The following is a 57,671-nucleotide window of genomic DNA, read 5'->3' as shown; positions in this document are numbered from 1 at the left end:
GGCAGCGGCTGCAGGTGCTGGGTGATGCAGACCATCGCCGTCGTGGTGGTGAGGAAGGTGTAGCCGTCGGCCGGCGAATTCTTGACGTGCTCGGCGCCGATCGCGCCGCTCGCGCCGGCCCGGTTGTCGTACAGCACGCTCTGGCCGAGCAGCGCGCTCGCACGCTCCAGCACGAGCCGGGTCGTGATGTCCGACGGCCCGCCCGGCGGATAGGGAATGACGACGCGGATCTGCCGGTTCGGCCAGTCGCCTTGCGCCGAGACGATGGCCGGCGCGGCCACCATGCCGGCCGCCGACGCGGACATGAAGAGCCGACGGCCGATCGCGGCCTTGAATGCACCCATGGTCGTTGCCTCCCGGCACGTTTTTGTTGCCGGGAGTATATCGAGCTCCACCGCTCGCGCACGCTGGCTGAACCGCAGCGGACCCTCTTCGTGATGTTTGAAACCGGCTCGCCAGCAGATAGGCTTCGAGGTGCCATGAAACCGGAAGACCTCGCCTCGCCGAGCCAAGCCCCCGTCGACTCCGCAGGAGGAAGTAAGTGAAGCTCAGAATTGCCGGAATAGCCGTGGCGCTGCTCCTGAGTGGTTGCGGGACACCCGATGATGTCAAGAAGACCGGCGTCGTTTGGCGCGGCACCGTCGCCGCGCGCTACGACCAGCTGGCGAATTGCCTGTCGACGCAGACGACGCTTTATTACAAGGCATCGCTCCAGCTCGACAGAAATCAACGGCGCGCAACGGTCACATTTTTGATTCCGGTGACCGGCATTCCCGTCGAAGTGTACGACCTCCGGCAGATTTCCAATGAAGCGACCGAGGTCACCTGGTCGACGAGGCTGGAGAGAGGACGCCACCAGACCGGCAAGCCGTTCTACCTGATGGCCCAATGCGGTGCCACGCCTCTGCCGGCAACCTCTGCGCCGGTTGCGCCCTCGCCGCCCCCGACCGCGCCGCCCGAGCCCGTACCGCCGCAGTCACCGGTTTGGGCGCCGGATCCGGCAACCGAGGCGCCGGGCGACTGAGGGGTCAGGCGCAGCCGGGCATCGCGTTCATCGCGCGTATTTGCTCTTCATGAAGAACTCGATGGCCTCGGTCCCGTTGACGCTCTCGCTCACCGTCCAGCCGGTCGGCGTATCGACGGTTCGTCCGATCGTCGCGCGCGAGTCCGGACACGTCACGAGGTAAACCCGGTATCCGGGCTTCGGCCGGGATACGTGGCATTGCTCCCTCGGGGGCTGTGTCTCCCTTGCCGATGGCTGTGGCGGCGGTTGCGCTGTTGCGGTGCGAGGCGCTGCCTCCCGAGGACGGGGCGGCGGCGGTGGCGCTGCAGGCGGCGCGGCCTGGTTCGATTCGGGCGGTCGCTCGCGTGGCGGTGGCGGCAGCGGCGGCGGTGCTGCGGGACGGGACACTGCCTGCGGCGGCGGGGGCGGCGGCGGCGGGGGCGCTACCGGTGCGGCGGCCTGGTTCGATTCGGGCGGTCGCTCAGGCCTGGTTTCGGCCGGCTTGGGGGACTCGGGCAAGGGCTCTCGTGACGGCACCGCAGCGATTCTTCGCGCCACCTCGCTTGCATTGACGACAGGGGTGTCACTCTCTCCATGTCCGTTGCCGCGCGGCGGCGCGGCCACGGAGTCGCCGCCCGGAGCAGCGGCCGCAACGCGCGGATTTTCCGGCTCCGTCAGCTTTGCCGAACCCCAGCCCAGCGCGTGGTCGTCGCCGATCCAGACCGCGGCAAGGCCCGACACGACGATTGCTCCGACCAGATAGAGCCAGAGCCGCGCCGTGGCAGGGCGTGGAGGCGGTGCGGCGGTGCGATAGGGCTCGGGGCGCAGCTCTTCGTGCTCCGGATCCATCTCCGGCTCCAGCTCCGGTTCCGGCACGTGGGGCGCCGGCTCGTGCGCGACCTCCAGCTCCTGTCGCCTTCGTAGCTTTCTCTGATTGCTGATCTCCGCAAAAACGATGTGGCGCGCCGTATCGCGCAGGAGCTGGTGCACCTCTTCGAACGTGCGGCCGCCCAGGGCGAAAAGCTCCTCCTCCGAATCCTCCGATCGCAATGCGGCCCGGCGAAGCCCCTTGATCTCGAGCGCGCGGTACAGCTGGCGCTCGACCCACTCGGCATCGGTGCCGCGGCCCAGCTTGCAGACGCGCACGTCCTTTCCGCCCAACCCGTATTCGTGGCGGTACTCACTCACGCGCCGTCGCGGCTCCGAGGCGTGCCCGACCTTGACGGCACGCAGCCCCCGGACGTGCCACCAGTAGACATACATGTCCGGAAATCTAACGAACGTTTATCGATCTGAACACCGATCGACGCTCCCCGCAGACCGTTCCCGTCAAACGCCCCCGCCCCCGAACCGCCGCCTCAACCCGAACAGCCCCACTCCCAGCGCCAGCGTGCCGCCGATCACGAAGCCCGTGCCGTAGCCTTCGGTGACGGCGAGCGCGGCGCTGAACAGCAGCGGCAGGACGAACGCGCCGGCGTCGCCGAAGGCCAGGACCGCGCCGGTCGTCGAGCCGATGCGGCCGGGCGGCGAGAGGCGCGCCACCTCGGCCAGCAGCACGCCGTGCCAGCTCACCGCCGTCGCGCTGAACAGGCTGGCGACGACGGCGGCGAGCCAGGTCGGCCAGCCCGGATCCATCGCCGCCGTCAAGGCCGCCGCCCCCGCCATGCCGACGCCGAGCAGCGCCAGCAAGGTGGCCGGCCGGATCAGGCGCGAGGCGAGCCAGCCCCAGCCGATGCGGCCGGGCACCGCCACGGCGACGGCGATCGCGAACACCAGCCCGGCGCGCTCGAGCTCGTAGCCCAGGCCGCGCACGAGGTAGAGCACGAAGAAGCCGGTGAACAGCGACTGCAGCCCGACGAAGCTGAACATCGCCACGCACAGCGCGCGCAGCGCCGGCTCGCGCAGCACCGAGGCCACGTTGGCGCGGATGTCGGCCGGCGACAGCGGATGGCCCTCGATCCGGTCGACGTCGAAGCGCCGGCGCATCGGCTGCAGCGCCAGCGCGGTGACGGCGCAGGCACCGCCGATCGCCAGCAGCGCCGTGCTCCAGCCCGTCTCGGTGGCCAGCATCGGCGTCACCACGCCGGCCAGCATCAGCCCGGCCGGCACGCCGGTCTGCTTGATCGAGAAGACCAGCGGCGCGGTGCGCGGCGGCGCGAGCCGGCCGAGCAGGTGCGAGCTCGACGGCGTGGAGATCGCCTGCCCCAGGCCGCCGACGAACGCGCCCAGCGCGAACAGCGCCAGCCAGCCGCTGGCCGGCAGCGACAGGCCGAGCGCCAGCGCCAGCATGCCAACCTGCGTCATGCGCAGCGCGCCGTAGCGCACGATCAGCCCGCCGCAGCCCATCGTCGTCAGGAAGCCCGCGACGGCGCCGATCGCGACATAGACCCCGACCAGCGCCGGATCGACGCCGAGATCGGCGACGATGGCGGGCGCGATCAGCGGCACGGTCGAGCGCCCCATCGTCGCGAAGGTCTGCTGCACCGTCATCGCGCCGAGCGCGAGATAGAGAGGATGGATGATAGGCTCCGCGGTCCGCGCGGCAGGATAAGCGAGGGGGCGCCGCGTGATCGTCTTATACCAGTCACGGATGGTTCGGCGACCGGGCCGGGGCGCAACGCGCGCTCCCGTCGTTCGTTCTTCTTCCTCGGACGCCGCTTCCATTCCGGCTCGCTCGGCGTGGGAGTGACGGAGCGCCCGGCTTCTTCGAGCGAAGCTTCAAGCCTATAGTCCGCCCGCCTGCACCTCGAAGCGACCAGTTGCACGACCCCTGTCGACCCGCGTGATCCGCAAACGACACGCACACGCTTCAGGTCATCATCGAGGCTCCCCCCGAATCGCACCCCGGAGAAAACGAATGACCGATTGCCTGTCGCCCGATCTCCTCAGGAAAATGAACGCCTACTGGCGGGCGGCGAACTATCTCACGGTGGGGCAGATCTATCTGCAGGATAACCCGCTGCTCGAATCGCCGCTGACGATCGACCACATCAAGCCGCGGCTGCTGGGCCATTGGGGCACGACGACGGGATTGAACTTCCTCTATGTCCACCTCAACCGGCTGATCAAGCAGAACGATCTCGACATGATCTATGTCATCGGTCCCGGGCACGGCGGGCCGGGGCTGGTGGCGCATGCCTACCTGGAGGGCTCGTACACCGAGCACTATCCGGCGATCGAACGCAGCCGGTCCGGACTGCAGCGGCTCTTCCGGCAATTCTCCTGGCCCTACGGCATTCCCAGCCACGTATCGGCGGACATTCCGGGCTCGATCCACGAAGGAGGCGAGCTCGGCTATTCCCTTGCCCATGCCTATGGCGCGGCGTTCGACAACCCCGACCTGATCGTCGCCTGCATCGTCGGTGACGGCGAGGCGGAAACCGGTGCGCTGGCGGCGAGCTGGCATTCGAACAAGTTCCTCAATCCCGCGCGCGACGGGGCGGTCCTGCCGATCCTGCACCTCAACGGCTTCAAGATCGCCAATCCGACCGTGCTGGCGCGCATCGGCCGGCAGGAACTGACCGAGCTGATGCGCGGCTACGGCTACGAGCCGCATTTCGTCGAAGGCGACGATCCGGCGCTCGTTCATCAGAGCCTGGCCGCGACGCTCGACGTCATCCTGGCGCGCATTCGCGAGATCCAGGGCGCCGCGCGGTCCCGCCGCGAAGACGAGAGCCAGGAACGCCCGCGCTGGCCCATGGTCGTCTTCCGCACGCCCAAAGGCTGGACGGGACCGAAAATGGTCGATGGCCATCCCGTCGAGGGGACATGGCGTGCGCATCAGGTCCCGATCGCCGATTTCAGCAAGCCGGAGCATCTCGCGCAGCTCGAGGAATGGATGAGGAGCTACCGGCCGCAGGAGCTTTTCGACGAACGCGGCAAGTTTCGCGAAGAGTTCGCCGAGCTCGCACCGACGGGCCTTCGCCGCATGGGCTCCAATCCGCATGCCAACGGCGGCGCACGCCTGCAGCCGCTGTCGATGCCGCACTTCCATGACTATGCCGTGAAGCTGCCCCGGCCGGGCGCCGTGCAGGCGGAAGCCACACGGGTTCTCGGGCCCTTCCTGCGCGACGTGATGAAGCTCAACCTGGCCAAGCAGAACTTTCGCCTGTTCGGGCCGGACGAGACCGCGTCCAACCGGCTGGAGGCCATGTTCGACGCCACGGGAAAGGCGTGGATGGCCGAGGTCGAAGCAGTCGATATCGATCTCAGCGCCAACGGACGCGTCATGGAGGTGCTGAGCGAGCATCTCTGCGAAGGCTGGCTCGAAGGATACCTCCTCACCGGACGCCATGGCCTGTTCTCGTGCTACGAGGCCTTCATCCACATCATCGACTCGATGATGAACCAGCATGCGAAGTGGCTGAAGGTCAGCCGCGCCATTGCCTGGCGCAAGCCGATCGCCTCGCTGAATTACCTGCTCACGTCGCACGTCTGGCGGCAGGACCACAACGGCTTCTCCCACCAGGACCCGGGCTTCATCGATCACGTCGCCAACAAGAAATCCGACGTCGTGCGCATCTACCTGCCGCCCGACGCGAACTGCCTGCTGTCGGTGACCGACCATTGCCTGCGCAGCCGCAACTACATCAACCTGATCGTGGCGGGAAAGCAGCCGGAGTGGCAGTGGCTCGACATGGATTCGGCCGTCCGCCACTGCACCGCCGGCGCGGGCATCTGGCACTGGGCGAGCAACGACGCCGGCGATCCCGATGTGGTCATGGCCTGCGCCGGCGACGTGCCGACCGTCGAGGCGCTCGCGGCCGTGTCCCTCCTGCGCGAGTACGTTCCGGACATCCGCATCCGTGTCGTCAACGTGGTCGACCTGATGGTGCTGCAGCCCCAGTCCGAGCACCCGCACGGCCTGGAGGACGAGGATTTCGATGCCTTGTTCACGGCGGACAGGCCGGTGATCTTCGCCTTTCACGGCTATCCGGCGATGATCCACAAGCTGACCTACCGCCGGAACAACCATCGCAATATCCATGTGCGCGGCTACAAGGAGGAAGGCACCACGACCACGCCGTTCGACATGGTCGTGCTGAACAACCTCGACCGCTATCAGCTCGCCTACGACGCCATCCGGCGCATTCCGCGCCTGAGCGCCGAGGTGGAAACGGCGAAGGCGCGGTACTGGACCAGCATGGAGCGCCACAAGCTCTACATCAGCGAGCACGGCCAGGACCTGCCCGAGATCCGCAACTGGCGCTGGACGGGCTGAGCGCCATGGGCGCTAACTTTGGCTTGCCCCTCAAAATCGACTCGGCGACTCAAGGATGATCTCTCTACCCTTTACCTCACCCTGAGGAGCGCAGCGCAGCGGAGCGTCTCGAAGGGTGGGCGACGCGCACGACCTTGCCAAACTCCCGTGTTACCAGCAGCGTTGCCACGTCCTTCGAGTCGCCATCCTTCGAGACGCTCCGCTGCGCTGCGCTCCTCAGGATGAGGCGGGAGGGTTGCCAGACCGGTCATCGCATCTCGCTACCTACTTGCCTCACCCTGAGAGCCTGTGAATTTTTCAATCCAGCTTCTTCATTCGTGGAGTCGACGAAACGAAAGATCCCTCGCTGCGCTCGGGATGACAACAATGCTGTCATCCCGAGCGCAGCGAGGGATCTTTGTTTCTTCAATCAGCCGCCGAGGACAAGACCGACGAAAAATTCACAAACTCTGAGGAGCGCAGCGCAGCGGAGCGTCTCGAAGGGTGGCACCGTGCATGACCTTGCCAAACTCCCGTGTTCCGGCACCGTTGCCACGTCCTTCGAGTCGCCCTGAACAAATGTCGCCCCGGACCGTTGCAACGACCACCCGGGGGCGGGCGTTGTGCACGCGCTTCTGCAAGCATTGAAGGGGCGTCGAGTGTCTCTGGGACAATTTCTTGCGCCCGTCGACTGGGCTGACGTCTTTCTGCCGACGCAATCGGTGCTGGAGCTCTTCGTCCGGGCGTCGGCGATGTATTTCATCCTCTTCGTGCTCCTCCGGCTGGTGCTGCGCCGGCACACCGGAGGGCTGGGCACGTCCGACCTGCTGGTCGTCGTCCTCGTGGCGGAGATCGCGGGCAACGGCATCAACGGCGAGTCCTTCTCGGTGGTGGGCGGCGCCATCTCCGTCGCCACGGTGCTGCTCTGGACCTACGGCATCGAATGGCTGCAATACCACGTGCCCGGGCTCGAGCGGCTGGTCAGGGAACCGAAGCTCAAGCTGATCGACGGCGGCAAGCTGCTGCGCCGGAACATGCGCGCCGAGCTGATCACCTTCGAGGAGCTGATGACCCAGCTGCGCGAACAGGGCGTGCAGGATTGCGCCGAGGTGAAGGCGGCCTACGTGGAGGCCGATGGCAAGATCAGCATCCTGCGCTACGAGAACCGTGGCTAGGAAGCTCAAGACCTATACGACCTCCGCAGGCTTCTTCGACCTGGCCGTCGCGGCGCCCTCGATGAAGGCGGCCCTCGAAGCCTGGGGCTCGACGAGCAACCTGTTCCATCAGGGATTTGCCAGGCTTTCCGACGATCCAAAGACCGTTGCCGCCACGATGGCCAAGCCGGGCGTGATCCTGCGGCGGCCGGTCGGCAGCAACCGCGCCTATACCGAACAGGCCGACCTCCCCAATATCGAGGACATCAGCCGGGCGGTTCGACCGGCGCCGAAGCAGCCATCGACATCCACCACGCCGGCGCCCCCGCCTGCGGACGGGAAGGCCACGCGCGCGGCCGTCGTCGCGTTCGACCGGGAGCAGAAGCGGCGCGAGCGCCAGTCCCGTCGCGAGGAGGCCGTGCGGAAGAAGGAACGCGAGCGTCGCGAGCAGGCCGTTGCGGCCGCCGAAGCAGTGCTCGGGGAAGCCGAGCGCGCGCACGCGGCGCGCATCGCGGACATCGAGAAGGCACGTGCCGCGCTCGACAGGAGGCTGGCCGCGGAGGAAACGCGCTGGAAGAAGAAGCGCGAGCAACTCGACGGTGCGCTGCGTCAGGCCCGGTCGCGCCACCTGCGGGCGGTGTAGTTCATCGGTCCGCGTTCCGCCCCAGCTGTGGTCCGTCGTCGAATGGAAGGGTGGCCCCTTCCGGTTCGAACCGCGGCGGCGTGACTGCTTTGCGCGGACCGCAGGATCGGCTATGCAGGGGCATCGGGTGTCCGTCGCATTGAGGCGTCAGGCAGGTGTAAAGCGCAGGTCGGGCCGCCGCGCGGAGTGCGTATGCCCATGACTCGACAGCCGTCATCCCAGCGCCGCAAGGTGCCCGCGCCCCAGGCCGCCACCGAGCGGGCGCTGGAGACCTTGCAGCGGTTCCTCCACATCGAGGCGGTCAGCGGCCTCGTCCTGCTCGCGGCGGCGGCCGTGGCGTTGGTCTGGGCCAACTCGCCTCTCGCGGACGGCTACCACGATCTCTGGCATCTGCCCGTCTCCCTCGGCATCGGCAGCTTCGCCTACTCGCAATCGCTGCATTTCTGGATCAACGACGGGCTGATGACCGTCTTCTTCCTGGTCGTCGGCATGGAAATCAGGCGCGAGATCCACGAAGGCGCGCTCAGCGAGGCGAAGCAGGCCCTCCTTCCGGTCGCCGCTGCGGCCGGAGGCGTCATCGCCCCGGCGCTGATCTACCTGGCGCTCAACGCCGATCCGACGCGCGCTCAAGGCTGGGCGGTGCCGACCGCGACCGACATCGCCTTCGCCGTCGGCATGCTGGCGCTCCTCGGGCGCACGATCCCGGCGGACCTGCGCGTCTTCCTGCTGGCGCTCGCCATCATCGACGACGTGATCGCCGTGCTGATCATCGCCTTCTTCTATTCGGGCGGGCTCGACCTTGCCGGTTTCCCGATCGCCGGGCTCGGCATCCTGATGGTGCTGGCGATGCAGCGCATCGGGGTCGGCACGGCGCTCCTCTATGTCGTGCCGGGTGCGCTGATCTGGGGCGGCGTGCTGATGACCGGCGCGCATCCGACCCTGGCCGGCGTCGTGCTCGGCCTGATGACGCCGGTGCGCTCGCGGCCGATGCGCGAGGATCCTGTCGAGGTGGTGTCGCGCGTCGCCTCCGAGCTGCGCGACAATGACGCCGTCGCGGCGAAGGACGAGCGCTCGCTCGCCCGGCCGCTGCATCAGCTTTCGCTCGCACAGCGCGAGATCCTGCCGCCGGTCGTGCGCGTGCAGGCAGCGCTGCATCCCTGGGTGGCCTACGTGATCATGCCGCTGTTCGCGCTGGCCAATGCCGGCGTCAGCCTCGGCGGGGTCGACTTCGCCGCTTACGAGCCGATGCGCGTGCTGCTGGGCATTGCGCTCGCGCTCGTGGTCGGCAAGCCGCTCGGCATCGTCGTCGTCACCTGGCTCATGGTCCGGCTGCGGCTCGGCCGGCTGCCCGACGGTGTCTCGTGGGGCGGCATCTTCCTGATCGGCCTGCTGGCCGGCATCGGCTTCACCATGTCGATCTTCATCGCCATGCTCGGCTACGCGGACGAAAGCCTCCTGAGCGCCGCCAAGCTCGGCGTGCTCGCGGGCTCGCTGACCGCGGCTGTCCTCGGTCTCGGCTGGGGCGCCCTCTATGTCCGCCAGTTGGCGCGAAACGCGAAGACTTCGTGACTATCCCGGAGCCGCGGCCATGGCCGCGAGATCACGGACGTCCTCGAGCTCTTCCAGCTGGTCGACCGTGTCGATCAGGCGCTCGGCCGTATCGGGCGCCAGCGGCGTGGCGGAGAAATCGAGGCAGCGGCGGAACTTGGCGAGATGCTGCTCGTGCGTAAGCGGACGCGCCGGGTTGGCGAGCATCGTCCCGCAGCGCCATGACAGCGCCGTGCCGTCCTTCAGATGCACCGTCACGGTCTGCGGCGCGAGCGCGTTGGGATCGGGGTTGCCGTCGTCGCGCGTCGCCACGCACGCCGCCAGCGCGTGCGTGGCGGGATCGGCCAGCGCCTCGCCGCGGAAATCCGCGAGGTCGAGCGATCCCTTCTGCAGCAACTTCGCCACCGCGTAGGCCATGCACAGGCGGGCATAGCTCGCCCCCGCGCCGGGCCGCAGCGGCCGGCCGACGAGGCGCACGATCAAGGGCGGCGCGGCGATCTCGACCCGCGCGACCTCCGCCGCCGTGAAGCCATGCTGCGTCTGCAGCGCCATGACGCCCTCGATGCCGCCATGGGTGGCGCGGCCCGCGGGAAAGGGCTTGTGGCTGAATTCCGCGATCCGCCAGTCGCGGCCCAGGCTTTCCAGGACCGGCTCCAGCGCGAAGGCGCCTTCGAAGACGCCGAGATATCCATAGGGCCCTTCGAACACCGCGCGCGACGGCTCGAACCCCAGCGTCGCCAGCTCGCAGGACTGCAGCGCGGCGCGGGCGTTGAAGGCGAGCTGCGCCGGCAGGATGGGGCTGCCCTCGGTATGGGCCTGCATCGTGCCGCTGGCCTGCGCGAGCTGCCAGGCGAAGGCGGCTTCCAGCGTGGCCCCGTCGAGCCCCAGCACGCGCGCCGCGGCCGCCACCGCGCCGAAGCCGCCCGCGGTGCCCGGGCGGAAGAACCGAAACCCGGCCTGCGAAGCGAGCCCCAGCCCCGCCGCGATGTCCACGCCGACGGCTACCGCGGCGATCAGCTCGGCACCGCTCACCCCGCCGCGCAGCCCGGCGGCCGCCAGCGCCGCGGGCAGGGTCGTGGCCATGGCATGGACGACCGCGCCCTCGTGCAGGCAGTCGTATTCCTGATTGTGCATCTGCCAGGCGTTGACGAACGCCGCGGCGGGCGCGGACAGCCGCTCCGTGCGGCCCCAGACCGGCACGGCGGGGCTGCCCCAGCCGGACGCGACGCGCACCAGCCCCTCCCCGCCTTCGACCGAGGAGCCCGCGATGCCGACGCCGAGGCTGTCCAGCACATAGACCTTGGCCCGCGCGACGGCTGCCGCCGGCAGATCGGCGAAGCGCGTCCCGAGCGCATGGGCGGCGAAGCGTGCGGCAGCGGACATGGGCGAAGATCGGCTCCTGAAAGCGCGTGAGCCCTTTGAGCGAATCAAGTTGCCGGGAGCGCGGCTCTCCAGAGCCGCTCTTCTTCGGATTGCCACATCCGATGAGCGGCTCTGGAGAGCCGCGCTCCCGGCAAGGAAACCATGGACGAAAGCATCCGGCGCCGGACTTTCGTCCGGCGCCGGAAAATCGATCCGTCGTCGCGGGCTAGATGACGACGAATTCGGAGTTCGTCATCGCAAGGCCGGTGCTGATCGTGGCGAACTGCACCTGCGCGCCGCCACCGGAGCCGTCGGCATCGTAGAAGAGCGCTCCGGTCAGCGAGTTGTAGATGATCCGGTCGCTGGCATCGGACGCCGCCGCACCGGTGTTGAACTGAGCCACCGTCAGCGTGCCGACGGCAAGCCCGCCGCCGCTGAACACGGCATTGTCGATCTGGATGACGTCGTCGGCGACGACGTAGCTCTGGATGGTGTCGACGTTGTCGACGGAGCTGAGCGCCGTCGTGAACATGAAGGTGTCACTGTCGGCGCCGCCGAGCAGGGTGTCGTTGCCCTTGCCGCCGTCGATCTTGTCGTTGCCGGCATCACCGGAAAGATAGTCGTTGCCGGAACCGCCCACGATGGTATCGGCATCGGCACCGCCGTAGACCGTGTCGGCGCCGTTGCCGCCATCGAGGGAATCGGCGCCCTCCTCGCCGTAGAGGTAGTCGTTGCCGCTGTCGCCGGTGATGGTGTCGTTGCCGGCTTCACCGTGCAGGTTGTCGTTGCCGTCGCCGCCATAGAGCTTGTCGTTGCTGGCGTCGACGGCGCCGCCCGCGTTGCCGCCGTAGATCGTGTCGTTGCCGTCCGCGCCGTTCAGCCCGTCGGCCCCGGCGCCGCCGATGATGTAGTCGTTGCCGTCACCGCCCCTCAACGTGTCCGTGCCGACGTCGCCGTAGAGGGTGTCGTTGCCGTCCCGGCCCTCCAGAACGTCGGTGCCGTCGTTGCCGCGAAGGGTGTCGTCGCCGCTGCCGGACACGATGGTGTCGTTGCCGGTGCCGCCGTAGAAGCGGAACAGCTCGATCGACGACACGACGCTGCCGTCGCTGGCGGCGCCGCCATCCACCGTCAGGGTGAGCCCCGCCACGTCGGTCGTCCGCGTGAAGTCCAGCGTATCGAAGCCGTCCCCGCCGTAGACCTTCTGCGCGAGGAGGCCGACCGCGAGGTAGTCGTCGCCGGCGTCGCCGTTCAAGGTGTTGGCGCCGAGCCCACCATAAATGTTGTCGTTGCCGCCGCCGCCGGACAGGTTGTCGTTGCCGTCCTCGCCGTAGATGTAGTCATCGCCGGAGTCGCCGGTGATGACGTCGTTTCCGCCCTCGCCATGGAGGTTGTCGTTGCCCTCGCCACCGGTGATCGTGTCCTTGGAGACATCCGAGGCGCCTCCGCCGGTGCCGCCATAGATCGTATCGTTGGCGTCGCCGCCGGACAGCGAGTCCAAACCGGCTCCGCCAATGATGTAGTCGTTGCCGTCCTTGCCGTAGAGCCTGTCGGCGCCGGCTTCGCCATAGAGCGAGTCGGCTCCCTCCGCACCGACCAGCCTGTCGTCGCCGTTGGCGCCGTAAAGGATGTCATCGCCGGTCCCGCTGGTGATCTCGTCGTCTCCCGAGCCGGCATAGTAGACGAGCCGCTCGATCCCCGCGGTCACGGTGCCGTCCGCCGAGGCATTGAGCTTGAACACATGGCCGGTCGCGTCGGCGCCGCGATTGACCTGGAGAAGGTCGAAGCCGGTGCCGCCATCGATGTTCTTGTCGCCGATATCGGCATAGATCGTATCGTCGCCGGTGCCGCCCTTGACCGTGTCGGTTCCCGTGCCGGTGTAAATGACGTCGTTGCCGGTGCCGGCATCGATCGTGTCGTTGCCGTCCTCGCCGTACAGGTAATCGTTGCCGTCGCCGCCATTGACGGTGTCGTTGCCGGCTTCGCCATGGATGTTGTCGTTGCCGTCGCCGCCGTTCAGGACGTCGTTGCTGGCGTCGACCGCGCCGCCTCCGGTGCCGCCGTAGATCGTGTCGTTGCCGTCGTCACCGTTCACCGTGTCGGCACCCGCGCCGGCGATGATGTAGTCGTTGCTGGCGCCGCCGCTGAGGGTGTCGCCATCGGCTTCGCCGTAGAGCGAGTCGGCGCCGGCGCCGCCGTTCAGGACGTCGCCGCCCGCGCCGCCATAGAGGGTATCGTTGTCGCTGCCGGCGGTTATCGTCTCGGCGCCCGACCCGCCGTAGAAGCGGAACTGCTCGATCGATGTGCTCGAGCTGCCGTCGGAGTTTCCCGCCGCCGCGCCATTGAGAACGTATGTATAGGCGTTCGCCGCGGTGGTGCGGTTGATCTCGAGGAAATCGAATCCCGTTCCGCCATCGACCGTCGCCTTGCCGAGCGTGGCGTAAACGACGTCGTTTCCGGCGCCGCCGCTGACGATGTCGGTTCCGATGCCGGTATAGATGGTGTCGGCGCCGCTGCCGCCCGAAAGGGTGTCGTTGCCGTCTTCGCCGTATAGGTAGTCGTCGCCGTCCTCGCCGCTGATCGTGTCGTTGCCGGCCTCGCCATGCATGTTGTCGTTGCCGTCGCCGCCGTAGATCGTGTCGTTGCTGGGATCGACCGCTCCCCCGGCGGTTCCGCCATAGATGAGGTCGTTTCCATCCTCACCGTAGAGGATATCCGCCCCGTCGTTGCCCACGATGTAATCGTCGATATTCGACCCGTGAATGGTATGCGCGCCGGGCGTATCAATGAAATTTGGCATCTTATCCTCCGAGTTGAATCAGGCTCGCCATCGACAGGAAATGGAAAGGTACGCTCGTGCGATTATCTTAGCTCATGGGCGATGAATCTGCGGAAAACAAGTTTCCTACTTATTGCGTATCTCCATCGGATTGTTTCGTTCATTTCAGTCGCGTCGGCCGGCGGCTCGGCGGACAGCTTGACGGTCGCCCCCTGTCGAGTCGTGACAAAATCGAGAAGAAAATATGATTTTCGCCGAGCGACGCTGAAACCAACCGTCAGGGGTAACCCATCGGCGGTACGCCAATAGAGGCGGTAGAGGCGGTCGGGTTCCGGGCGAGAGCATTGCCCGGCGGCCGTCGTCGTCCGACCGCGATCGTCAGTCGGCCGGGATGAAGCGGAGCGTGCCTGCGCGGCGCGTTGGCCTGCCGGTATCGTTCGTATGATTGATGCCGTCCATGACAGGCACCTCGGGAAAATCGAACGGGCTCACGCCATCCAGGCAAGCCACCTTGACGGCATACAGATTCTGGTCGGATCGCCGTTGATGATGCGTGTATATCCCGCAGCGCGAGCAGAAGAAGTGCTGCGCCGAGCCGGTATGGAAGCGGTAGCTCGTCAACGCCTCCTCGCCCTGCAGGATCTCGATCCCGCCCATCTCCGCCATGGTAACGACGGCGCCGCGCATTCGGCAGCAGGAGCAGGTGCAGCGGCGGATCGAATTGAAGCCGTCGCTGAGCGTCACCTCGAAACGCACCGCACCGCAATGGCACCCGCCAGCCCGAACGTTCGTGTCGCCCGACATGTCGCCTGTGTCTCCTGGTGAGCCCTCTTTTACACCCGGTTCTCGGGGCAAGGCCATCGCCTGCAACGGCTCCTTGCCTTCGCCCGTCCAAGGGCCTTCAGAGGCGCCAACTTTGGCTTGGAAACTTGCTGCACACCTGCCTCACCCTGAGGAACGGAGCGAAGCGAAGTGTCTCGAAGGGTGGCAACACGCACTGTGCCCATGCACCTCATGATCGCGGCAGCTTCGTCCTTTGCGCTCCCATCCTTCGAGACGCTCCGCTTCGCTACGCTCCTCAGGATGAGGGTTGTGTTGGTCTTTCAACCAAGTTCAGCGCCTATGAGCGCGGCTCTGCAGAGCGCCGCCCCGCCGGGCTCGCGCTAACCCGCGAGCGGCATCGCGACCGGGCGCATCGGCGCGCCGGTGGCGCCGCGGAGCTTGATGCAGGCGCCGAAGAAGGCGAATTCCTGGATCCCCTCCCCGACCAGCTCGTCGAGGAAGGCCATCTCCAGGATGACCACGCCCGCCTCGGCCAGCAGGTAGGTGTGCACGGGCAGGAAGTTCAGCGGGTCGGCCGTCGGCGTCTGCTCGAGGGTGAGATTGTCGGCGCCGATCATGATGGCGCCGTTCTTCGCCAGGAACTCCGCGCCCTCGCGGTTGAGGCCGGGCGTGTTGCTGACGAAGCTCATGTTGGGCCACAGCTTCATCTGGCCGGTATGGATCAGCACCACGTCGCCCGGCTTGAGCGCGAGCTGCTGGCGCTTCAGGCAGCCCTCGAGGTCGGCCTTGCCGATGGCATGGCTCGGCGGCAGCGTCGGCACGCCGTGCAGCGCGGCGACATCGAGCAGCACGCCGCGGGCGAAGATCGGCGGATGCTTCTCCGCGCCGCACTTGTCCCACACCCGGCTGCCGAGATTCTTGCCCGTGCTGAAGTCGTTGAAGATCCGGTCGCCGTAGCCGAAGTGATTGAAGGTGTCGATGTGGGTGCCGCAGTGGGTGTACATCGAGACCGAGTCGCCCGAATAGCCGACCAGCTGGTTGGCCTCCAGGCTGACCCCCATCGAGTTGCCGACGACCTCGCCGCCCGGCGTGTGCGTCATGTTGATCTGATAGGGCGGATCGCCGGCGCCGAACCAGCCGGGCATGCCGACGAAATGATCGACCGACAGGTCGAACACCCTGGAGGCGTCGGCGCGGCTCAGGATCGCCGAGCGCGACTTGCCGTCGATCAGGTTCAGCATGCCGATCTCGTCGTCCTTGCCGAACGGGCTCTTCGAGACCTTATGGAACTCCGCGTTGTAGGCGATGATCTTCGACTTCATCGCCTCGTCGACATAGCACATCACGCACATGGCTTCCTCCCGCAGGGCGGTCCGGTGGCATCGGACAAGACCCGGCGCGCGGTGCACGTTTCATGCCGACAAGAGCTCGTGACCGAACCGGCGCGCAAGGGAGGAGCGTCGGGATGCGCAGAAGGCCAAGCACACGGCTGGCCGTCGGACGGAGGCTCCTTCCTCGGCACGACGTACACAGCGTTTCTTAGCAGATGGTCAGCCTTGCCGGCAGCCTCGGGCCGTTCGCCCTCGCTGGATTTGCCGACGCCGGCGAACACGTAGAAGCCTCCCCCTTCAAGCGGCACGACCGTGTAGCGGTATTCGCGTCGCCAGGCTCGAGCCATGCGCACGGGCGACCGCTGGTAGCGGGTCAGTTTGGATTTTGTTCTGTAATGGGTGCCTGGATTATCAGATCATTCTTCCAAAGCGCAAAGACCACGTCGATCTGGCCTTGGTGCTTCATGATCTTCGGCCGGATCACTTTGCTCCAGAGACACTCCAGCTTATCTAGCCAAGACTCGTCGTTCCACAGATAGTGGACTGCGTCTACAGCGTAGCCTTTGTTGTCTACCGATCTGGTCAAGGGCCCTCTTGGCTTTGGGACGCCCCTCACCAAGCCTTCCTCACAAAGTCCGAGGTAAGCACTGATTGGGCAAGACTTTTCCATCGTGCTCTGCGAACAGCCAAGAGCCTGCGCAGCTCTGCGCCAAGCCTTACGGGGTTCAGACACTTCTTTCGAAATGAGAAGGTACGTGGCTTTGACCGCAACTTCTCCAAAGACGCCCATCGTCGATCTCTCGCCCTTCTACTCAGAGTGGTAAGCCTCCCATGAATCGACCATCTTCACAACATTATCCATAGACCAGTGTACGAGTTTGAATTCTATAAAATTGCGTTGATGCTACAGTGCCGGCCGTCATGATGGTTTCCAGTTTGACGACACCTAACGCGCAGTTGCCATCGTCGCTCGCTGCATCCGTGCCGGAAGCCGATCTCCCATTAGACGCGGGCATCCGACGGCATGTGGCGGTCTTGCGGTCCGGCGGAATTGAGACTTTCTAGTCGTGCGAAGGTGGCGAAGGCCACGCATTCCCGGAGCCGACAATCCGCTTCCATGGCAATAGAACAGCCGGCTTTCGCGCGCTGACCGTAGCACCACGCGTTGCCTATTCTCAGTCTGCGGCTTGCATGGCCCATCAATGACGGGATGCCGAGCGGCCCTTGGTGGGAAATGACTTTTGCCACCAAGGACAACCCTTAGGCGGTTACTGACCCTGCTGAGCCAGACGGTTGTAATGATCGCAACGAGGCCGGCCAGCCGTTCCAGCGCGCTTGTACTGAGCCTCAATGTTGTTGCCCTCAGTGCACCGGTCGTTGTCGTGATGCACGTTTGAGGTGTTTGGCTTCACCGAATGAAACGGAGCTACCTTCGACATATGCCCTCCTGTTGGTTGTGGGCACGTCAAATGTACAGGCCCAACCTGTGGGGAGTCCGCTACTCAAAGTAGAACAATAGTTCGCCAATGCGTCCTATTCGGCCGTCTCCCATTCCTCAATCATTGCGACCACATCGTCCATCGACCAGAGCGTCTTGGACACACCGGCGGCTATCGCCGGGGTGACGCGCAAGGTCTGATGAATCCTGCAGTAGTTGTAGTGCATGAAGTAGATCGCCAGCGCAAAGAAGTGATTTTCGACCTTCTTCGAGAACGCATTGGTCAGGCGCGTGAAACGGCGCACGCCCATGCGGTTTGAGAGGTTCGCCCGCTCGGCATAGCTGGTGCTGATGTACTTCTGGTCCGGCTGGCCGGTCACGGTGCCACGGTGGTCCCGACGCACTCGGCCGGGCTGTAGCGGCGCTGCGGGCCTTCCGGCGCCGGGCCGTAGTGCTTCACCAGAATGGCGTAGTCGATATCGTCGCCGAAGACGCGCTCGATCGCGTCGAGATAGGACTTGTTGCCGTCGCTGGTGAGCTGGACGCGGTTGACCAGCCGCCCCGACAGATCGCGCATGAACACGTTCGCCGCGTAGGCATCGCGACCACCCACGAAGAACGACGGGATGAGCTTCGTATCGGCGTCGATGGCCGTCCACGTCCACACGTCGCCCGCCACGTCCGGCGCGGCCTTCGCAGTCGCGACGTTCTTCGCCTTGGCATACACGAAGCTCCGGATTTCATCGAGTTGAAGACGCTTGCAGGTCAGTCCTCGGAGGTTGGCGTCCTGATACTCGGTGCACGCCTGCCCGGCATCAGCCAGCAGCTTCACGATAGTGTTTTTGCTCGCGCCGGTAATGCGCGAGATCGCTCGCATCGAAACGCCCTCGATCATCATCGTCAGGATTTGAGCTCGCTTGGCGGTGGCGAGCTTGTTCATACTGACCCTTATGCTCAAAAGGCCTGTTTTTCGCTGAGCGCCGCGGTGGTTTTTGTCAACATTGACTATCGCCGTATCAAAGTTTATCAACTGACGCATGGTTAAAGACCTAATGAAGCTGACCAAACCCCGCGCGATGACCGGAGATGATTGGGGACGGCTGCAATATGAAGTGATGGAGGCATTTAGCCCCGGCGCGCCCGTCGACGAAGCGGCGCTATTCGCTGGGCGTCCAGTCCAGGTTGACCGCATGGTCGAGGCGGCGCTCCAGCGCGGACAACACGCGGTGCTTTATGGCGAGCGCGGCGTGGGAAAGTCATCGCTGGCCAATATCTTCTCGAAGAGGCTTAGCGGCGAGCACCGTATCGTCCATTCGGTGATCGTCAATCTCCAGCCAGGCGACGACTACACCGCCGTCTGGCGCAAGGTATTTCGCCGATTGCTCGACACAAATGGCGTTCCGCTGTCCGACCACTATCCCGAAATCATCACACCTGACGATGTCTTGATGGAGTTGTCAGCACTCCCGTTGTCGCCGATGCAGATGATTTTTCTCGATGAGTATGACCAACTTCAAGATACGGCCGCACGCGTGCTAATGGCCAATACCATCAAGGATCTGTCAGATCGAAGCTGTCGGGTCACTGTGATCATCGTCGGGGTAGCTGATTCCGTGGAAACCCTGATCGAAGATCACAAATCGATCTCGCGCTGCCTTAAACAAATTCCGATGCCGCGCATGTTGCCCGGGGAACTGACGGAAGTCGTTAACTCTCGCCTAAAGCTATTGCGGATGGGCATCGAACAAGAGGCTATGTCGTTCATCTTGGCGCTGGCTCGCGGCCTCCCGCACTATGTCCATCTGCTGGGGCAGCGAGCCTCTGTCGCCGCCATAAGGGCCGCGAGTCTCAAGGTGGAATTGAAGCACGTCGAATCTGCGTTGCCGCTTTGCGTGGAGGAGACGGCCCAAACAATCAGGACCCAGTATCATGCGGCCACGAACAGCCCTCGCAGGGACAACATTTATAAGGAAGTCTTGCAGGCGGCGGCACTGTGCGATGTCGACGATCTCGGCTACTTCCAACCGGCCGCCTTGTGCAAACCATTGGCAACCCTTCTCACCAAGGACGCAGTTCCGGTTTCCGTTTTCGGGCAGCACTTGAGAATCTTGCTGACGCAAGAGAGGGGCCAAATCCTAGAAGTGACGGGGGTGAAACACCGCCCTCGATATCGCTTTTCAAATACGATGATGCAGCCGTTCATTCTGATGAACGGACTTCAGGCTGGCTCAATCACCAGGGAGCAGATCACCGCACTGGCGGCTAGCTACTACCAGCCTCGTCTTTCCATCTAGCTCTTGCAGCCTTTTGGGCGATCTTCCGTCGCCTCTCCGGTGAGAGACTGGCGGTGCGGGCGGCGGCCCCAGCGATGCGCCGGTTGACGGCCAATGCGCTCTTGGGTTTGCCGGGGCCATCCTCAACCTGCCCCGTCGCTATGTCGCCGATGAGCTTGGCGAGTTGGACAGGATCGCGGGGACGTTTGAGCTTCCTGACCATGCCTTGGAGTGTGCCACGCGGCCGGCACACGGGCAAAGACGCGGTCAACTCCGCCTCCCGTCAAACTGACCCACTACCCGACCGCTCCGACGGTTGCGCTTCATCGGTGCTGACCGCACAATCGTGTCGGGCGCGACAGTGTAGTGCGCGCGCTGCCAGGCGTTGCCAGGAGCGACGGCGGGAACGGATGCTTCGCAGGCGAGACACGCACGGCCGTCGCGGACTCGCCGGGGATCGGGCCCGTGAAGGGGCTTCGACGGGCGAAGCAGTCGCCGCAGGCGCGGCGCGGCGCGACGGCTCCCAAGCTCGGCATGGAGCGGCCGAGCGATCGTACGCGTTCGGCGAGTTTTGCCTCCTGCCGGACCGGCAGGCCCTCCTGCATGCCGGCCAGCCGGTTCGAATCGGCAGCCGCGCGCTCGACATCCTGAGCCTGCTGGTCCAGCGCGCCGGGGAGCTGGTCTCCCGGTCCGAGCTCGAAGCCTATGCGTGGCCCGGCACCTTCGTCCATGAAAGCAACCTCAAGGTTCACGTTTCGGCCCTGCGCCGGGTCCTGCGCGCGGGGTCCGACGAGCCGGGCGTCATCCTGAACATTCCGGGACGCGGCTACCGCTTCACGCTCCCGGTGACGGTCGAGGGCCGCGCCCGGGCGTCGTCGCGGCGATGGCCGGGAGCGGACATGGAAACGGCCGCCCCCCGCGCCCGGATCATCGGCCGCGAGGACGAGATCGCCTCCGTCGTCGCGGCGATCTCGCAGCACCCGCTGGTCACGATCGTCGGGGCCGGGGGCGTCGGCAAGACGACGGTGGCGCTGGCGGCCGCGGAACGGCTTTCCGGGCGGTTTGACGCGGCGCCGTGCTTCGTGGACCTGTCCTCGATCGACGATCCCCAGCTCGTGGCGCATGCGATCGCGGGCGCCCTGGGCGTGCGCGTCGACCTCAACGATCTGCTCGGCGGCATCGGCGAGCACCTGCGCGCGACGCCGCGGCTGCTGATCCTCGACAATTGCGAGCATCTCGCGTCGGCCGTGGCTGCCGCGGCCGAGCATCTTGCGCCGGACCTCGATCGGACGGCCCTGCTCGCCACCAGCCGCGAGCCGCTGCGCGCCCGCCAGGAGCACGTCTACCGGCTGTCCCCGCTGGCCTGCCCCGACGGCGCGACGCGGATGCCTGCCGCGGAGGCGCAGCGCTACCCCGCCGTTGCGCTGTTCGTCGCCCGCGCCGAGGAAGGCGCGAGCTCCTTTGCGTGGGACGACGACACCGCGGCAGCGGTGTCGCGGATCTGCAGCGCGCTGGACGGCATCCCGCTCGCGATCGAGCTCGCCGCGACACGGCTCGATTCGCTTTCCCCGGCGGAGCTGCTGCGCCGGCTGCAGGACCGCTTCGAGCTGCTGCGCCGGGCCGACCTCGCCGCGCCGGCGCGCCAGCGCACCCTGCTGGCCACGCTCGATTGGAGCTACCGGCTGCTCTCGGATGCCGAGAGCCGCATCCTGCGGTTCGCCGCGCTCTTCGCCCGGGACTTCGCGCTGGACGATCTCATCGCCCTCCTCGCCTCTGCGGGCCCCGATGCGGCGCCCCTCGATACGGCCGACATCGTCGCCGGAATCGAAGGCCTGGTCGCCAAGTCGTTCGCAACCGCCGAACTATCCCGCGGCTCGCGCCGCTATCGGCTGTTCGAGAGCAGCCGCAGCTACGCGCTCGCCCGCCTCGACGCCGGCGGAGAGCGGGATCGGGCGCATGTCCTGCACGCCACGCGCATCCTGACCGTCCTGGAACGCGCCGAGGAAGAATGGCACTGGCGTGTGACCGACGACTGGATGGCGCTCTACGGGGCGCGCGTGGACGACCTGCGCCGCGCGCTCGCCTGGGCCTTCGGAGCGACGGGCGACAGCATGCTCGGCGTCCGGCTCACCGCCGCCGCGATTCCGCTGTGGGAAGCGCTGTGCCATGTCGACGAGAGCGGAGCCCGCGTCGGGGAGGCGTTGCGCGTCGCCGACACGCTTGCCTCCTGCGACGCAAGGCTGAAGACCAAGCTGGCGTGCAGGCATGCCTGGACGCTGACCTGGTCGGAGCAGCGGCTCCCCGCCACCGAGGCGCCGTGGATCGACTGCCTGCGTCTTGCCCGCGACTCCGGCGATACCGAGTACCAGCTGCGCGCGCTGTGGGGGCTGGCCATCTACGAGACCTTCACCGCGAGATCCGTCGCGGCGATCGGCCATCTGATCGAGTTCGAAGCGATGGCCGAGCGCGCGGAGGACTGGTCCGTGCTGCCCGACGGCCAACGCCTGCTGGCGCTGGCGCGCACCTATGTCGGCGAGCTGCGCGAGGGCAACGAGCTGCTGGAACAGCTCGCGAAGCGCTTCAACCGCGTCGAGAAGCGGGCCCGCATCACCCGCTTCTCGATCGACCGCTATTGCATCATCCGAAGCTCGCTGGCCTTCACGCGCTGGCTTTGCGGCCGCACCGAGTCCGCTCTTGCGGCCGCGGCCCAGGCGGTCGACGCCGCGCTGGCGGTCGATCATGCGGTCTCGCATTCCAATGCCCTGGCGTTCGCGGGCGTGCCTCTGGCGCTGTGGACGGGAAACCTCGATCGCGCCGAGGCGGGCATCGGCGCCCTGCGGGAGAACCTCGCGATCCGCAACACCGCGGTGTGGCGCCGGCTCGCGCGCTTCTTCGAGGCCGCGCTGCACCAGGCGCGCGGTGACCGGACGGCGATCGAGCCGATGAGCGCGAGCCTCGACGAGCTGCTCGATACTGGCTTCGTCACCCGCGCCCCCATGTATCTCGCCATGCTGGCCGAGGCGCTGGTGCGCGAAGGCCGCGTCGCGGACGCCCGGCTGCGGATCGACGACGCCGCAACGCGCATCGCGCAGTCCCGCGAACGGTGGTGCAGGCCCGAGATCCTGCGCATCCAGGGGCTGATCCGGGCAGCGGACGGCGACCACGCGGCGGCGCAGGCGCGATACGCGGAGGCGATCGCGGATGCCGGCGCGCTCGGCGCGCTGAACCTCGAGCTTCGCGCGGCATCCGACATGGCGCGCGATCTTGCAGCCGAAGGCCGCCGCGATGCCGCCTTCGCGATCCTGAGCCGCACCTGCGCGAAGTTCACGGAAAAGGGCCCGAACAGCGAGATCGTCGCGGCGCAGGCGTTGCTCGACACCCTCGCCTGAGAAGGCGCCAACTTTGGTCGAAGGACCAAAATAACCCCCATCCTGAGGAGGCCGCGAAGCGGCCGTCTCGAAGGATGGCCCGCACAGGAAATCGTAGAACAAGCCGATTGCAACATCGGTGGTGTGACCACCCTTCGAGACGCGTCGCTTCGCTCCGTTCCTCAGAGTTTGTGAATGATTGCCATTCAGACGTTTTCCTTGGCCGTCGCTACCTCACCACCTCACCCTGAGAGCTTGTGAAAAAATCGACGTCGCGACTCAATGACGATCTCGCCACCCACTTACCTCACCCTGAGAGCCTGTGAATTTTTTAATCCAGCTTCTTCAGTCGTGGAGTCGACGAAACGAAAGATCCCTCGCTGCGCTCGGGATGACAACAATGCTGTCATCCCGAGCGCAGCGAGGGATCTTTGTTTCTTCAATCAGCCGCCGAGGACAAGACCGATGAAAAATTCACAAACTCTGAGGAGCGCAGCGCAGCGGAGCGTCTCGAAGGGTGGCAACGCGTACAACCTCGATAAAATGCCGAGATCGCAGCACTTTCCGCGCGTCCTTCGCGTCGCCATCCTTCGAGACGCTCCGCTGCGCTGCGTTCCTCAGGATGAGGCGGAGGGGTAGCCAGACTGGTCTTCTCACTGCCGGCCGACAAATTCACAAGCTCTCAGGGTGAGGGGCAAGCCAATGTTAGCGCCTATGAGTGGCGCGCCCTCAGCGGAACTCACCTGGCAAAAAGCACACGCTCGGAGCCCGCGCGCGCTTAACCACGATTTACTCGCCAGACGTCCGGTCCCGGGCGCATTGCTGTCCCTCGACGCAGAAGGGGACCGCAGGATGAGGCTTCACGGCAAGGTCGTGCTGGTGACCGGAGCGGCGAGCGGTATCGGCCGCGCCGTCTCGGAGCTCTTCGTCAAGGAAGGCGCGCTCGTCGTCGCCAGCGATATCGCCGCGCCCGAGAAATCCTATTCCGCCGGCATCGAGGCGCTGCAGCTCGACGTCACCAGCGAGGCCGGCTGGGCGGCGGCCGTCGGCTCGATCGTCCGCGCGCACGGACGCCTCGACGTGCTGATCAACAATGCCGGCATCATCGCGTACGAACCGCTGCACGAGCTCGGGATGGCCGCGTGGATGAAGATGATCGCCGTCGATCAGACCGGGGTCTTCCTCGGCATGCGCGAGGTGATCGGCGTCATGCGCCCGCAGAAGTCGGGCTCGATCGTCAACATCTCGTCGATCTGGGGCAATGCCGCGGTCGCGGGCGCGCATTCCTATCACGCCGCCAAGGGCGCGGTCCGCAACATGTCGAAGAATGCGGCGCTCACCTATGTCGCCGACGGAATCCGCGTCAACTCGGTGCATCCGGGATTCATCCATACGCCGCTGACCGACGCCCAGGCGCCGGCGCTCAACGACTCCGTCATCGCCTCGACGCCGATGAAGCGCGGCGGCAAGCCGATCGAGGTCGCCTACGGCTGCCTCTTCCTCGCCTCGGACGAGGCGAGCTTCGTCACCGGCGCCGAGCTGGTGATCGATGGCGGCTATCTCGCGCAATAGCGGAGAGCGCCATGAGATATGCGCTGGGAGCTCCGCCTTTGTACCGGGAGCGCGGCTCTCCAGAGCCGCTCATGGGTAAGGGCAATCCGAAGAAGAGCGGCTCTGGAGAGCCGCGCTCCCAGCAGACCAAAGTTGGCGCTTATGAGCGACGCGCCCCCGGCGAACCTGGCCGATCAAGAACGCGCAAAGGGGCAGGAGACATGACGTGAGCGCTTCCATCGTTCGACGGTCGGCCGGCGCCGCGGGACTCGTGCTGGCGGGCGTGGCCGCCTACCTCTGCTTCTGGCCCGTCCCCATCGAGCCCCGGTCATGGCCGGCGCAGGCACCGCCCGGCTTCACCGGCGCCTACGCCCCGAACACCCGCCTGGCCGACCTCCGCACGATCGACATCGGCAGCGAGGTCGGCCCGGAGCACATCGCGATCGGGCCGGACGGCAAGCTGTATGCGGCGATGGAGAGCGGCGACCTGCTGCGCATGGACCCCGACGGCAGCAATCAAGCGGTGTTCGCCAGCACCGGCGGGCGCGTCCTCGGCTTCGACTTCGACCGCGGCGGACGGATGATCGCCGCGGACCCCATGAAGGGGTTGCTGGCCGTCACGCCCGAGGGGCGCGTGACGGTGCTGGTCGATCGCGTGAGCGCCGCCGACCCGGTTCGCTACGCCAATTCCGTCGTCGTGGCGCCGGACGGCACGATCTATTTCACCGATGCGTCCACCCGTTTCGCGCCCCTGGAATGGGGCGGCACCTACGAGGCGAGCGTGCTCGACATCCTGGAGCAATCCGCCAGCGGCCGCGTGCTGGCCCATGACCCGGCGTCGGGGAACACCCGCGTCGTGGCCCATGGCCTGTCGTTCGCCAATGGAATCGCCCTGTCGGCCGACGGGCGAACGCTCTTCGTGTCCGAGACCGGCCGCTACCGGATCTGGAAGATCGACGGCCGCGCCCGCGATCTCGACGTGCAAAGCGGCTCGCCCCAGGCAACGATCCTGATCGACAATCTGCCCGGCTATCCCGACAACGTGATGCGCGGCCGCGACGGCCGCATCTGGGTCGGCCTGTTCAGGCCGCGCAACCCGGCGGCGGACGGGCTCGCGCAGAAGCCGTTCGTGCGGAAGATATTGCTGCGGCTGCCACGGTCGCTGCTGCCGCTGGGCCAGCCGTACGGGCACGTCTTCGCCTTCGACGAGAGCGGACGCGTGACGGAGGACCTGCAGGATCCCGCCGGCGCCTATCCCGAGACGACCGGCGCGACCGAGACGGCGGATCGCCTCTACATCCACAGCCTGCATGCCCACACGATCGGTTGGGTGCCGCGATGATCGGCAAGGCGATCCTGAGAGGTTGCGGGTTTTTGTGCGATGCCGTTTCAGGCATCGTCCCGATGAAGCGAAAGATCCCTCGCTCCGCTCGGGATGACAACAAGGGTGTCATCGCGAGCGGAGCGAGGGATCTTTGCTTCTTCAATCTGCGTCCAAGGACAAGGATGGTGGTGCTTTGCGCCGTCGGCGCCGTCATGGCGCTGCCTGCATCGGCATCGGATCCGGCGCTGGAGGAGATCTACGTTCTCCGCAGCATTCGCGAGCCGCAGGCGCCGACCGCCGGCTGGTGCGCCTCGTCGCGAACCGGCTTCGACCCCTTCCCGTCGGACGCGGAGCGCTTCTTCTCGTTCTGGAGCGTCCGCTCGCGTCCCGAGGACGGCAGGGTCGTCGACGCAAAGGCCGCGCGCGTCGCCGAATTGCGCGCCTGCTTCGGCCCGACCGGCGAGCCCGCGCGGCAGAACTTCCATGCCGAAGTCCGGTTGGGCGCGATCTCCTTCCGCGGCAGCGGCGAATGCCTCGCCCTCATGATCGACTTTCCGGAGAGCGGCCTCTTCCCCGTCCGCTGCCAGCTCGTCCTGAGCGGCCTGCCCGCGCCGTTCGTCGGCGGGCTTCTGACCACGAACACGATGACCACCAGGGCCGCTTTCGGCGGCGACACGGAGCCGCCCGGCTACACCCAGGCGTCGATCGCCACGATCCGCCTGTGGCGGGCGCGGCCCGGCCGCTGACGATCGAGCAAGCTTCATCCAGGGAGACACATCATGAGCGACGAGCGAAACGAGGCGGATCTCCGGCGGCGCGGCATCCTTCAGGCTGCCGGGATCGGGATCGCGATCGCCGGCGGTTTGGCGGCTTCGACTGCCGCGGCCGCAGGCAAGGGCTCGCTCGGCGCGCGGCTGCAGGGCGTCCAGCATTTCGGGCTCACGGTGCAGAACATGGATCGCGCCTTCGCGTTCTACACCGAGGTTCTCGGCGGAACCGAGGTGATGCGCGACGGCGACTTCCAGGGCGAGCGCATCCACAACACGCTGCTGACGGATCAGGAGATCGAGGCACGCGTGCGCCGGGTCAATCCGCGCACGATGGGCGTGCCGGACCTCAGGGGCGGCGCGCAGCGGCTCGACGTGCGATTCATCCAGTTCGACAATGTCGTGATCGAGTTGCTGCAATATCGCGACGCCGGGCAGCCGGCCGGCAGCGGCGCCGCCTTCGCCGAGCCGCTCGACCACATGAGTCCTGCCTTTCCGCGCATGATGCACATCTGCTTCCACATCCGCGACGATGTCGATTTCAACGAGTTCATCGCCGATCTCGAAGCGGAAGCGGCGCGCCGGGGAATGACGCAGGTCAGGGCCAATCGCGTCGTCACCGTGACGACCGAGCAGGAACGGCTGGCCGCACCGCGCGAGGCGAACAGCAACGCCATCACCGAAGGCCAGTCGAACGGATGGCGGCTGATCTACTGCAAGGGCCCCGAAGGCGAGCAGCTCGAGTTCGTCCAGGCCCTCGGGCCGGTCAAGCGCCTCTTCGACGGCGCGCGCGAAGCCCGTGCGAGGTCGATCGGCCGATGACCGACATAGGGAGGCGCCGGGCGTTCGGCCTTCTCGAATAGCGCCATGTTGCGTGGAACGGGAGCTTTGCCTCTGCGAATTTGTCCCTGCCCTTGATCTGCCTCAACCCAAGATCTCGCGCCATCTGGCAACATGCGTGGTGCGGGGTTGCTGCGCGACCGGCGTGATGCGCGGTGCGTGCTTCAGTCACTCGCGCCCGAGACGCCGGCGTGGGCGCACGCGGCCTGAAGGGAGGAGCGAGATGTCGATTGAAACCCTGCCGCGGCAGCCTGCCGCCGGGCGCGATCATGTCTGGAAGTGGCTTGTCGCCACCCTAGCCGGCCTCGCCCTTTGGGTCTTTCTCTATTCGCAGCTCATCCCGTTCTCGGAATGGATCGTCTCGCTGCTGCCGGTAGATCGCAAAAGCCACCTCGGCGAGGCCCTCGCCTTCTTTGTCTACGATACGCCGAAAGTGCTTCTGCTTCTCACCTTGGTCGTGTTTGCCATGGGCGTCGTGCGCAGCTTCTTCTCGGCCGAGAAGACCCGCGCCATGCTGGCGGGCCGCGCCGAGGGCGTCGGCAACGTCGCCGCCGCAGGACTCGGAATTCTGACGCCGTTCTGCTCGTGCTCGGCGGTACCGCTGTTCATCGGTTTCGTCAGCGCCGGCGTGCCGCTCGGGGTCACGTTTTCGTTCCTGATCGCCGCGCCCATGATCAACGAGGTGGCTCTGGGGCTCCTGTTTGCATTGGTCGGTTGGGAAGTTGCTCTGACCTATCTGGCCTTCGGACTTTCCGTCGCGATCGTCGGCGGATTCGTCATCGGCAGGTTGAAGCTCGAAGGTTGGCTGGAGCCCTGGGTGCGCGAGATCCGCGCCGGCACCATCGAGCTGCCCGATGAGCATATCACGATCCCGGACCGCATTAAGGCGGGTATGGAGGCGGTCGCCGATATCGTCGGGCGGGTGTGGATCTGGCTCATCGCGGGCATCGCCGCCGGGGCGCTGATCCACGGCTACGTGCCCGCCGATCTGATGGTACGGATCATGGGGGCCGATGCCTGGTGGTCGGTGCCGGCGGCCGTGGCGCTCGGCATCCCGATGTATACTAATGCCGCCGGGATCATTCCGGTCGTCGAAGCCCTTCTCGGCAAGGGCGCCGCGCTCGGCACGACGCTCGCCTTCATGATGAGCGTGATCGCCCTTTCGCTCCCCGAGATGATCATCCTGCGCAAGGTGCTGTCGCTGAAGCTGATCGCGGTTTTCGTGGCCGTCGTCGGCACCGGCATCCTGGCGGTCGGCTTCCTGTTCAACGCCCTGTTTCACTAAAGGAGAGGTCTCATGAAAGACGTAAAAATCCTCGGTCCCGGCTGCAAGCGCTGCGAGGCGGCGGCCGAGATGGTCAAGACCGAAGCGGCCAAGCTCGGCATCGCGGTGACGGTAGAGAAGGTGACGGACTATGCCGCGATTGCCGGCTACGGAATCGCTTCGACGCCGGGCATCGTCGTCGAAGGCAAGGTGGTTCACGCTGGCGGGTTGCCTCGTCAGGACGCAATCGCCGCATGGCTGAAGGCCTAGTGAGGGCCCCTGATCGCAACGTTACGACAGGTCCGGAATGACCACGCCAGAGTATCGGGTTCACGCCCGGAGGGTCGACGATCACGGCAGTCTCGCCACGACCAAGCAGGCAGAGATTACGCTCGACACCGACACGCAGGGCCGCGAGGACGCCCTTCAATCCCGCCGAGCTGTTTCTGGCAGCCATTGCTGCCTGCATGATCAAGGGCATTGAGCGGACCATGCCCATTCTGAAGTTCAAGCTGCGCGGCGTCGAGGTGAAGCTCCATGGCATCCGGCAGGCAGCCCAAGGCGCCGGCAGGCAGCATCCGGGGATCGCTGCTGCTGCCCGCCGCCTCCGACCGCGGGCGCTGCGTCGCGCTTCGACATTCGCCGCGTGATCGCCACCGGCATCTCGATCGGCATGACCTATGTCAAGGTGTCGCCTCCCGCGTGTCCGATAGGAATGAATTCGCAGCGCGCAGTGGGCTGCCGGAACGTCCGCGGGCGCCGGGCGAATAACTTGATCGGACAGCTGCGATGAAAGTCATAATCGTCGGTGGGGTTGCGGGTGGGGCCTCGTGCGCGGCACGCCTGCGCAGGCTGGATGAGCGCGCCGAAATCCTGCTGATCGAGCGCGGGCCCTACGTCTCGTACGCCAACTGCGGCCTGCCCTATCACGTCGGCGATGTGATCCAGAAGGAATCGCGCCTGCTGGTCGCGAGCGAGAAGCTCTTCCGCGAGAATTTTGCGATCGACGTGCGCACCGGCTGCGAGGCGGTCGGCATCGCGCCGAAGGAGAAGCAGCTCACGGTGCGCGACGTGAAGACCGGCGACATCGCCGTCCTCCCGTACGACAAGCTGGTGCTGTCGCCTGGCGCCGCGTCGGTCCGGCCGCCGCTGCCGGGCATCGACCTTCCGGGCATCTTTCACGTCCGGACGATTCCCGATGCGCGGGCCATCCGCGACTGGATCGAGCGCGGCAGCGAGTTTCTGACCGGCATGCACCGGTACTCCGGATTCCAGACCGTGAAGCCGAACGCGCGGGCGGTGGTGGTCGGAGGCGGCTTCATCGGCCTGGAGATGGTCGAGAACCTCGTCCATCGCGGCTTCGATGTGACGCTCGTGGAAATGCTCGACCAGGTGCTGCCGCCGGTGGACCGCGAGGAGGCGCGCGCGGTCGAGGCTCATCTGAGACGGCACGGGGTTCATCTCGCGCTCGGGGACGGCGTGGCGGCGTTCAGGGCTGCCGCCCATGGCGCCATCGACGTCGAGACAAAGGGTGGAAAAATCCACCCAGCCGATCTGGTGATCCTCGCTCTCGGCGTTCGGCCCGATACCACGCTGGCCAGGACGGCCGGGCTGCGGCTCGGCGAATGCGGTGGCATTCACGTCGACGACCGGATGCGCACCAGCGACCCCGACATCTTCGCCGTGGGCGATGCGATCGAGGTCGCCGACTTCGTCACCGGCGAGAGGAGCCTCGTCGCGCTGGCCGGGCCGGCCAACCGGCAGGGCCGGATCGCCGCCGACGTGATCGCTGGCCGCAACTCGCGCTACCGCGGCACCCAGGGCACGGCGATCGTCGGACTCTTCGGCGCCGTGATCGCCTGGACCGGCGCCAGCGAGAAGACCTTGAAGCGGCTCGGCCATACCGACTGGGAGAAGATCTACCTCTATCCGAACTCGCACGCAGGCTACTATCCCGGCGCCAAGCCGATCGCGATGAAGGTCCTGTTCCGAAAGTCCGACGGCCTCCTCCTGGGGGCGCAGGCACTGGGCGAGGACGGGGTCGAAAAGCGGATCGACACGCTCGCCGCCATGATCCAGATGCATGCGACGGTGTACGACCTCGAAGAGGCCGAGCTCTGCTACGCGCCGCCCTTCGGCAGCGCCAAGGATCCGGTCAACTTCGCGGGAATGGTGGCGGCCGATGTCCTGCGCGGCGACATGCCGGTCAGCCACTGGACCTCTCTGGACGACGGTTTCCTGCTCGATGTGCGCGACCCGGTCGAGCTCGCCGTCGAGCATGTGCCGGAGGCGGTCAACATTCCCCTCGCCGGGCTGCGGGCGCGACTGGGCGAGCTGCCGCGTGACCGCGAAATCCAGGTCATCTGCAGGTCCGGCCAACGGGCATACGTTGCAGCGAGCATGCTGCTGCAGAACGGCTTCAAGGCCCGGACGATCTCGGGGGGAATGCTGTCCCGCGCGCAGAACTTCCTCCTGTAGGCCGTACCCCAGCCGGGAGGCCTTTGGCTCCAGCCGACGACGTCCCTTGTCAGCCGGACCGGAGTCGCCTACCCCACTCCGACTACCCGTGTGCGCATGACCGCAAACGGCGAGTCGGAACGAAGGTGTCGAGATGCTGACGAAACGTGATCTGCTTGGCTCCGCGGCGATGGCCGCACTCGCCGCCGCCGCGGCGAAGTCCACCCCGGCCATTGCGCAGGACAAGGCCGCGTGGCCCAACCTGCTGGAGGCCAAGAACATCGCCGAGGAAGGCTTCATCTACGGCCTGCCGCTGGTGATGAACTATGCGGTCATGCAGGAGTTCGCCGTCGACAGGAACTCGGGGCAGTTCAAGGCGCCGTTCAACGAGATCAACAACATGCATCATGTCGCCACCCCGGCGGACACGGCGGTGATCACGCCGAACAGCGACACGCCCTACTCGTTCGTCTGGCTGGACCTGCGCGCCGAACCGATGGTCATCTCGGTGCCGGCGGTCGACAAGGACCGCTACTACGCGGTCCAGCTCATCGACGGCAACACCTACAATTTCGGTTACATCGGCTCGCGCGCCACGGGGACCGAGCCGGGCGACTATCTGGTGGTCGGCCCCGGCTGGAAGGGCGGAATGCCCGCCGGGATCAAGAAAGTCTTCGCATCGACGACACCCTTCACGCTCGCGCTGTTCCGTACCCAGCTCTTCAATCCGGGCGACATGCCGAACGTCGAGAAGATCCAAGCCGGTTACAAGGTGCGGCCGCTTTCCGCCTTCCTGGGTCAGCCCGCCCCGCCCGCCGCACCGAAAATCCAGTTCGTCCCGGCCACCACGGCGGGGATCAAGGCCAACTTCTTCGAGTATCTCGACGCGGCCCTGCAGTTCGTCCCCGAGACGGCGAGGGACAAGGAGATTCGCGCGAAGCTCGCAACGATCGGCATCGGCCCCGGCAAGACCTTCGCGTTGAAGGATCTGTCGCTCCAGCACAAGGTCGCAATCCTGGTGGCCATGAAGCAGGGCGACGAGAAGGTCGACAAATGGCTGGCCGGCGGAAACAAGGACATCAACGGCTGGAACGTCGGCGCGTTCTTCGGCGACGAGGCCTTCTTCAACGGCGATTGGCTGATGCGGGCCGGAGCCGCCAAGGGCGGTCTCTATGGCAACGATGCCGTGGAAGCCATGTACCCCTATACCCGAACGGACGCGGCCGGCGAGCCGCTCGACGGCAGCAAGCACAAGTACACCCTCACCTTCGCACCCGGCCAGTTGCCGCCGGTGAATGCGTTCTGGTCGGTCACGATGTACGACGGCAAGAGCCAGCTTTTGGTCAAGAACCCGATCGATCGCTACCTCATCAACTCTCCGATGCTGCCGGCGATGAAGAAGGACGCGGACGGGTCGCTCACGCTCTACATCCAGAAGGACAGCCCCGGTGCGGACAAGGAAGCGAACTGGCTCCCGGCGCCGAATGACACGATCTATCTCGTGATGCGCCTGTATTGGCCGAAGCCGACGCCGCCGTCGATCCTGCCGCCGGGCCAGGGGACATGGCGGCCACCCGGTGTGAAACGCGTCTCGTAGAGGGCTCAGGCCGGGCCGATTGCAAGCCTTCGCCCCGCGGTGCGGGCGCGGGTCGAGGACGATCGAGGTCGAGGATGAAATCGTGAAGGAGCTGCCGGCTGGGGACGTGCCATGCGGGTTCTGCTGATCGAGGACGAGACCGACCTGGCGACGCGCATTCACAAGGGGCTGACGGCTGCCGGCTTTACCGTCGATCATGCCAGCGACGGCGATACGGGCTGGTATATGGGCGCCAACCAAGCCTTCGACGCCGCGGTGCTCGACGTCGGGCTACCGCGGCTCTCCGGGCTCGAAGTGCTGAAGCGCTGGCGCAAGGCCGGGCGCACCATTCCCGTGCTCCTGCTGACGGCGCGCAGCGGCTGGGCCGAGCGCGTGGCGGGCCTCAACGCCGGTGCCGACGACTACCTCGAGAAGCCGTTCCACATGGAAGAGGTGGTCGCCAGACTGCGTGCCCTGACACGACGTTCGGCCGGCACGGCCAGTCCCGTCCTGCGCCACGGCGACCTGGAACTCGACACGACTACCGGCAGCGTCAGTCGCGACGGCCGACCGGTCGAGCTTACCGCGCAGGAGTTCAAGATACTCAGCTACCTGTTGCACCGGCCGCGCCGCATCGTCTCGCAGGACGAGCTGCTCGATCACGTCTACTCCTACGATGAGCCCCGTCAGTCCAACACGGTCGAGGTCTACGTGGCCCGCCTGCGGAAGAAGCTCGGCCACGAGTCGATCCGAACGGTGCGCGGGCTGGGCTATCGGCTTGGACCGGGAGAGCACGCTGCGCAATAGCTTCCGCGCCCGCCTGATCGTCGGCGCCGTGCTGTGGATTTCGGCCGGCCTGCTGCTCAGCGGCCTCGTCCTGTCGCAGCTCTTCGAGGAGCTGGTGATCCGCCAGGTCGACCACGATCTGCTAGACCACGCCGAAGAGCTGCGGATGTCCGTGGAACGCCGTACGAACGGCTCTATCGAGGTGGTGCGCGGCCTCAGCGATGCGCGCTTCGCGGTGCCGCAGTCCGGGCTGTACTGGCAGATCGACAGCCCGACCGGCCAAACGCTGCGCTCGCCGTCGCTCGAGCACAGCCGGCTGCCGCTCGAGACGATCGGCACCGATGGCCTGCAAAAGATGGCGACTGAGATCGGCCCTGTGCGGATCAACCTGCAGCTGGTGCAGATACCGGGTCTCGTAGCCCCGCTGCGCCTGGCCGTCGGCATGGCCCAGAGCAGCGTCGATGCCGAGCTGGCTCATTTCGATCGGGCCCTCGCGGCATCGCTGGCCGTCATCGCGCTCGGCCTGTCGGGAGCCGCCGTCCTGCAAGTCACCGTCGGTCTTTGGCCGCTGGCCCGCGTGCGGCGCTCCCTGATGGAAGTGCGCGCCGCCCGCGCCGAGCGCCTGCCCGATGATCTGCCGCGCGAGGTCGCCCCGCTGGTCGACGATCTCAACTCGATGATTGCAAGCAACACCGAGATGCTGCGGCGTGCGCGGACCCAGGCCGGCACGCTGGCTCACGCGCTGAAGACGCCGCTCGCCATCCTGCTCGACGAGGCGCGCCAGCTCGAGGCCGGCGGCGAGGCTCGCGCGGCCCGGTTGATCGAGGAGCAGTGCCTGAAGATGCAGCGCCAGATCGACTTCGAGATGGCCCGGGCGCGCGCTGCCGGCCGCGGCACTCCCGGTGTCGCCGCCGCCGTGCATCCGACGGTGTCGAGCGTAGTCGCGGCCCTGTCGCGGCTCAACCGCGAGCGCTGCATCACCTTCCACTTCGAAGCGCCGGACGACCTCACGGTGGCGTGCGACCCGCAGGACTTCAGCGAGATCGTCGGCAACCTCGCCGACAACGCCGCCAAGTGGGCACGCTCGCGCGTCTCGCTGTCGGCGTCCCGCACTGGCGGGGTGATTTTGCTCTGCGTCGAGGACGACGGGCCAGGCATTCCCCCGGTCTCCCGCGAGACGGTGTTCGGCCTGGGCGCCCGGCTCGACGAGACCATGCGGGGGTCCGGCCTCGGTCTCGCAATCGCCCGCGAGCTGGTGACGCATTACGGTGGCCGGATCTGGCTCGACGCCTCGCGTCTCGGCGGCACGCGGGCCTCCGTCGAGCTGCCCGCGATCGCCGCCTGATCGTCTGCGCATTGCCGCCTATACGATGCGGAAGTCGCTCGCTGCCAGCCCGGCGACGCCGCTCAGGGTCGCAACGGAAACGGCGTCCGCACCGCTGCCGCCACTCGCGTCCCAGTAGAGCGCGCCGAGCCCGCTGCCGGCGTTGTCGAAGATGAAGTAGCCAGCCGCGCCGCCGACCGCCGTGTCTTTGCTGTCGGCGTTCAGCACCGCAGGCGTACCGCCCGCCACCAGCCCGCCGCCGAAACCCGCTGCCGCGAATTCCAGGAGATCGATGCCCGACGCGAAGTCCGCGATTCCGTCGCCGGCCTCGGTCAAGCTGCCGAACGCGAAGGTGTCGATGCCGAGGCCACCAGTCAACGAGTCAGCCCCGAGACCGCCGATCAGCCGGTCGTTGCCCCCACCACCAGCCATCGTATCCGCGCCGGTCCCGCCGGTCAGGACATTGTTGCCTGAAGTGCCGGTCAACATGTTGGCCAGCGAGTTTCCGGTGGCATCGATGTTGCCGCTGCCGGTCAAGGTCAGAGTCTCGATGTACTGACCGGCCAGGCTGTAGCTGAGCGAGCTGAAGACCTGGTCGACGCCCGCGTTGTTCGCCTCGGCGACGAAGTCGCCGGCGTTGTCGACATAGTAGGTGTCGTTGCCCCCGCCGCCAGCCATCCTGTCTGCGCCGGTCCCGCCGGTCAGGACATTGTTGCCCGAATTGCCGGTCAACCTGTTGGCCAGCGAGTTTCCGGTGGCATTGATGTTGCCGCTGCCCGTCAAGGTCAGATTCTCGATGTACTGACCGGCCAGGCTGTAGCTGAGCGAGCTGAAGACCTGGTCGACGCCCGCGTTGTTCGCCTCGGCAACGAAGTCGCCGGCGTCGTCGATATAATAGGTGTCGTTGCCCCCGCCGCCAGCCATCCTGTCCGCGCCGGTCCCGCCGGTCAGGACGTTGTTGCCCGAATTCCCGGTCAGCCTGTTGGCCAGCGAGTTTCCGGTGGCATTGATGTTGCCGCTGCCCGTCAAGGTCAGATTCTCGATATACTGACCGGCCAGGCTGTAGCTGACCGAGCTGAAGATCTGATCGACGCCCGCGTTGTTCGCCTCGGCAACGAAGTCTCCGGCGTCGTCGACATAGTAGGTGTCGTTGCCAGCGCCGCCCCGCAGCGTATCGCTGCCGGTTCCGCCGTCGAGGCTGTCATTGCCGGCACCGCCCCACAGCGTATTGTTCGCGACGTTGCCCCTCAGGGTGTCGTCGCCGGCGCCTCCGACGGCGTCCTCGATGTGGGTCGTCGTGACCGCCGTCATGCCGGCGGTGATGGCCGAGACGATGTTGCTGCTGTCGCCGGTCAGCGTGACCACGGTCCCGCGGCCCAGCCCGGTCACGAGGCCCTGGTAGACCGACTCGTAGCTGTTGGCGATGGCGAAGATCGGGATGATGTTGGCCGCCTCGATCGCCGACTTGACTTGCTGGATCAGCGGGTAGTCCTCGAGGGCGCCGTCGCCGGGTGTCTGGTTGTCACCGTTGTTCGGCGTCGCGATGCCCCCCGCCGCTCCGTCGCCGGCCTGGTGATAGGGTGCATCGGTAAACAGCACGACGAAGCGCGCAGAGTCCGGACGGTATCCGGTGTCGACGGCGTGCAGCGCCAACTGCATCAGGCCCTCGATCTGGGACTCCGGTTCGTCGGCGCCGTAGCGGATGGTCAGAGCGTTGTACGTCGAGGCCAGCGCCGCCGCGTCGGCCGTGAGGCCGAGCTCCAGCTTGTAGACCCATTCGCCCAGCGCACCGAACGGCGAGACCGGCTTGTCGACGAAGGACGTCACGCCAAAACGGCTGTCGACTTGCACGGCCTGCAGCGCAGCCACGATCTGCGGGACCAGCCCACGCACGTTGGCGATGTCGTCACCGAACGAACCGCTGAGGTCCTGCAGGAACTGCACGTCGAGCGGCGCCGCGCTCGTCCCGCCACCCTGAAAGTGGCAGATCTCGTGCTCGATCTCGCTCTCTGTCTCGCCGCTGAGATCGATGTAGCTGTCGCCGATTGCCTCGCTGGCATCGAGCGTGTCGTGGCCGAGGAAGTCCTCGATGTCGACCGCACCACCTGCGACCTTGTACACGTCGTCGCCGGCACCGCCCGACAGGGTGTCTTGCCCCGCCCGTGCGATCAGCACGTCGTCTCCGTCGCCGCCGAGCTCGAGGTCGTCTCCGGCCCCGCCGTCGAGCCGGTCGTCGCCGCTGCCGCCCGACAGGCGGTTGTCTCCATCGTTGCCCACCGCCGAGTGCGCCCCGCCGGTCAGCCGGATGTTTTCGATGTTGGCCGGGACCGCCACGAGATCGACGCTGGTCACCACGGTGTCGATGCCGCCGGCCACGTCCTCGATTACTACATCGGCGGCGTTGTCGACGACATAGGTGTCGTCGCCGGCGCCGCCCTTCAGGGTCTGGTAGCCCGCACCTCCGGTAAGGACGTTGTCCAGGGCATTGCCCGTACCCACCCGGTTGTTGCCCGAGATCTCCAGGTTTTCGACGTTGGCTGCCAGAGTGACGCTGAATGTCGCAACCGCGGTGTCCGTGCCGCCGCCGATTGCTTCGGTCACGATGTCTGAAGTCGCGCGCAGGATGTAGCGGTCGTCGCCGGCGCCGCCGATCAGCGTGTCGCCCCCTCCGCCGCCGTCGAGCGTATCGTTGCCGGTACCACCGGTGATGATGTTCTTGTGGGTATTGCCGGTACCGACATGGGCCGATCCGGTCAGGGTGAGGTTCTCCACCTCGCCGGCTGCGAGCGTGTAGTCGATCGAGGCGCCGATCGTGTCGGTGCCGCCACCGGTCACCTCGACCGCGGTGTCGAGCAGGTTGTCCACATAATAGGTATCGTTGCCGGCGCCGCCGATCATCGTGTCGGCGCCCGTCTTGCCATCCAGAGAGTCGTTGCCGCTGGTGCCGGTGAGCACGTTGGCCAGGGCATTCCCGGTCGCGACGCGGGCCGTTCCCGTCAGGGTCAGATTCTCCACCTCGGCGGCCAGCGTGAAATCGACCGAAGCGGTCACCGTATCGGTGCCGCCACCGGCCGCCTCGACGATCGCGTCGCCCACGTTGTCGACGATGTAGCTGTCGTTGCCGAGGCCGCCGGTCATGGAGTCGGCGCCTCCGGCACCGTCCAGCGTGTCGTCGCCTGCCGTCCCGGTGAGGGCGTTGACCAGTGCGTTGCCGGTGCCATGCCGGGCCGTCCCCTGCAGGGCAAGGGCCTCGACATTGGCGGCCAGCACGTAATCGATCGACGCCCGCACGGTATCGGAGCCGCCGCCCGAAGCCTCGGTCACCACGTCGCCCACGTTGTCGACGTAGTAGGTATCGTTGCCGAGGCCGCCGCTCAGCAGATCCGCGCCGAGACCGCCGTCCAGCGAATCGTTGGTGCTGGTGCCGGTGATGTGGTTGGCGAGCGAATTGCCGGTACCGGCGTGGCCCGCGCCTGTCAGGACGAGGTTCTCGATCTCGCTGGCAAGGGTGTATCCGACCGAGGCGTAGACCGTGTCGGTCCCGCCGCCGGTCTGCTCGATCACGGAGTCGAGGGCCGAATCGACCACGTAGGTGTCGTCGCCGGCACCACCGGTCATGACATCGTTGCCTGAGCCACCGTCCAACCAGTCGTTGCCCGCCTCGCCGTTCAGCGTATCGGTGCCTGCGTTGCCCTCGATGGTGTCGTTGCCGCCGCCGCCGCCGATCGTATCGTTGCCGGCGAGGCCGAGAATGCTGTCGGCGCCTGCGCCGACCTTGCGCACGCCGCCGTAGCCGACGCCGATCACGTCGTTGCCGCTGGTACCGTAGATGTTGGTGTCGGGCTGCCAGCTCGAGTCGGAGAACAGCACGTAAGCGCTCTCGCCCGTGCCCGGGGCGCCGATCATGAGATCGGCCGTGCCGTCGCCGTCGACGTCCGGGGTGATCGCCACCGTGGCGCCGGCAAGGCTGCCCGCGCTGCCGACGACCTTGGCGCCGCCAATTCCCTGGGCAACGAGAGCGAGATCGACGGTGCCGCTTCCGCCGCCCCACACGACGTACACAGCGCCGGCATGGACGCCGCCTTCGCCGTTGTCGGGCGTGCCGATGACCAGGTCGTTCACGCCATCGCGATTGAGGTCGGCGCCGCCGGCGACGGACAGCCGGGCGAGATCGCCCGGCTGCTCGGCAATGATCCTGAAGCCCCCGATGCCGGCGGCCACGTCCGCGAGATCGACCTGCGCAGTCCCGCTCTTGCCGAACACGACGTAGGCGCTGTCGGAGCCCGGCGCGCCGATCAGGACGTCGGCCTTGCCGTCGCCGTTGACGTCGCCCAGCCCGGCCAGAGCGGCGCCCGCCTGGTCGCCGGCGATGCCCTTGACGCGGAATCCGCCCGTTCCAGCACTGACGCTGGCCAGCGACACGCTGGTCGTCGTGCTCTTGCCGAACACGACATAGGCCGCGCCCGACTGTGCCCCGCCGGCATCGCTGCCGTCCGCGCCAACCAGGATCTCGGCCTTGCCATCGCCGTTCATGTCACCGACGGTGCCGACAACGCGGCCGACACCGTCGCCCGCCGCCTCGCCGACGATCTTGAAGCCACCCGTGCCTGTGGCGACGTTGCTCAGCCGGACGATCGAAAGGGTGGACTTGCCCCAAACGACGTAGGCCGCGCCGGCGTCGGTCCCGCCGGCATCGTTGCCCGGGGAACCGACGATGATCTCCGCCTTCCCGTCGCCGTTCAGATCGGCGATGGAGCCGAGCGCCGTGCCTGCGGCGTCACCGGCCGCCTCGCCCTTCATGACAAATCCGCCACCATCGGCGGCGAACGGATCGCCGAGATCGACGCCGCCCGATACCGCCTTTCCCCAAACCACGAAAGCCGCACCGGCATCGGTCGCCGTACCGTTCTCCATGCCGGGCGCACCGATCAGGATCTCGTTGCGTCCGTCGCCATTCAGGTCGGCGATCGACCCGACCGCCGCGCCCGCGCGGTCCCCGCCATTGACGCCATCGATGATCAGGTTCGTCGGCGCGTCGGTCCCAAGGGTACTGCCCGGCGTGGCAGCCCCGAGGTGGACGAAGATTCGCCCGGCGTTGCCTGCCTTGTCGTCGTCGCCCGGTGCCCCGAAGATCAAGTCGGGAACGCCGTCGCCATCGAGGTCGGCGATGCCGGAGAGCCAGGACGTGCTCGGCAAGGTCGATACAGTAAGGCTGAAGTCACCACTTGCATTCGGCCGGAAGCGAATCGCCCGCGCCGCGGACAGGGCAGCAGCGAGGTAAATCTTGGTTTGCGGAACAGGCATCGGGGGGCTCCGGAGTTGCAGCGGGGTTCGCTTAGCCCCCGAACCTGAACGCAACCTGAAGGACCGCCCGGGCACGGTGTTCAGATCGTCGCGCCGACGCCGCGACAGCGGTGCCGGGCCCGCGTGACAGCGAACGCTCCTGCCTGCCCCCTCTGTCCATGCTAGGAGTGGCGGACGTCAGAGCCCATCGAGGAGGAACGACCGTGGTCAGCAGCAATTCCTTCAAGTTCGTGATGCTGCCGCCGCAGACCGATACGACGCGCGCCTGGGCCGCGCGCCTGGCCGCGACGGTGCCGGAGGCACGCGTCGTCGTCGCCGAGGATGCGGACACCGCCGCGCGCGAGATCGCCGATGCGGAGGCCGCGTTCGGCCAGCTCGACAGGGAGCTCCTGTCGAAGGCGAGGAACCTGCGCTGGCTGCAGGCGCCGTTCGCGGCGCCGCCGGCCGGCTACTACTTCTCCGAGCTGATCGGCCATCCCGTCACGGTCACGAACTTCCGCGAGATCTACAACGACCATATCGGCGCGCATATCCTGGCCTTCGTGCTGGCCTTTGCCCGCGGCTTGCACATGTACATCCCGCAGCAGCTTCGCCGCGAATGGAAGAAGAGCCCGCTGGAGGCCGGCGATGTGCTGCACCTGCCCGAAACGACGGCCCTGATCGTCGGCGTGGGAGGCATCGGCGCCGAGGCCGCGCGCCTGCTCGCCGCTTTCGGCGTGACCGTGCTGGCCACCGACGCGCGCCGGACGTCGGCGCCCGAAGGGGTGAGCGAGCTGCATCCGGCCACGGCCCTCGACGAGCTCCTGCCGCGCGCGGATTTCGTGATCCTGACGGTGCCGCATACGCCGGCGACCGAGGGTTTCTTCAACCGCGCCCGCTTCCAGCGCATGAAGAAGACGGCGTTCTTCATCAACATCGGCCGCGGCATGACGACGAAGCTCGACGACCTGGTCGCCGCGCTGCACGCCGGCGAGATCGGCGGCGCGGCACTCGACGTCTACGAGCAGGAGCCGCTGCCGGCCGAGCATCCGCTGTGGACGATGCCCAACGTGCTGCTGACCCCGCACATGGCGGGCCACGGTCCCTACCTCGACGACCGCCGGCTCGAGATCATCGCCGACAACTGCCGCGCCTTCGCCGCCGGCAGCCCGCTGCGCAACCCGGTCGACAAGGCGTCGTGGTTCTGACGGCAGGCTGGCGCATATTCGGTCGCGATGGCGAACGTGGGCGTTGGCTTGACAGGATGTGTCAATTTTGACACATATAGTTTAGATGGCGTCGAGCCTCAAGAAACTGCAAGCCCGGTTCTTTGAGACCGGAACAGGCCGAAAGCCTGTCAAGGAGTGGCTGCTGGACTTGGCGCGCGATGATCGGCGTCTTGTCGGCAAGGACATTCAGAAGGTCGAGTTCGGATGGCCGATCGGTATGCCGTACTGCCGCCCGCTTGGGCACGGGCTATGGGAAGTGCGGAGCGACCTGACGGACGGAACGATCGCACGGGTCATGTTCTGCATCGTGGCGGACGAGATGGTGCTGCTCCACGGCTTCATCAAGAAGACGCAGAAGACGCCAGCAAAGGAGATCGACCTCGCGCTCAGGCGCAAACGGGAGTTGGACTGATGGAAAAGCATAGAGGCAAGGGCCGCGTTGCCCGGGATGAGACCTTCGATGAGTTCCTCGATCGCGAAGGCATGCTGGCCGAAACGGAGGAACTTGCGCTCAAGGAGATCATCGCGGACCAGATTCGTGAAGCGATGAAAGAGCGTGGTCTTACCAAGACCGCCATGGCCGCGCGCATGAAAACCGACCGCCGCCAGCTCGATCGGCTCCTCGATCCGAAGAACCCGTCAGTCACTCTTGCAACCTTGCGCCGCGCCGCATTCGCCGTGGGAAGGACGCTCCGCGTTGAATTGGTGTGACAGCAATCCGCGCTTCTCGATTTGGCTGATGCCCGCGGTAATTTTTTCTTTCTGAAAGCAGGTGGTTCGCAGATGACGGGAGACGAGCTCGCGATTGGCGATGCGATAGCCTGTCAGGAGCGAGAGAGTGGCCAGTTCGGTGTACTTCATATCGAGCCCGACCAAATTTGGGTGGAGTTCGTCGGCTTCGGCAAGTGCCCTTCTATCAATGCCGACGAGCCGATCTATCTCCACACAGCCAAGGGATGGGTCGTCTCGCTCTTCGACAATATCGATGTCAGTTCTGCGCTTCCGTCCTGGCGTCGCAGCGACGCAGGCACGGTGCATAGTCAACGCGTCATCTCGAACCTTGTGCTCTCCGGCGAACCCCCCTGGCTGCCGGGTGATCGAGCCCTTTCAGTATCCTTTCAGCTAACCCCTGACTGCGACTTCTTGTGGGCTCCTGACTTGGCGCGCAAAATCGCGGAAGTATCGCTCGACAACGAACCAGCACCGGATCGCACGATCTTGACCGCACCCGTAGTCGGAGGATGCGTCAGCTTGGCGTTCGCGTGGGGCCATGATCCTGTCCGGAACAAATACTCTCCTGAGGACCCGCGCTTCACGGTTCGCTTTGACGATGGAGCAGAGCCTGGTGAATGTCTCGACCGGATTTGGTATCTGCGGGCTCTGTTTGCTCTGTTGAGCTGGCGCGATCTCCGCAGCGAAGGAATCTTGATCAGGCGCATCGGCGCCGAGGAGAATAGCTATTCGTATCGGGTGCTCACGGCGGAATCGAAAGCAAGCAACCCCATGGCACGTGCCGTACGGCCCATTGCCGTCTCTGTCGACGACGAGGACGAGCGGGCGGCGCTCCGAGCGGTATTGCAGGTTTGGCTTGACCGCCAAAATCAGTGGGAGGGCGCGACGGGAATGATGTGTGCCGCGCTCCGGCGATTCCATCACGTCTCGGCCGAACAAGCGTTGGACGCGTGCCGTTGGCATGAGGCGATTTCGAAGGTGGTAGAGCGCCCCGTCAGGCCCGCGGGAATGGATGAAGTTGTTGGTGCCGCGATTGCGGAGGCGAGGAAATTCAAGCTGGATGACCACGTCGGCTGGATCACGGGACGCCTTAGCGGCATCAAAGGCGAGCCGCAGCAGCAATTCTTCACCCGCAGAGGACGCGAGCTGAATGAACGACTTGGACACGAACTCTTTGACGATGCAGGCGTAGCAATGCTGAAGGGAACCTATCGCGTCCGTAACGCTTCAGCGCACGGCTCAAACGGAACTCTGTCCAATCACACCAAAATCAGGGCCCACTGGGGCAATGTCCTCGCTATGGAAGCATTTTGTGCCGCTCGGACCATGGCGGACCTACCTCTATCCGAGCGTGGCCGGCACCGGCTCAGGATGCATCCGCTGTTCAAAGCTTATTTGGAGTTGCGCAAAGAGCGTGCAGCCGCTTCGGCATCATCCGGGTCAAGGCCCAAGTAATAGAACTTCTCGCAAAGGAATCTCTCTTAACCGGTTATTGGGCACCGTACCGACGGGAGCCGTGCGTTGGTAGCCTCTTTCGCCCATCGCGCGGGGCTCTGGTGGTTCGCCCTCGCCGATGTGCCAGATGACGCGTGGAGCCGCTGGACGACGCTGCGCGGCGACGAGGAACGGACGCCCGCCGCGCGCTTCGTGTTCGAACGCGACCGTCATCAATTTATTGCCGCACACGCCCTGTCGGGCCCGCTACAGCAGCTTGCCGACAGACCGGTCGGCGCGTGGCGCTTCGCCAGCGTCGCGCTTCGCCAGCGGGGCGCTTCGCCAGCGGGGCGCTTGGCAAGCCGCCACTGCAAGCGGACAATCGCCTAGTGGGCCACCTCGCCTTCAATATCTCCCACACCGGCGGCGCGGTGGCCTGCGATGATGCTCGACCATGACATCGGCGTCGATCCGATGGTGCCCTGCTCGGATGGCGCCGCGATCGGCACGTTCGTGCTCAGGCCTGGCTGGCACATTCTCAATCTCTTCCGGGCCGCGAGCATTTCGCTCGCTCATCCTCATGAGCGGGCGGGAAGCTCGCGGTCCGGAAGAGCATGAGCGCGTCGCGCGGCGAGCACGGAGAGGACGGCGCGGACGATGCCGCGATAGCCGGTGCAGCGGCAGAGGTTGCCGGCCAGCTCTTCGCGCACCCGCGCCTCGTCGGCGTCGGGCAGGCGCAGGACGATGTCGCGGGCGGCGACCAGCATGCCGGGTGTGCAGTAGCCGCACTGCAGGGCATGCTCGCGCGAGAAGGCCTCGCGCAGGGCGGCCATCGCGGCATCGTCGCCGAAGCCCCCGATGGTTCGCACCGATGCGCCGTCGCAACTGCCGGCGTGCGCGATGCAGGAGCGCGCGGGTGCGCCATCGATCTCGACGGTGCAGGCGCCGCACACGCCATGTTCGCAGCCGATATGCGTGCCGGTCAGCATCAGCCGGCCGCGCAGCAGGTCGGCGAGATGCTCGCGCGGCTCGACCTCGACCGTCGCCGCTTCGCCATTGACCGTGAGCGAGACGGTGATGCGGCTCATGGTTGCTTCACCGCGGCGACGGCGCGCCTGAGCGCGGTCAGGGCGATGGCACGTCGCCAGTCGTCGAGCTCCGGAAACGACGCGACGATGCGCGCGGCTTCGGCCTCGGTGTCGGCCAGCAACGCCGATGCATCCTCGATCACGAGCGGCGGCCCGTCGAGGGCGCCGAGCACCGCGCGCGGCGCGGCGCCGGGCACGCTCAGCACGCAGGCCGTCGCCTTGGAGAACTCGCCGACCTTGCGGCAGAACTTCCAGTGCCCCCAGCGTGCCGTCGGCGGCAACACTGGCACCTCCACCGCGCGCAGGAGCTCGTCTGGCGCAAGCGCCGTTTCGAAGATGCCGGTCACGAATCCCGCGAGAGCGATGCGTCTTTCTCCGCCAGGCCCGAGCGCGATAGCGGTGCCTCCCAGCGCCGGCAGCACGGCGACCCAGTCCGCCGCAGCATCGGCATGCGCGAGGCTGCCGCCGATCGTGCCGCGATTGCGCACCGGCCGATAGGCGATGCGGCGCGCGACGGACGCCATGATCTCGCCGACGCGGCCGGGGACGGCGCCGTCTTCGATCGCGGCGTGGGTCGTGCCGGCGCCGACGCGCAGCACGGCGCCCGCGCGCGTGACGCCGGCATAGTCCGGCAGGTGACGCAGATCGGCGATCGTGCCGGGCTGGGCGAGCCGCAGGTTGAGCAGCGGCCCCAGCGATTGCGTCCCTGAACCCGCGCGCGCGCCCGACGCGATGAGCGCCAGCGCCTCGGGCCAGTCGCGCGGCCGCGCGTAGGAGAAGGCGGCGGGTTTCATGCTCGCGACCGCGCGGCTCGGATCGCCGCCAGCACGCGCGGCGGGCTCGCCGGCAAATCGAACACCTCCGCGCCCATCGCGGCGAGCGCATCGTTGATCGCATTCACGATCGCTCCAGGCGGACCGATCGCGCCGCTCTCGCCGATCCCCTTCTGGCCGAAGGTGGTCCACGGGCTCGGCGTCTCCATGTGATCGAGCCGCACGTCGGGCACGTCGGTCGTGCCCGGCAGCAGATAATCCGCCAGCGTTCCGGCCAGGGGCTGCCCGTCGCGGTCGTACGGCATCTCCTCATACAGCGCCGTGCCGATGCCTTGCGCCAGGCCGCCCATCACCTGGCCGTCGACGATCATCGGGTTCACCAGCCGGCCGCCATCCTCGACGATCACGTAGTCCTCGAGCACGACGGCGCCCGTTTCCGTATCGACCCGTGCGACGGCGGCGTGACAGGCATAGGAATGCGTGCCGGTGTCGGGATCGGGGCGATACCCGGCCGTGATCTCCAGCCCGCCCTTGTTAACATCAGGCGGAAGGTTCTGCGGCGCGCGATACCAGGTGCGCGCGACATCGGCGATGGTGACGAACCCTTCGCCGTTGCGCCGGCGCACCGTACCGCCGGCGAACTCGACGTCCGCCGCCCCGACCTGCATCAGCGCCGCCCCGATCGCGGCGATCCGCTCGCCGAGCTGGCGGCAGGCCTCCGCGACGGCGCCGCCGGCCATGACCATCGCCCGGCTGCCCCACGTGCCGGTCGAATAGGGCGTGAGCGCGGTGTCGCCGTGGACCACGCGCACCTTGTCGGGATGGATGCCGAGGATCTCGTGCGCGACCTGGGCGAGCGTCGTCTCCATCCCCTGCCCGTGGCTGTGCACGCCGACGCGCAGCTCCAGCACGCCGTCCGGCGCGAGCCGCGCCTGGGCCTGCTCGAAGCCCGGCACGAACGGGATGCCCCAGGCGTGATAGACCGAGGTGCCATGCGCGCCCTGCTCGCAGAAGGTGGCGAGGCCGACGCCCACCGTCTCGCCCGCCGCCTGACGCCGACGGATCGCGGCGACATCGATCGCCGCCACCGCGCGGCGCAGCGATTCGGGATAGTCGCCGCTGTCGAACACCTTGCCGACCAGGTTGCGGTACGGCATCGCCTCCGGCGGCACGAGGTTGGCGAGCCGGATCGCCTCTGCCGTGATGCCGAGCTGGCGGGCCAGCGCATCGAGCGTGGTCTCCATCGCGTAGCACACGCCGGTCCGCGCCACGCCGCGATAGGGCAGGATCGGCGGCTTGTTGGTGCAGGCCGACACGGTGTGGCAGCGCAGCAACGGCAGCACGTACGGTCCCGGCAGGATCGATCCGACCTGCGCCGCCTCGAGGCAGGCGCCGAACGGATAGGAGGAATAGGCGCCGGCATCGACGACCGCCTCGCACTCGACGCCGAGCAGCTTGCCGGCCGCATCGGCCCAGGCGGTGACGACGTAGTGGTGCTCGCGGCAGTTCGCACCGGCGCTGAGCTGCTCGAAGCGGTCCTCGAGCCAGCGCACCGGCCGGCCGAGCCGGATCGCGAGGCTGCCGCAGACGATCTCCTCGGGCAGCAGGATGCCCTTGTAGCCGAAGCCGCCGCCGACATCGGGCGAGACGATACGCACCTGGCCTTCGTCGAGCCCGAGACAGTCGGCCAGGCCGGTCTTCGTCACATGCGGCATCTGCGTCGAGGTCGTGACGATGAGCTGTTCCAGCCGCGGGTCCCACTCGGCCAGCACGCCCCTGCCCTCGATCGGCGCCATGCTCTGGCGCGAGGTGCGCAGGGTGCGCGTCACCTTCGCCGCGGCGACGGCATCGAGCCCCGACACGTCGTCGTCGCGCCGCGTCTCGAGGAAGGCATTCATCGACCAGTGATCGTGGACCAGCGGCTGGTCCGGCAGCAGCGCGGCCAGCATGTCGTGGACGGCGGGCAGCGCCTCGTAGTCGAGAACGCAGGCCGCCGCGAGGTCCTCGGCGGCCGCACGACTCTCCGCGACACACGCCGCGATCGCCTCGCCGACGTGACGCAGCTTGCCCTTGGCGAGCGCCGGCTGCTCCGACGCGCGAAAGCCCGGCAGCGCGGAGTTGGCGCGGATGGTCCCGACCCCGTCGAGATCGCCGATCGTGAAGACCCGCTTCTCCGCGCCCGCCGGCTTGGCCACGCCGCGCAGCCTCGCGTGCGCGACAGGGCTGCGCAGGAACGCGACCTCGAGCATGCCCGGCCGCGTGATGTCGCCGACGAAGCGCCCGAGTCCATGGAGGAACCGCGCGTCTTCCTTGCGCCGGAGCGACGCGCCGACGCCGAAGCCGCTCATCGCCGGGAGCGCGGCTCTAATAGGCGCTAACATTGGCTTCCTCCTCCTCCCCCGTCATACGCGGGAGGAGGAAGATCCGCAAAGCCAGCGGCCCTGGAGAGCCGCGCTCCCGGCGTCATGCGGCGCCGGCCAGGGTCGGTTGGGTCAAGATCACGGCGTCGGCTTCGAAGACGCGTCTCCTACGGTCGGCTATCGAGGAGACCGGCGCGGAGGAACCCGCCGTCGGGCCCCTCCGCGCCGACCACTGCTCAGTAAACCTTCAGTGTCTTCGGATCGTAACGCATCGGCACATACTGGTTGGGTGCTTTCTGGATCACCACCACGCCGCGCATGCCATCGACTGCGATGACCGTGAGAGCGCCAGGCTGGCCGTGCGCCGCCACCTGGTTGCTGTTGAGCAGGATCGTCGCGATGACACCGGAAACGGTGTTGCCGCCGGTAGCGCGCTTTTCCACTTCGGCGCGGGTCGCCGCGTCCATCTCGCTCAGGAAGGCGCGCTCGAAGGCGGGTGACGGGGCGGGAGGCGGCGGCGTCTGTGCTTGAACGCACAGCGCCATGACACTGATCGACGCCAACGCGAAGCCGGCGACTACGATGGTGCGCATATTCATTCTCTTCTCCTCTTCGAGGCTTCTCACGCAGGGTGAGCGGCTGGCCGCAAACGTGACGCGGTCAGGTTGACGATACGGCGCTGCCCAATGTGATGCCTTGATCTTGATCAAGGTGCCTGCTCGGCGAGACCCGAGCTCGCCAGCGTGGCACCGACCTGCAGACAACGACGCGCCGGGAAACGACACTGCTCAGAATGAACCGGTAAACTCCAGCTCGATGGCATTCCTGACGTTGTCGATCTTCCACCAGTTGAGCCGCCGCAGGAGACTTTGGCCAAGCAGCGCCTGGCTGCGGGGGGCGCCGACCGCGGCGAGCACGTTCTCCATCGTACGATCGCCAACCTGGACGGACCGCAACCTGACGACGCGCTGGAGAACACCCCGACCATCGGCGACCACGAAGCGACGCTCACCCAGGAAATCGCCCTGGGTGAGCGTGCCATTGCGCGTCAGCTCGTCGGCGACTTCCTGGGGGATCTGCACGTTTGCGGCCCCCGAATCGACGACGAAGTAGGACTTGGTGTTGCCGTTCAGGCTTACGGACAGGGCGAACACGCCGCGCATCCTGTGGAAGCTCGCCGTGGTCCGGGCCAACGCCGCGTCCTGCGCCTTCTTGGCCGCGTCGCAGGGGGTCCAGGTCGCGGGACCTGCTTTCTCAGTGGGACCGTAACAATAGTCCATCAGGGTCAAGAGCTTCGAGAAGGTGTCCCGCTGCTCGCAGGCCCCAACCGCGTCGAGCGCAGGCGCAGTCGCGCTCCTGCACGTCAGGTTCGTCGCATTCCATTGGGCGATCGTCCGTCCTGCGTCGCCGGCCTGCGCCTGCGCCTGCGCCGATCGACCGCCTCCCGACAGCAGCACGGCCAGGAGAAGGAGCGCCAGGCAAACACGGCGGTCTGTCGAATGGTGCAAGGGTTCCCCAGGGTCAGGCCGCGATGGCAATAGCGCGCCACCGCCCCTCCGACTATCCCTCCCCCCTGCTCCGAAGGCGAGTCTCCGGCCGGGAGGAAGGTCTTTGCCAGACGCTACCCAGGCATCACACCCGTCTCAGCACAGCCTCACGCGGCGTCGGCCAGCGTCGGCTGGGGCAGGATCACCGCGTCGGCATCGAAGCGCTTGCCGGCGCGCAGGCAGAAGACCGGGCGGATGAAATGCTCGGCGGTGACCTGCGTGTCCTCGTTGTCCTGCAGCACGAAGCGGCCGGTCTCGTCGGCCAGCACCGAGATGTCGGCCTCGACGCCGGGCTTCAGCGTGCCGATCTCGTCGGCCATGCCGAGCATCGCGGCGCAATTGCTCGTCACCATCGGCACGACCTGCTCGATCGTGAGGCCGAGCGCCAGCATGCTGGTCATCGCCGAGGCCAGCGAGAAATTGTGGCGGCCGGCGAACATATGCATCTCCTCCTTGTCGGGATGCGTGTCCGGCGTGCCGCGCGGCTTGGGGATCGTGGTGTTGTAGCCGTGCATGTCGGCGCCCAGCGTGTCGGGCACGACGCCGGCGTCGAGCACCAGCCGCGCCATCTTGAAGGAAAAGTGCGAGCCGTGGCCGACGTCGGTCTTCAGCCCCTGCGCCAGCGCCTCGCGCACCACCGGATGCAGCTTGCCGTGCTGGTCGACGAAGCCGCCGGGATGGCGCGTGAAGGGATGCGCCAGGATATCGCCCGGCCGCAGGATCTTTAGCATGTCGGGCAGCACCGCATCGGCGTCGTAGGGATGCTTGTCGTCGGGCAGCGGCCAGAGCTGGCCGAAGTGGATGTAGAGCGGCAGGTCGAGCGCGCGGCCGATCTCCGACGCGCGCCGCATCGCCTCGTCGCCCCAGCGCGTGAAGCCGCCGATCTCGGCATGGCCCTTGATGCCGCGCACCAGGTCGGCATTCTCGCGCGCCGCCCGCACCGTGTCGTCGACGGCGATGCAGTCGGGACGATAGAGCTCGGGGTAATAGTGGCCTTCGAGCCCGCCCACCATGTAGGCCGAGATGAAGGCGAGCACGCGGCTCGCGGCCGGCTTGGCGATGAACTCGCGGAAACCCGGGAAGGTGAGAACCGACGGCCCGCCCTGGTCGACCAGCGTGGTCACGCCCGAGTGGACGCCGACCATGTCGGCATCGAGCCCGAAGCGGCCGCTGACGTAGCGATAGACATGCGCGTGGGTATCGATCATGCCCGGCAGCACGAGCTTGCCTCGCACGTCGATCGACTCGACCGCCGGACCGGGGAGATTCCTGGCGACGGCGACGATGCGTCCGGCGCGCACGCCGACATCGAGGAGACCGTCGAGGCCTTGCCCGGGATCGATGACCCTGCCGCCGCGCAGCACGAGGTCGAACGGAGCAGATTGCACGACATCCATGGCGGTCCTCCCGATGACGGCTCCAGGCAGCAAACGGCATGCCATTTGCTTGCGTCTTTCTACATGCAACCGAACATCCTCAGCCACATGATCCGCTGGCTCCTGGAGCGGATCGAGCACTTTCCCATCCCCGTGGAAGAGGCCCTGTGGGCCTATGCCTATTGCATGTCCGGCCCGCCCGGGCACGAGGGTTTTGCCTTCCCTCTCCCGTCCTGTGGCGCCGGTGGGGCGGGAATTCACGACGAGGACGGAACGCCCCCGTTGAGATATCGGCATGTTTCAGATCATGACCCGCAGTCTGCAGGAGACGCCGCGTTGGCTGCCTCGTCCGTCGCGGCATAAGGGCGCCATCTCTCCAGGAGGCGTCCGGCAAGGAACTCCTGCGAGCACATGGCCGATACCCATAACGCGGACCTGCCGGGTATTGTCTGAACGCAAGGCACGCAGAACGGCAGGTCTTTGCGCGAGTTGCACCATCGGTGGTGATAGACCAAGCCGTCAATTCGGCTTCTTGCCTTGTCTGAGTTGCCAAGTGCCTTGGCCTGTCGCCTGCAAACGCAATATTCAGCAACACCGCAAAAGTCACGACTTCTGCAACACAATCATGGCATGGTGCCACGGCCAGGAGGGTTAGCGCGACCACGCAACGCCACGTTCGACATGGCGGAGCCTGCGCCTAACGAGGCGTAGGCAGAGGGGAGACAGATGTTCGACGTCCATGACAAATGGGGGCCAGTCGATCCATTGACCAAGCGAGTGGCAACGCTACTTGCGGCGATCGGGCTCTGCATGTTGACGACGGCGGCCGTTGCTCAAGACCTTAGAGGCAAGTGGTATGGCCTTATCGAGAACTACGGCGGCGAGCGGCGTCGAGTTCTCGGAGTGACACAGACCGACAAGGCACTGACCTGCACTTGGGACGAAGTCGGCACCTCAGTCGACTACCCCGCAAAATGCACCCTGCACGATGGTGTTTTAGACTTGGTGACAGGTGCAAACAATAAGGTCCATCTCCGACCGTCGGCAGTCGGTCTTACCGGTACTTTTACACTTACAGGCAACAGAGGAACTTATCAGATATCCATGGACCGCACGCCGCATGCGGTGCCGCCCAAGTCCCAGACCACCCTGTGTAGACAGAAGGTCAGTTACAGCCTTACTCCGAGCTTGGAGGTCCCCGCCGAGTTCCGCAAGTACTTGGGTGTCTGGTCTGGGGACCAGCGCGGCACACAGGCCGGCTACAATGTTGATTATGAACTCTGTGTCGCCTTTGTGATCGAGCGCATCACTGCGGACGGCACGGTTCACACGATACGGGTTGGCGGAGACTCCTTTAGGCTTTCTGGCAGCACGGGAAATAGCTTTTCAGTAAAACCGGATGTGAGCGCGTGGAGAGGGAAAGTGGCGGGGGAGAGTTTGCGTTTGGGACGCGGCAAATATCTCCAAGAGCTGCATCTTTCGGGGTCCGATACAATGGAAGGTGCATACTCTGATCCGAACGGGACTGCAGTTGCGCGCCTCCGGAGACAATAAGCCTAGGGCCGTCGCCAATGTGTAGAGGCAGAGAGTGTCCCGCTCATGGAAACCGGGATCAAGGTGCAGGGCTTCCCGGTCTGGCCCGAGGAGCTGGCGCGCCCTGAAATCTTCTCCAATCCTGCCTTGATCGACAACATCCTGCGGGACGGCATCCACCTGTGACACGCCGTCACTCGCCACAGAGCTACATCGCCAAAGCCGAGAAGGCGCTTTCAACCGCACGTCTGCTCTCCCAAGCTGAAGATCCGACGGCGCCTGTAACCGCGCCTGCTACGCCATGTTCGGCAAGGAGATCATTGTGGCGGGCCATCTGCCGGCCGAGCATGGAGAACAGCTCAGCAAGGTTGAGGAGCTTCGCCTGCTTGCCGACTACAGCGACGGGTCGGTTGCGATCGAGCGCGCCGTCTGGGCCGTCGACTGCGCCGAGGCCTTCGTCGCCGCTGTGAAGAAGAAATTTGATATGTAAGGCGGCCAGACCACGACCATCGCCCTTGACACAGCCTCGTTGTTTGCACCTCCTCTCCCGTGCGACCATCCGCGGGATGATCCGAAAGATGCATCTGGTGGCGTACCTCAAGACAGGGCCCACCGCGAGCTATGCCAGTTCCTGGCGCCATCCGGCGTCGCCGCTCGACGACATCTGGGACGCCGAGCGCTACGAGCATGTCGCGCGCGTGCTGGAGGAGGCGCGCTTCGACGCGGCGTTCTTCGCCGACGGGCTGGGCCTGCCCGACCTCTACAGGAACAGCTTTGCCGATTTCATCGGCCGCGGCGGCCAGACCAGCCTGCTCGACCCGATGACGGTGCTGCCGCTGATGGCGCGGGTGACCAAGCATCTCGGCCTCGGCAACACCATCTCCACGACTTTCCTGCCGCCGTTCCAGATCGCGCGCAGCCTGGGCTCGCTCGACCTCTTGAGCCGCGGGCGGGCGGCGTGGAACGTCGTCACCTCGGCGACCGACTACGAAGCGCGCAACTTCGGCCTCGACGGCGTGCCGCCCAAGGCCGAGCGCTACGACCGCGCCGACGACGTGCTCGAAGCCTGCTGCGCGCTGTGGGACTGCTGGGACGCCGACGCGATGGTGATGGACCGCGCGAGCGGCGTGTTCGCCGATGCGAGCAAGATCCGCTACGCCGACCATGTCGGCCCCTACGTCCGCACGCGCGGGCCGCTGTCGATCCCGCGCAGCCCGCAGGGCCGGCCGCTGATCCTCCAGGCCGGATCGTCGCCGCGCGGGCGCGAGTGCGCCGCGCGCTGGGCCGACATGATCTTCTGCACGCCGGCGACCAAGGCCGACGCGATCGAGTTCCGCGCCGACATGCATGCCCGCCTGACCGCCCGGCGCCGCGATCCCGCGAGCTGCGCGATCCTGCCGACGCTCTCGGTGGTGATCGGCGAGACCGAATCGATCGCCCGCGAGAAGGCCGAGTTCCTCGACAGCCTGATCGATCCGGAGCTGGTGCTCGCCTCCTCCTCCCAGCTTCTCGGCGTCGACCTGAGCCACGTCGAGACGGCCGAACAGGCCGAGCGCGAGGCCGGCAACCAGGGCATCGCGGGCTCGCGCGACCGCATGGCACAGCTCGCCCGCGCCCAGGGCATCAGCTTCGCCGCCGCCGTGCGCAAGCCGCGCGGCCTGCTGGCCGGTACGCCGGCGATGATCGCCGACCAGATGGAAGACTGGTTCACCGGCGGCGCCTGCGACGGCTTCGTCCTGCCGCCGACGGTGTTCCCGCTGACCTACGAGGAGTTCGCCCGCATGGTGACGCCCGAGCTGCAGCGCCGCGGTCTGCTGCGGCGGGAATATGCCGGACGGACGTTACGCGAGAACCTGGCGAATCCGGGGTGATGACTCATTTTTCTCCCTGTGCGCAGCATCGGGAGGCGGCGCGTCGGTGCTGCGCAATCATGCTCTTCCGGACCGCGAGCGTCCCGCTCGCTCATGAATCCGAGCGAGCGGGACGCTCGCGGTCCGGAAGAGCATGATCAGATCATGAGCTGCACCGATGCGTAGCCCATGACCCCTCTGCCCCTTCGGGGCACCTCCCCGCGCTGCGCGCAGGGAGGAATAACGAGGCAAATAAAGAGGTCGCGTCATGATCACGCCGCATCGATCGCGGCGCGCTTGCAATCGACGTCGGGAACGTGCCTCTCTTCGACCAACGTCGCAAGCTGCGGCAACTGAACAGCTTACGAGAGAACATCATGAACGAGGCCGCCTTTCACGATTTCGGCTCCATTCCGTTTTCCGGCCGGGCCGACGCGCTGTTCGAGCGTCATCTGTTGTCCGATGCCGTGGTCGAGCCGTCCGGCGCCTACGATCGGCAGCGCTTCGAGGCACTGGCCCGTTCGGTCCGCGACCTCCTCGCCCGGCGCTGGATCAAGACCCAGCGGACCTACGATCAGCAGAACCCCAAGCGCATCTACTACATGTCGATGGAGTTCCTGATCGGCCGGTCGCTCGCCAACAATGTCACGAATTTGATGCTGCAGCAGCCCATCGAGCAGAGCCTGCTCGAGAGCAATCTGGACTGGCTTGGCCTGGTCGAGCAGGAACCCGATCCCGGGCTCGGCAATGGCGGCCTCGGTCGGCTGGCCGCATGCTTCCTCGATTCGATGGCGACCCTGGAGCTCCCCGCGATGGGCTACGGGCTGCGCTACGAGTACGGCATGTTCCGGCAGTCGATCGAGAACGGCTGGCAGCGCGAACAGCCGGACAACTGGCTGCGGCGGCAGGACCCCTGGGAAATCTCGCGCCGCAGCCAGGCCGTGGAGGTCACGCTCGGCTGCACCTTCGAGATGCATCGGGGCAACCTGCGGATCATACCCAGGCGTCCCTCGACCCTGATCGGCATTCCCTATGACCGGCCGGTGGTGGGCTTCGGCGGCAAGACGATCAACAGCCTGCGGCTGTGGGGCGCGGCAGCGCAGGACTATTTCGACTTCGAGGACTTCAGCTCGGGCGACTTCGTGGGCGCGCTGACCGGCAGCATTGCCGCGCAGACCCTGACCCGCGTTCTCTATCCGAATGACTCCACCGAGCTTGGACAGGGGCTTCGCTTCGCCCAGGAGTACTTCCTGGTCGCCTGCTCGCTGGCCGATCTCGTGCGCCGCTTCCGCCGCGACAATCAGGACTGGAACCTGCTGCCAGACAAGGTCGCCATCCAGCTCAACGATACCCATCCCACCCTGGCTGTGCCGGAGCTGATGCGGATCCTGCTCGACGAGGTGAAGCTCGGCTGGGAGCGATCGTGGGACCTCACCCAGCGCACCCTCGCCTACACGAACCATACGCTGCTGCCGGAAGCGCTGGAAAAATGGCCGGTGCGCTACTTCCAGGTGATGCTGCCGCGCCATCTGGAGATCATCTACGAGATCAACCAGCGCTTCCTCGACGACGTACGACGCCGCTTTCCCGGCGACGAGGGCCGCGTCTCGCGCGTGAGCCTGATCGAGGAAGGGCCGCAGAAAAGGGTCCGCATGGCCAACCTCGCGATCGTCGGCTCGCACAGCACGAACGGCGTCGCCGCGATCCATTCCGGGATCCTGCGCACGACGACGGTGCGCGACCTGGCGGAGATCTTCCCCGGCCGCTTCAACAACAAGACCAACGGCGTCACGCCGCGGCGCTGGCTGCTGCTGGCCAATCCCGCGCTGTCGACCGCCATCACCGATGTCATCGGCGACGGCTGGACGACCGATTTCGCCAAGATCGCGAGGCTCAAGCCGGCTGCCGACGACGCCGCATTCCGCCGCTCGTTCCTGCAGGCCAAGCGCGACGCCAAGGCGCGCTTCGCCAGCTGGTTCAAGGAGACTTCCGACCAGATGGTCGATCCCGACAGCATCTTCGACTGCCAGATCAAGCGCATCCACGAGTACAAGCGGCAATTGCTCAACGCGCTGCGGGTCGTCGTGCTGTACAATCGGCTGCGCGCCAACCCAAACCTCGACATGGCGCCGCGCACGTTCTTCTTCGGCGGCAAGGCGGCGCCGAGCTATCACCTCGCCAAGCTGATCATCAAGTTCGTGAACAACCTGGCCGGCACGATCGACGGCGACCGCGCGGTCCGCGGGCGGATCAAGGTCGTCTTCCTGCCGGAATATTGCGTCTCGCTGGCCGAACGGCTGCTGCCGGCGGCGGACATCTCGAACCAGATCTCGACGGCCGGCTTCGAGGCCAGCGGCACCAGCAACATGAAGTTCATGATGAACGGGGCGCTGACCCTCGGCACGCGCGACGGCGCCACGATAGAGATGGCCGAGGAGGCCGGCGAGGAGAACTTCTTCCTCTTCGGGCTCACCGCGCAGCAGGTCGCCGACAGCCGCGCCTGGTACAATCCGTTCTGGCACTACGAGAATCAGCGCGAGACGCGCGAGGCGCTCGACCTGATCGACAGCAACTATTTCAGCCGCAACGAGCGTGGCGCCTTCACCCTGATCCACGACACGCTGCTGAAGAACGGCGACCGCTTCATGCATCTCGCCGACCTCCCCGCCTATCTCGACGCGGACCGCGCGGCCTGCGCGCTGTATGCCGATCGCGACGCCTGGGCGCGCAAGGCGATCCTCAACGTCGCCGGTTCGGGGAAGTTCTCCAGCGACCGGACCATCGCGCAGTACGCGACGGAGATCTGGCACGCGAAGCCATGTCCGGTGACGTAGGCTCACGCTCCTCCCTGCGCGCAGCGCGGGGAGGTGGCGCGGTAATCCGCGACGGAGGGGTCATGGGCCGCACCGATACCGTGGCCCATGACCCCTCCGCCCCTGCGGGGCACCTCCCCGCGCTGCGCGCAGGGAGGAAAGCGAGACAGTGAAGGAGTTCGCTTCATGATGGTGCTCGGCTTCACGGGCGGCGCGCTCGGCGGGCATCTCGCCGGATGGCGGCACAAGGATTCGTTTCCCACGACCGCCATGCAGCTCTCCTGCATGGTCGAGATGGCCAAGATCGCCGAGCGCGGCAAGCTCGACCTGATGTTCCTGGCCGACGGCAACGGCGTGCGCCAGATGGACAAGCCGGCGCTGTTCGCCGCCAACAGCCCGTCCGACCGGCCGGCGGTGTTCGAGCCGGTGACGCTGTTCGCGGCCGTGGCGCAGCACACCAGCCGGATCGGCCTGGTGGCGACGGCGACCACCAGCTACGAGGAGCCGTTCACCATCGCGCGCAAGTTCGCCTCGCTCGATCATCTCAGCGCCGGCCGCTCGGGCTGGAACCTGGTGACGACGCAGTATGTCGAGGACGCCAAGAACTTCGGGCGCGACGAGCACATGGGGCGGATCGAACGCTACGAGCGCGCGCGGGAGAGCCTCGATGTCGTGCGCAGGCTGTGGGACTCGTGGGCGACCGACGCGTTCCTCGAGGACAAGGCGACCGGCCGCTATCTCGATCCGGCGCGGGTGCGGCTCGCCAATCATCGCGGCAAGCATTTCGCGGTCAAGGGACCGCTCAACGTCGCGCGCACGCCACAGGGCCAGCCGGTCGTCTTCATGGCCGGCCAGTCCGACGCCGGCAAGGAACTGGCGGCCTAC

42 protein-coding genes and 2 pseudogenes (2 of these 44 running past the window's edge) are annotated in these 57,671 nt (G+C 66.6%); 28 read left to right on the top strand and 16 right to left on the bottom strand.

Going from position 1 to position 57,671, the window contains the following annotated elements:
• Window positions 1-344: the beginning of a Bug family tripartite tricarboxylate transporter substrate binding protein gene (locus ACQY8M_RS20870; protein WP_428659079.1), read on the bottom strand. Its footprint begins 640 nt before the window's first position; the window shows 344 of its 984 coding nt (coding positions 1-344); the start codon lies at window positions 342-344; its stop codon lies beyond the left edge, outside the window.
• 197 nt (window positions 345-541) lie between these two features.
• Here ACQY8M_RS20870 and ACQY8M_RS20865 point away from each other — a divergent pair, with 197 nt between their 5' ends.
• Entirely contained in the window at window positions 542-1,024 is a 483-nt protein-coding gene (locus ACQY8M_RS20865) for a hypothetical protein (protein WP_428659076.1), read from the top strand.
• A gap of 27 nt (window positions 1,025-1,051) precedes the next feature.
• Here the strand turns inward: ACQY8M_RS20865 and ACQY8M_RS20860 are convergent, their stop codons facing one another.
• Together ACQY8M_RS20860 and ACQY8M_RS20855 are read right to left on the bottom strand one after the other, a co-directional pair.
• On the bottom strand, window positions 1,052-2,266 hold the full coding sequence (locus ACQY8M_RS20860) for a hypothetical protein (protein ID WP_428659074.1): 1,215 nt from the start codon (window positions 2,264-2,266) through the stop codon (window positions 1,052-1,054).
• Between the two features lie 66 nt (window positions 2,267-2,332).
• Window positions 2,333-3,493 carry an MFS transporter gene (locus ACQY8M_RS20855; RefSeq protein WP_428659071.1) on the bottom strand — a complete coding sequence of 387 codons (1,161 nt, stop codon included), beginning with the start codon at window positions 3,491-3,493 and terminating at the stop codon, window positions 2,333-2,335.
• A gap of 367 nt (window positions 3,494-3,860) precedes the next feature.
• Here ACQY8M_RS20855 and ACQY8M_RS20850 point away from each other — a divergent pair, with 367 nt between their 5' ends.
• From ACQY8M_RS20850 to nhaA, 4 genes are all read left to right on the top strand, one after another.
• Window positions 3,861-6,224, top strand: a complete 2,364-nt coding sequence (locus ACQY8M_RS20850; protein ID WP_428659068.1) for a phosphoketolase family protein — start codon at window positions 3,861-3,863, stop codon at window positions 6,222-6,224.
• Window positions 6,225-6,862: 638 nt separating this feature from the next.
• Entirely contained in the window at window positions 6,863-7,378 is a 516-nt protein-coding gene (locus tag ACQY8M_RS20845) for a DUF421 domain-containing protein (protein ID WP_428659065.1), read from the top strand.
• A 61-nt stretch (window positions 7,379-7,439) separates the two neighbouring features.
• Window positions 7,440-8,000, top strand: a complete 561-nt coding sequence (locus tag ACQY8M_RS20840; RefSeq protein WP_428659062.1) for a cell envelope biogenesis protein TolA — start codon at window positions 7,440-7,442, stop codon at window positions 7,998-8,000.
• A gap of 198 nt (window positions 8,001-8,198) precedes the next feature.
• On the top strand, window positions 8,199-9,569 hold the full coding sequence (gene nhaA / locus ACQY8M_RS20835; RefSeq protein ID WP_428675422.1) for a Na+/H+ antiporter NhaA: 1,371 nt from the start codon (window positions 8,199-8,201) through the stop codon (window positions 9,567-9,569).
• On the opposite strand, the gene ACQY8M_RS20830 is transcribed toward nhaA, so the two are convergent.
• The 6 genes and pseudogenes from ACQY8M_RS20830 to ACQY8M_RS20805 form a co-directional block, all read right to left on the bottom strand.
• Window positions 9,570-10,931 carry an MmgE/PrpD family protein gene (locus ACQY8M_RS20830; protein ID WP_428659059.1) on the bottom strand — a complete coding sequence of 454 codons (1,362 nt, stop codon included), beginning with the start codon at window positions 10,929-10,931 and terminating at the stop codon, window positions 9,570-9,572.
• Between the two features lie 205 nt (window positions 10,932-11,136).
• Complete coding sequence (locus ACQY8M_RS20825; RefSeq protein ID WP_428659057.1) at window positions 11,137-13,707, bottom strand: calcium-binding protein; 2,571 nt, start codon at window positions 13,705-13,707, stop codon at window positions 11,137-11,139.
• A 357-nt stretch (window positions 13,708-14,064) separates the two neighbouring features.
• Complete coding sequence (locus tag ACQY8M_RS20820) at window positions 14,065-14,490, bottom strand: GFA family protein (RefSeq protein WP_428659054.1); 426 nt, start codon at window positions 14,488-14,490, stop codon at window positions 14,065-14,067.
• Window positions 14,491-14,849: 359 nt separating this feature from the next.
• Window positions 14,850-15,821 carry a cyclase family protein gene (locus ACQY8M_RS20815; protein WP_428659052.1) on the bottom strand — a complete coding sequence of 324 codons (972 nt, stop codon included), beginning with the start codon at window positions 15,819-15,821 and terminating at the stop codon, window positions 14,850-14,852.
• A 352-nt stretch (window positions 15,822-16,173) separates the two neighbouring features.
• Window positions 16,174-16,590 carry a DUF6979 family protein gene (locus tag ACQY8M_RS20810; protein ID WP_428659050.1) on the bottom strand — a complete coding sequence of 139 codons (417 nt, stop codon included), beginning with the start codon at window positions 16,588-16,590 and terminating at the stop codon, window positions 16,174-16,176.
• 743 nt (window positions 16,591-17,333) lie between these two features.
• Window positions 17,334-18,178, bottom strand: a pseudogene (locus ACQY8M_RS20805) (IS1 family transposase).
• Between the two features lie 112 nt (window positions 18,179-18,290).
• Between ACQY8M_RS20805 and ACQY8M_RS20800 the strand changes: the two are divergent.
• The 13 genes from ACQY8M_RS20800 (at window position 18,291) to ACQY8M_RS20740 (ending at window position 34,789) form a co-directional block, all read left to right on the top strand.
• A complete protein-coding gene (locus tag ACQY8M_RS20800; protein ID WP_428659047.1) occupies window positions 18,291-19,532 on the top strand; it encodes an AAA family ATPase in 1,242 nt (413 codons plus the stop codon).
• A gap of 185 nt (window positions 19,533-19,717) precedes the next feature.
• Window positions 19,718-22,900: an ATP-binding protein gene (locus tag ACQY8M_RS20795; RefSeq protein ID WP_428659045.1), complete on the top strand. Its 3,183-nt coding sequence runs from the start codon at window positions 19,718-19,720 to the stop codon at window positions 22,898-22,900.
• An 831-nt stretch (window positions 22,901-23,731) separates the two neighbouring features.
• Entirely contained in the window at window positions 23,732-24,451 is a 720-nt protein-coding gene (locus tag ACQY8M_RS20790; protein ID WP_428659042.1) for an SDR family NAD(P)-dependent oxidoreductase, read from the top strand.
• A 205-nt stretch (window positions 24,452-24,656) separates the two neighbouring features.
• The gene (locus ACQY8M_RS20785) at window positions 24,657-25,772 is read left to right on the top strand and encodes an SMP-30/gluconolactonase/LRE family protein (protein ID WP_428659039.1); all 1,116 of its coding nucleotides are present in this window, start codon (window positions 24,657-24,659) and stop codon (window positions 25,770-25,772) included.
• Between the two features lie 164 nt (window positions 25,773-25,936).
• Window positions 25,937-26,500, top strand: a complete 564-nt coding sequence (locus ACQY8M_RS20780; RefSeq protein ID WP_428659036.1) for a hypothetical protein — start codon at window positions 25,937-25,939, stop codon at window positions 26,498-26,500.
• A gap of 33 nt (window positions 26,501-26,533) precedes the next feature.
• Entirely contained in the window at window positions 26,534-27,343 is an 810-nt protein-coding gene (locus ACQY8M_RS20775; protein ID WP_428659033.1) for a VOC family protein, read from the top strand.
• Window positions 27,344-27,584: 241 nt separating this feature from the next.
• Window positions 27,585-28,646 carry a permease gene (locus ACQY8M_RS20770; RefSeq protein ID WP_428675420.1) on the top strand — a complete coding sequence of 354 codons (1,062 nt, stop codon included), beginning with the start codon at window positions 27,585-27,587 and terminating at the stop codon, window positions 28,644-28,646.
• Between the two features lie 12 nt (window positions 28,647-28,658).
• Window positions 28,659-28,895, top strand: coding sequence for a thioredoxin family protein (locus tag ACQY8M_RS20765; protein WP_428659031.1), 237 nt, complete (start codon window positions 28,659-28,661; stop codon window positions 28,893-28,895).
• 221 nt (window positions 28,896-29,116) lie between these two features.
• Window positions 29,117-29,275 carry a hypothetical protein gene (locus ACQY8M_RS20760; protein ID WP_428659028.1) on the top strand — a complete coding sequence of 53 codons (159 nt, stop codon included), beginning with the start codon at window positions 29,117-29,119 and terminating at the stop codon, window positions 29,273-29,275.
• 139 nt (window positions 29,276-29,414) lie between these two features.
• Entirely contained in the window at window positions 29,415-31,103 is a 1,689-nt protein-coding gene (locus tag ACQY8M_RS20755) for an FAD-dependent oxidoreductase (RefSeq protein ID WP_428659025.1), read from the top strand.
• Between the two features lie 133 nt (window positions 31,104-31,236).
• Window positions 31,237-32,679 (top strand): DUF1254 domain-containing protein, encoded by a 1,443-nt coding sequence (locus ACQY8M_RS20750; RefSeq protein WP_428659022.1) that lies wholly within the window; start codon window positions 31,237-31,239, stop codon window positions 32,677-32,679.
• Window positions 32,680-32,790: 111 nt separating this feature from the next.
• Window positions 32,791-33,465 carry a response regulator transcription factor gene (locus ACQY8M_RS20745; RefSeq protein ID WP_428659019.1) on the top strand — a complete coding sequence of 225 codons (675 nt, stop codon included), beginning with the start codon at window positions 32,791-32,793 and terminating at the stop codon, window positions 33,463-33,465.
• On the top strand, window positions 33,437-34,789 hold the full coding sequence (locus tag ACQY8M_RS20740; RefSeq protein ID WP_428659017.1) for a sensor histidine kinase: 1,353 nt from the start codon (window positions 33,437-33,439) through the stop codon (window positions 34,787-34,789). The genes ACQY8M_RS20745 and ACQY8M_RS20740 overlap by 29 nt, the downstream gene beginning before the upstream one ends.
• 18 nt (window positions 34,790-34,807) lie before the next feature.
• On the opposite strand, the gene ACQY8M_RS20735 is transcribed toward ACQY8M_RS20740, so the two are convergent.
• The gene (locus ACQY8M_RS20735) at window positions 34,808-40,072 is read right to left on the bottom strand and encodes a hypothetical protein (RefSeq protein WP_428659015.1); all 5,265 of its coding nucleotides are present in this window, start codon (window positions 40,070-40,072) and stop codon (window positions 34,808-34,810) included.
• 203 nt (window positions 40,073-40,275) lie between these two features.
• Here ACQY8M_RS20735 and ACQY8M_RS20730 point away from each other — a divergent pair, with 203 nt between their 5' ends.
• From ACQY8M_RS20730 to ACQY8M_RS20710, 5 genes are all read left to right on the top strand, one after another.
• Window positions 40,276-41,259 (top strand): D-2-hydroxyacid dehydrogenase, encoded by a 984-nt coding sequence (locus tag ACQY8M_RS20730; RefSeq protein ID WP_428659012.1) that lies wholly within the window; start codon window positions 40,276-40,278, stop codon window positions 41,257-41,259.
• Between the two features lie 85 nt (window positions 41,260-41,344).
• Complete coding sequence (locus tag ACQY8M_RS20725; protein WP_428659009.1) at window positions 41,345-41,692, top strand: type II toxin-antitoxin system RelE/ParE family toxin; 348 nt, start codon at window positions 41,345-41,347, stop codon at window positions 41,690-41,692.
• Complete coding sequence (locus tag ACQY8M_RS20720; RefSeq protein ID WP_428659006.1) at window positions 41,692-41,991, top strand: XRE family transcriptional regulator; 300 nt, start codon at window positions 41,692-41,694, stop codon at window positions 41,989-41,991. Before ACQY8M_RS20725 ends, ACQY8M_RS20720 begins: the two co-directional genes overlap by 1 nt.
• A gap of 21 nt (window positions 41,992-42,012) precedes the next feature.
• Window positions 42,013-43,467: a hypothetical protein gene (locus ACQY8M_RS20715; RefSeq protein WP_428659003.1), complete on the top strand. Its 1,455-nt coding sequence runs from the start codon at window positions 42,013-42,015 to the stop codon at window positions 43,465-43,467.
• A gap of 66 nt (window positions 43,468-43,533) precedes the next feature.
• On the top strand, window positions 43,534-43,836 hold the full coding sequence (locus tag ACQY8M_RS20710; RefSeq protein WP_428659001.1) for a hypothetical protein: 303 nt from the start codon (window positions 43,534-43,536) through the stop codon (window positions 43,834-43,836).
• Window positions 43,837-44,054: 218 nt separating this feature from the next.
• Here ACQY8M_RS20710 and ACQY8M_RS20705 read toward each other — a convergent pair.
• The 6 genes and pseudogenes from ACQY8M_RS20705 to ACQY8M_RS20680 all read right to left on the bottom strand — a co-directional run.
• Window positions 44,055-44,534: pseudogene (locus tag ACQY8M_RS20705) on the bottom strand ((2Fe-2S)-binding protein); the annotation flags it as partial.
• On the bottom strand, window positions 44,531-45,328 hold the full coding sequence (locus tag ACQY8M_RS20700) for an FAD binding domain-containing protein (protein WP_428658998.1): 798 nt from the start codon (window positions 45,326-45,328) through the stop codon (window positions 44,531-44,533). The pseudogene ACQY8M_RS20705 and the gene ACQY8M_RS20700, both read right to left, overlap by 4 nt.
• Window positions 45,325-47,655 carry a xanthine dehydrogenase family protein molybdopterin-binding subunit gene (locus tag ACQY8M_RS20695; protein ID WP_428675418.1) on the bottom strand — a complete coding sequence of 777 codons (2,331 nt, stop codon included), beginning with the start codon at window positions 47,653-47,655 and terminating at the stop codon, window positions 45,325-45,327. The genes ACQY8M_RS20700 and ACQY8M_RS20695 overlap by 4 nt, the downstream gene beginning before the upstream one ends.
• Before the next feature lie 248 nt (window positions 47,656-47,903).
• The gene (locus tag ACQY8M_RS20690; RefSeq protein WP_428658996.1) at window positions 47,904-48,377 is read right to left on the bottom strand and encodes a hypothetical protein; all 474 of its coding nucleotides are present in this window, start codon (window positions 48,375-48,377) and stop codon (window positions 47,904-47,906) included.
• Between the two features lie 78 nt (window positions 48,378-48,455).
• Entirely contained in the window at window positions 48,456-49,175 is a 720-nt protein-coding gene (locus ACQY8M_RS20685) for a retropepsin-like aspartic protease family protein (RefSeq protein WP_428658993.1), read from the bottom strand.
• Between the two features lie 146 nt (window positions 49,176-49,321).
• Window positions 49,322-50,611, bottom strand: coding sequence for an amidohydrolase/deacetylase family metallohydrolase (locus ACQY8M_RS20680; protein WP_428658990.1), 1,290 nt, complete (start codon window positions 50,609-50,611; stop codon window positions 49,322-49,324).
• Between the two features lie 705 nt (window positions 50,612-51,316).
• On the opposite strand from ACQY8M_RS20680, the gene ACQY8M_RS20675 reads away from it, so the two are divergent.
• The 5 genes from ACQY8M_RS20675 to ACQY8M_RS20655 form a co-directional block, all read left to right on the top strand.
• Window positions 51,317-52,144: a hypothetical protein gene (locus ACQY8M_RS20675; protein WP_428658987.1), complete on the top strand. Its 828-nt coding sequence runs from the start codon at window positions 51,317-51,319 to the stop codon at window positions 52,142-52,144.
• 280 nt (window positions 52,145-52,424) lie between these two features.
• The gene (locus ACQY8M_RS20670) at window positions 52,425-52,613 is read left to right on the top strand and encodes a hypothetical protein (RefSeq protein ID WP_428658984.1); all 189 of its coding nucleotides are present in this window, start codon (window positions 52,425-52,427) and stop codon (window positions 52,611-52,613) included.
• 88 nt (window positions 52,614-52,701) lie between these two features.
• Window positions 52,702-53,994, top strand: coding sequence for an NtaA/DmoA family FMN-dependent monooxygenase (locus ACQY8M_RS20665; RefSeq protein WP_428658981.1), 1,293 nt, complete (start codon window positions 52,702-52,704; stop codon window positions 53,992-53,994).
• Between the two features lie 356 nt (window positions 53,995-54,350).
• Window positions 54,351-56,807 (top strand): glycogen/starch/alpha-glucan phosphorylase, encoded by a 2,457-nt coding sequence (locus ACQY8M_RS20660; protein WP_428658978.1) that lies wholly within the window; start codon window positions 54,351-54,353, stop codon window positions 56,805-56,807.
• A 165-nt stretch (window positions 56,808-56,972) separates the two neighbouring features.
• Window positions 56,973-57,671: the 5' portion of an LLM class flavin-dependent oxidoreductase gene (locus ACQY8M_RS20655; RefSeq protein WP_428658975.1), read on the top strand. 648 nt of this gene lie beyond the right edge of the window; the window shows 699 of its 1,347 coding nt (coding positions 1-699); it begins with the start codon at window positions 56,973-56,975; its stop codon lies beyond the right edge, outside the window.

The organism is Reyranella sp. (assembly GCF_965279465.1).
Taxonomy (GTDB): Bacteria; Pseudomonadota; Alphaproteobacteria; order Reyranellales; family Reyranellaceae; genus Reyranella.
This window is presented reverse-complemented; position numbering and strand designations above follow the sequence as displayed.

What these genes read in the sequence shown, in the direction of transcription:
- ACQY8M_RS20665 (WP_428658981.1), top strand. Translation starts at nt 52,702, where the DNA reads ATGCATCTGGTGGCGTACCTCAAGACAGGGCCCACCGCGAGCTATGCC.
- ACQY8M_RS20695 (WP_428675418.1), bottom strand. Translation starts at nt 47,655, where the DNA reads ATGAGCGGCTTCGGCGTCGGCGCGTCGCTCCGGCGCAAGGAAGACGCG.
- ACQY8M_RS20720 (WP_428659006.1), top strand. Translation starts at nt 41,692, where the DNA reads ATGGAAAAGCATAGAGGCAAGGGCCGCGTTGCCCGGGATGAGACCTTC.
- ACQY8M_RS20810 (WP_428659050.1), bottom strand. Translation starts at nt 16,590, where the DNA reads ATGGGCGTCTTTGGAGAAGTTGCGGTCAAAGCCACGTACCTTCTCATT.
- ACQY8M_RS20850 (WP_428659068.1), top strand. Translation starts at nt 3,861, where the DNA reads ATGACCGATTGCCTGTCGCCCGATCTCCTCAGGAAAATGAACGCCTAC.
- ACQY8M_RS20735 (WP_428659015.1), bottom strand. Translation starts at nt 40,072, where the DNA reads ATGCCTGTTCCGCAAACCAAGATTTACCTCGCTGCTGCCCTGTCCGCG.
- ACQY8M_RS20800 (WP_428659047.1), top strand. Translation starts at nt 18,291, where the DNA reads ATGAAGCTGACCAAACCCCGCGCGATGACCGGAGATGATTGGGGACGG.
- ACQY8M_RS20700 (WP_428658998.1), bottom strand. Translation starts at nt 45,328, where the DNA reads ATGAAACCCGCCGCCTTCTCCTACGCGCGGCCGCGCGACTGGCCCGAG.
- ACQY8M_RS20860 (WP_428659074.1), bottom strand. Translation starts at nt 2,266, where the DNA reads ATGTATGTCTACTGGTGGCACGTCCGGGGGCTGCGTGCCGTCAAGGTC.
- ACQY8M_RS20745 (WP_428659019.1), top strand. Translation starts at nt 32,791, where the DNA reads ATGCGGGTTCTGCTGATCGAGGACGAGACCGACCTGGCGACGCGCATT.
- ACQY8M_RS20840 (WP_428659062.1), top strand. Translation starts at nt 7,440, where the DNA reads ATGAAGGCGGCCCTCGAAGCCTGGGGCTCGACGAGCAACCTGTTCCAT.
- ACQY8M_RS20820 (WP_428659054.1), bottom strand. Translation starts at nt 14,490, where the DNA reads ATGTCGGGCGACACGAACGTTCGGGCTGGCGGGTGCCATTGCGGTGCG.
- ACQY8M_RS20770 (WP_428675420.1), top strand. Translation starts at nt 27,585, where the DNA reads ATGTCGATTGAAACCCTGCCGCGGCAGCCTGCCGCCGGGCGCGATCAT.
- ACQY8M_RS20780 (WP_428659036.1), top strand. Translation starts at nt 25,937, where the DNA reads ATGGTGGTGCTTTGCGCCGTCGGCGCCGTCATGGCGCTGCCTGCATCG.
- ACQY8M_RS20670 (WP_428658984.1), top strand. Translation starts at nt 52,425, where the DNA reads ATGTTCGGCAAGGAGATCATTGTGGCGGGCCATCTGCCGGCCGAGCAT.
- nhaA (WP_428675422.1), top strand. Translation starts at nt 8,199, where the DNA reads ATGACTCGACAGCCGTCATCCCAGCGCCGCAAGGTGCCCGCGCCCCAG.
- ACQY8M_RS20755 (WP_428659025.1), top strand. Translation starts at nt 29,415, where the DNA reads ATGAAAGTCATAATCGTCGGTGGGGTTGCGGGTGGGGCCTCGTGCGCG.
- ACQY8M_RS20825 (WP_428659057.1), bottom strand. Translation starts at nt 13,707, where the DNA reads ATGCCAAATTTCATTGATACGCCCGGCGCGCATACCATTCACGGGTCG.
- ACQY8M_RS20760 (WP_428659028.1), top strand. Translation starts at nt 29,117, where the DNA reads ATGCCCATTCTGAAGTTCAAGCTGCGCGGCGTCGAGGTGAAGCTCCAT.
- ACQY8M_RS20830 (WP_428659059.1), bottom strand. Translation starts at nt 10,931, where the DNA reads ATGTCCGCTGCCGCACGCTTCGCCGCCCATGCGCTCGGGACGCGCTTC.
- ACQY8M_RS20815 (WP_428659052.1), bottom strand. Translation starts at nt 15,821, where the DNA reads ATGTGCGTGATGTGCTATGTCGACGAGGCGATGAAGTCGAAGATCATC.
- ACQY8M_RS20775 (WP_428659033.1), top strand. Translation starts at nt 26,534, where the DNA reads ATGAGCGACGAGCGAAACGAGGCGGATCTCCGGCGGCGCGGCATCCTT.
- ACQY8M_RS20680 (WP_428658990.1), bottom strand. Translation starts at nt 50,611, where the DNA reads ATGGATGTCGTGCAATCTGCTCCGTTCGACCTCGTGCTGCGCGGCGGC.
- ACQY8M_RS20765 (WP_428659031.1), top strand. Translation starts at nt 28,659, where the DNA reads ATGAAAGACGTAAAAATCCTCGGTCCCGGCTGCAAGCGCTGCGAGGCG.
- ACQY8M_RS20660 (WP_428658978.1), top strand. Translation starts at nt 54,351, where the DNA reads ATGAACGAGGCCGCCTTTCACGATTTCGGCTCCATTCCGTTTTCCGGC.
- ACQY8M_RS20750 (WP_428659022.1), top strand. Translation starts at nt 31,237, where the DNA reads ATGCTGACGAAACGTGATCTGCTTGGCTCCGCGGCGATGGCCGCACTC.
- ACQY8M_RS20675 (WP_428658987.1), top strand. Translation starts at nt 51,317, where the DNA reads ATGTTCGACGTCCATGACAAATGGGGGCCAGTCGATCCATTGACCAAG.
- ACQY8M_RS20790 (WP_428659042.1), top strand. Translation starts at nt 23,732, where the DNA reads ATGAGGCTTCACGGCAAGGTCGTGCTGGTGACCGGAGCGGCGAGCGGT.
- ACQY8M_RS20855 (WP_428659071.1), bottom strand. Translation starts at nt 3,493, where the DNA reads ATGACGGTGCAGCAGACCTTCGCGACGATGGGGCGCTCGACCGTGCCG.
- ACQY8M_RS20725 (WP_428659009.1), top strand. Translation starts at nt 41,345, where the DNA reads ATGGCGTCGAGCCTCAAGAAACTGCAAGCCCGGTTCTTTGAGACCGGA.